Origin of the sequence: Proteiniclasticum aestuarii (assembly GCF_017368455.1) — a bacterium.
Taxonomy (GTDB): domain Bacteria; phylum Bacillota; class Clostridia; order Clostridiales; family Clostridiaceae; genus Proteiniclasticum; species Proteiniclasticum aestuarii.
Window position 1 is genome coordinate 288,357 of the sequence record NZ_JAFNJU010000002.1, and the last position, 57,671, is coordinate 346,027.

At 47.8% G+C, this 57,671-nt stretch carries 53 protein-coding genes (2 of these 53 cut by a window edge); 21 read left to right on the top strand and 32 right to left on the bottom strand.

The genetic code is table 11. From position 1 onward, the window contains the following. Nucleotides 1–16, bottom strand: the 5' portion of a protein-coding gene (locus tag J3A84_RS04090) for a TetR/AcrR family transcriptional regulator (RefSeq protein ID WP_207598739.1). 599 nt of this gene lie to the left of the window's left edge; the window shows 16 of its 615 coding nt (coding positions 1–16); the start codon lies at nucleotides 14–16; its stop codon lies beyond the left edge, outside the window. 223 nt (nucleotides 17–239) lie between these two features. Between J3A84_RS04090 and J3A84_RS04095 the strand changes: the two genes are divergently transcribed. Further along, nucleotides 240–1,487 (top strand): MFS transporter, encoded by a 1,248-nt coding sequence (locus J3A84_RS04095; RefSeq protein WP_207598740.1) that lies wholly within the window; start codon nucleotides 240–242, stop codon nucleotides 1,485–1,487. A 76-nt stretch (nucleotides 1,488–1,563) separates the two neighbouring features. Then, nucleotides 1,564–1,983: a transcriptional regulator PerR gene (gene perR, locus J3A84_RS04100; RefSeq protein ID WP_207598741.1), complete on the top strand. Its 420-nt coding sequence runs from the start codon at nucleotides 1,564–1,566 to the stop codon at nucleotides 1,981–1,983. A 209-nt stretch (nucleotides 1,984–2,192) separates the two neighbouring features. Here the strand turns inward: perR and yihA are convergent, their stop codons facing one another. From yihA to J3A84_RS04155, 11 genes are all read right to left on the bottom strand, one after another. Then, nucleotides 2,193–2,789 (bottom strand): ribosome biogenesis GTP-binding protein YihA/YsxC, encoded by a 597-nt coding sequence (yihA, locus tag J3A84_RS04105; protein WP_207598807.1) that lies wholly within the window; start codon nucleotides 2,787–2,789, stop codon nucleotides 2,193–2,195. A gap of 6 nt (nucleotides 2,790–2,795) precedes the next feature. Continuing rightward, a complete protein-coding gene (gene lon / locus J3A84_RS04110; protein ID WP_207598742.1) occupies nucleotides 2,796–5,117 on the bottom strand; it encodes an endopeptidase La in 2,322 nt (773 codons plus the stop codon). 51 nt (nucleotides 5,118–5,168) lie between these two features. Beyond that, nucleotides 5,169–6,416, bottom strand: coding sequence for an ATP-dependent Clp protease ATP-binding subunit ClpX (gene clpX, locus J3A84_RS04115; RefSeq protein WP_207598743.1), 1,248 nt, complete (start codon nucleotides 6,414–6,416; stop codon nucleotides 5,169–5,171). A 161-nt stretch (nucleotides 6,417–6,577) separates the two neighbouring features. Further along, nucleotides 6,578–7,174, bottom strand: coding sequence for an ATP-dependent Clp endopeptidase proteolytic subunit ClpP (gene clpP / locus J3A84_RS04120; RefSeq protein WP_207598744.1), 597 nt, complete (start codon nucleotides 7,172–7,174; stop codon nucleotides 6,578–6,580). 293 nt (nucleotides 7,175–7,467) lie between these two features. Beyond that, complete coding sequence (gene tig, locus J3A84_RS04125) at nucleotides 7,468–8,841, bottom strand: trigger factor (protein ID WP_207598745.1); 1,374 nt, start codon at nucleotides 8,839–8,841, stop codon at nucleotides 7,468–7,470. 81 nt (nucleotides 8,842–8,922) lie between these two features. Further along, nucleotides 8,923–9,708, bottom strand: a complete 786-nt coding sequence (locus J3A84_RS04130; RefSeq protein ID WP_207598746.1) for a sugar phosphate isomerase/epimerase family protein — start codon at nucleotides 9,706–9,708, stop codon at nucleotides 8,923–8,925. Nucleotides 9,709–9,761: 53 nt separating this feature from the next. Further along, complete coding sequence (locus tag J3A84_RS04135) at nucleotides 9,762–10,550, bottom strand: hypothetical protein (protein WP_207598747.1); 789 nt, start codon at nucleotides 10,548–10,550, stop codon at nucleotides 9,762–9,764. Between the two features lie 9 nt (nucleotides 10,551–10,559). Then, entirely contained in the window at nucleotides 10,560–10,718 is a 159-nt protein-coding gene (locus J3A84_RS04140) for a hypothetical protein (protein ID WP_207598748.1), read from the bottom strand. Continuing rightward, nucleotides 10,715–11,860: a tRNA uracil 4-sulfurtransferase ThiI gene (gene thiI / locus J3A84_RS04145; RefSeq protein WP_207598749.1), complete on the bottom strand. Its 1,146-nt coding sequence runs from the start codon at nucleotides 11,858–11,860 to the stop codon at nucleotides 10,715–10,717. The genes J3A84_RS04140 and thiI overlap by 4 nt, the downstream gene beginning before the upstream one ends. A gap of 1 nt (nucleotide 11,861) precedes the next feature. After that, nucleotides 11,862–12,992 (bottom strand): cysteine desulfurase family protein, encoded by a 1,131-nt coding sequence (locus J3A84_RS04150; protein WP_207598750.1) that lies wholly within the window; start codon nucleotides 12,990–12,992, stop codon nucleotides 11,862–11,864. Nucleotides 12,993–13,040: 48 nt separating this feature from the next. Then, complete coding sequence (locus J3A84_RS04155) at nucleotides 13,041–14,195, bottom strand: hypothetical protein (RefSeq protein ID WP_207598751.1); 1,155 nt, start codon at nucleotides 14,193–14,195, stop codon at nucleotides 13,041–13,043. Between the two features lie 257 nt (nucleotides 14,196–14,452). Here J3A84_RS04155 and J3A84_RS04160 point away from each other — a divergent pair, with 257 nt between their 5' ends. The 3 genes from J3A84_RS04160 to J3A84_RS04170 all read left to right on the top strand — a co-directional run bounded on the left by J3A84_RS04160 (nucleotide 14,453) and on the right by J3A84_RS04170 (nucleotide 17,003). Beyond that, a complete protein-coding gene (locus tag J3A84_RS04160; RefSeq protein WP_207598752.1) occupies nucleotides 14,453–14,827 on the top strand; it encodes a PspC domain-containing protein in 375 nt (124 codons plus the stop codon). 217 nt (nucleotides 14,828–15,044) lie between these two features. After that, entirely contained in the window at nucleotides 15,045–15,350 is a 306-nt protein-coding gene (locus tag J3A84_RS04165; RefSeq protein ID WP_207598753.1) for a phasin family protein, read from the top strand. Between the two features lie 33 nt (nucleotides 15,351–15,383). Further along, nucleotides 15,384–17,003 (top strand): ABC1 kinase family protein, encoded by a 1,620-nt coding sequence (locus J3A84_RS04170; RefSeq protein ID WP_207598754.1) that lies wholly within the window; start codon nucleotides 15,384–15,386, stop codon nucleotides 17,001–17,003. Nucleotides 17,004–17,131: 128 nt separating this feature from the next. Here the strand turns inward: J3A84_RS04170 and J3A84_RS04175 are convergent, their stop codons facing one another. From J3A84_RS04175 to J3A84_RS04205, 7 genes are all read right to left on the bottom strand, one after another. After that, the gene (locus J3A84_RS04175) at nucleotides 17,132–18,385 is read right to left on the bottom strand and encodes a helix-turn-helix domain-containing protein (RefSeq protein ID WP_207598755.1); all 1,254 of its coding nucleotides are present in this window, start codon (nucleotides 18,383–18,385) and stop codon (nucleotides 17,132–17,134) included. After that, nucleotides 18,385–19,680, bottom strand: a complete 1,296-nt coding sequence (locus J3A84_RS04180; protein WP_207598756.1) for a helix-turn-helix domain-containing protein — start codon at nucleotides 19,678–19,680, stop codon at nucleotides 18,385–18,387. Before J3A84_RS04180 ends, J3A84_RS04175 begins: the two co-directional genes overlap by 1 nt. A gap of 308 nt (nucleotides 19,681–19,988) precedes the next feature. Next, the gene (locus J3A84_RS04185) at nucleotides 19,989–20,639 is read right to left on the bottom strand and encodes a ribonuclease H1 domain-containing protein (RefSeq protein WP_242693963.1); all 651 of its coding nucleotides are present in this window, start codon (nucleotides 20,637–20,639) and stop codon (nucleotides 19,989–19,991) included. 118 nt (nucleotides 20,640–20,757) lie between these two features. Next, on the bottom strand, nucleotides 20,758–21,852 hold the full coding sequence (locus tag J3A84_RS04190) for a YkvA family protein (RefSeq protein WP_207598757.1): 1,095 nt from the start codon (nucleotides 21,850–21,852) through the stop codon (nucleotides 20,758–20,760). A gap of 132 nt (nucleotides 21,853–21,984) precedes the next feature. Then, nucleotides 21,985–22,947 (bottom strand): rhomboid family intramembrane serine protease, encoded by a 963-nt coding sequence (locus J3A84_RS04195; RefSeq protein WP_207598758.1) that lies wholly within the window; start codon nucleotides 22,945–22,947, stop codon nucleotides 21,985–21,987. Nucleotides 22,948–23,042: 95 nt separating this feature from the next. Next, on the bottom strand, nucleotides 23,043–24,842 hold the full coding sequence (gene pepF / locus J3A84_RS04200) for an oligoendopeptidase F (RefSeq protein WP_207598759.1): 1,800 nt from the start codon (nucleotides 24,840–24,842) through the stop codon (nucleotides 23,043–23,045). A 167-nt stretch (nucleotides 24,843–25,009) separates the two neighbouring features. Next, nucleotides 25,010–25,999, bottom strand: coding sequence for a metal ABC transporter substrate-binding protein (locus tag J3A84_RS04205; protein WP_207598760.1), 990 nt, complete (start codon nucleotides 25,997–25,999; stop codon nucleotides 25,010–25,012). A gap of 122 nt (nucleotides 26,000–26,121) precedes the next feature. Here J3A84_RS04205 and J3A84_RS04210 point away from each other — a divergent pair, with 122 nt between their 5' ends. Beyond that, entirely contained in the window at nucleotides 26,122–26,811 is a 690-nt protein-coding gene (locus J3A84_RS04210; protein WP_207598761.1) for a metal ABC transporter ATP-binding protein, read from the top strand. After that, on the top strand, nucleotides 26,811–27,602 hold the full coding sequence (locus J3A84_RS04215; protein ID WP_207598762.1) for a metal ABC transporter permease: 792 nt from the start codon (nucleotides 26,811–26,813) through the stop codon (nucleotides 27,600–27,602). The genes J3A84_RS04210 and J3A84_RS04215 overlap by 1 nt, the downstream gene beginning before the upstream one ends. A gap of 103 nt (nucleotides 27,603–27,705) precedes the next feature. Here J3A84_RS04215 and J3A84_RS04220 read toward each other — a convergent pair whose 3' ends face one another. Continuing rightward, entirely contained in the window at nucleotides 27,706–28,908 is a 1,203-nt protein-coding gene (locus J3A84_RS04220; protein WP_207598763.1) for a 6-phosphofructokinase, read from the bottom strand. Between the two features lie 187 nt (nucleotides 28,909–29,095). On the opposite strand from J3A84_RS04220, the gene J3A84_RS04225 reads away from it, so the two are divergent. The 4 genes from J3A84_RS04225 to J3A84_RS04240 all read left to right on the top strand — a co-directional run bounded on the left by J3A84_RS04225 (nucleotide 29,096) and on the right by J3A84_RS04240 (nucleotide 32,438). Further along, the gene (locus J3A84_RS04225; protein WP_207598764.1) at nucleotides 29,096–29,521 is read left to right on the top strand and encodes a Fur family transcriptional regulator; all 426 of its coding nucleotides are present in this window, start codon (nucleotides 29,096–29,098) and stop codon (nucleotides 29,519–29,521) included. Between the two features lie 213 nt (nucleotides 29,522–29,734). Further along, nucleotides 29,735–30,172 (top strand): Lrp/AsnC family transcriptional regulator, encoded by a 438-nt coding sequence (locus tag J3A84_RS04230; protein WP_207598765.1) that lies wholly within the window; start codon nucleotides 29,735–29,737, stop codon nucleotides 30,170–30,172. 171 nt (nucleotides 30,173–30,343) lie between these two features. Further along, the gene (locus J3A84_RS04235; protein ID WP_207598766.1) at nucleotides 30,344–30,787 is read left to right on the top strand and encodes a DUF305 domain-containing protein; all 444 of its coding nucleotides are present in this window, start codon (nucleotides 30,344–30,346) and stop codon (nucleotides 30,785–30,787) included. A 529-nt stretch (nucleotides 30,788–31,316) separates the two neighbouring features. Then, a complete protein-coding gene (locus J3A84_RS04240; RefSeq protein ID WP_207598767.1) occupies nucleotides 31,317–32,438 on the top strand; it encodes a C40 family peptidase in 1,122 nt (373 codons plus the stop codon). A 303-nt stretch (nucleotides 32,439–32,741) separates the two neighbouring features. Here the strand turns inward: J3A84_RS04240 and J3A84_RS04245 are convergent, their stop codons facing one another. The 3 genes from J3A84_RS04245 to J3A84_RS04255 form a co-directional block, all read right to left on the bottom strand. After that, a complete protein-coding gene (locus J3A84_RS04245) occupies nucleotides 32,742–33,860 on the bottom strand; it encodes a DUF3810 domain-containing protein (protein WP_207598768.1) in 1,119 nt (372 codons plus the stop codon). A gap of 238 nt (nucleotides 33,861–34,098) precedes the next feature. Next, a complete protein-coding gene (locus J3A84_RS04250) occupies nucleotides 34,099–35,196 on the bottom strand; it encodes an ArsR/SmtB family transcription factor (RefSeq protein ID WP_207598769.1) in 1,098 nt (365 codons plus the stop codon). Nucleotides 35,197–35,213: 17 nt separating this feature from the next. Then, entirely contained in the window at nucleotides 35,214–36,482 is a 1,269-nt protein-coding gene (locus tag J3A84_RS04255) for an MFS transporter (RefSeq protein ID WP_207598770.1), read from the bottom strand. A 252-nt stretch (nucleotides 36,483–36,734) separates the two neighbouring features. On the opposite strand from J3A84_RS04255, the gene J3A84_RS04260 reads away from it, so the two are divergent. From J3A84_RS04260 to J3A84_RS04275, 4 genes are all read left to right on the top strand, one after another. Beyond that, nucleotides 36,735–38,666 carry an ABC-F family ATP-binding cassette domain-containing protein gene (locus J3A84_RS04260; protein ID WP_207598771.1) on the top strand — a complete coding sequence of 644 codons (1,932 nt, stop codon included), beginning with the start codon at nucleotides 36,735–36,737 and terminating at the stop codon, nucleotides 38,664–38,666. Between the two features lie 182 nt (nucleotides 38,667–38,848). Next, nucleotides 38,849–39,220 (top strand): GntR family transcriptional regulator, encoded by a 372-nt coding sequence (locus J3A84_RS04265; protein ID WP_207598772.1) that lies wholly within the window; start codon nucleotides 38,849–38,851, stop codon nucleotides 39,218–39,220. Next, on the top strand, nucleotides 39,217–39,918 hold the full coding sequence (locus J3A84_RS04270; protein WP_207598773.1) for an ABC transporter ATP-binding protein: 702 nt from the start codon (nucleotides 39,217–39,219) through the stop codon (nucleotides 39,916–39,918). Before J3A84_RS04265 ends, J3A84_RS04270 begins: the two co-directional genes overlap by 4 nt. Continuing rightward, complete coding sequence (locus tag J3A84_RS04275) at nucleotides 39,912–40,709, top strand: hypothetical protein (protein WP_207598774.1); 798 nt, start codon at nucleotides 39,912–39,914, stop codon at nucleotides 40,707–40,709. Before J3A84_RS04270 ends, J3A84_RS04275 begins: the two co-directional genes overlap by 7 nt. Nucleotides 40,710–40,825: 116 nt before the next feature. Here J3A84_RS04275 and J3A84_RS04280 read toward each other — a convergent pair whose 3' ends face one another. Continuing rightward, nucleotides 40,826–41,287, bottom strand: coding sequence for a hypothetical protein (locus J3A84_RS04280; RefSeq protein WP_207598775.1), 462 nt, complete (start codon nucleotides 41,285–41,287; stop codon nucleotides 40,826–40,828). A gap of 211 nt (nucleotides 41,288–41,498) precedes the next feature. Between J3A84_RS04280 and J3A84_RS04285 the strand changes: the two genes are divergently transcribed. From J3A84_RS04285 to J3A84_RS04295, 3 genes are all read left to right on the top strand, one after another. Next, nucleotides 41,499–42,722: an FprA family A-type flavoprotein gene (locus J3A84_RS04285; RefSeq protein WP_207598776.1), complete on the top strand. Its 1,224-nt coding sequence runs from the start codon at nucleotides 41,499–41,501 to the stop codon at nucleotides 42,720–42,722. 11 nt (nucleotides 42,723–42,733) lie between these two features. Continuing rightward, nucleotides 42,734–43,402, top strand: coding sequence for an iron-sulfur cluster repair di-iron protein (gene ric, locus J3A84_RS04290; RefSeq protein ID WP_207598777.1), 669 nt, complete (start codon nucleotides 42,734–42,736; stop codon nucleotides 43,400–43,402). A gap of 146 nt (nucleotides 43,403–43,548) precedes the next feature. Further along, entirely contained in the window at nucleotides 43,549–44,199 is a 651-nt protein-coding gene (locus J3A84_RS04295) for a class I SAM-dependent methyltransferase (RefSeq protein WP_207598778.1), read from the top strand. 63 nt (nucleotides 44,200–44,262) lie between these two features. Here J3A84_RS04295 and J3A84_RS04300 read toward each other — a convergent pair whose 3' ends face one another. The 3 genes from J3A84_RS04300 to J3A84_RS04310 form a co-directional block, all read right to left on the bottom strand. Then, nucleotides 44,263–45,450: a DUF2812 domain-containing protein gene (locus J3A84_RS04300; RefSeq protein WP_207598779.1), complete on the bottom strand. Its 1,188-nt coding sequence runs from the start codon at nucleotides 45,448–45,450 to the stop codon at nucleotides 44,263–44,265. Beyond that, nucleotides 45,447–45,752, bottom strand: a complete 306-nt coding sequence (locus tag J3A84_RS04305; RefSeq protein ID WP_207598780.1) for a PadR family transcriptional regulator — start codon at nucleotides 45,750–45,752, stop codon at nucleotides 45,447–45,449. The genes J3A84_RS04300 and J3A84_RS04305 overlap by 4 nt, the downstream gene beginning before the upstream one ends. A 191-nt stretch (nucleotides 45,753–45,943) precedes the next feature. Continuing rightward, complete coding sequence (locus J3A84_RS04310) at nucleotides 45,944–47,299, bottom strand: S1C family serine protease (RefSeq protein ID WP_207598781.1); 1,356 nt, start codon at nucleotides 47,297–47,299, stop codon at nucleotides 45,944–45,946. A gap of 335 nt (nucleotides 47,300–47,634) precedes the next feature. Here J3A84_RS04310 and J3A84_RS04315 point away from each other — a divergent pair, with 335 nt between their 5' ends. Beyond that, complete coding sequence (locus J3A84_RS04315; protein ID WP_207598782.1) at nucleotides 47,635–49,407, top strand: flavocytochrome c; 1,773 nt, start codon at nucleotides 47,635–47,637, stop codon at nucleotides 49,405–49,407. 79 nt (nucleotides 49,408–49,486) lie between these two features. Here the strand turns inward: J3A84_RS04315 and J3A84_RS04320 are convergent, their stop codons facing one another. Next, nucleotides 49,487–50,488, bottom strand: coding sequence for an alpha/beta fold hydrolase (locus J3A84_RS04320; protein WP_207598783.1), 1,002 nt, complete (start codon nucleotides 50,486–50,488; stop codon nucleotides 49,487–49,489). Between the two features lie 3 nt (nucleotides 50,489–50,491). Continuing rightward, nucleotides 50,492–51,511, bottom strand: a complete 1,020-nt coding sequence (tsaD, locus tag J3A84_RS04325) for a tRNA (adenosine(37)-N6)-threonylcarbamoyltransferase complex transferase subunit TsaD (protein WP_207598784.1) — start codon at nucleotides 51,509–51,511, stop codon at nucleotides 50,492–50,494. Nucleotides 51,512–51,825: 314 nt separating this feature from the next. Here tsaD and J3A84_RS04330 point away from each other — a divergent pair, with 314 nt between their 5' ends. Further along, nucleotides 51,826–52,473, top strand: a complete 648-nt coding sequence (locus J3A84_RS04330) for a RusA family crossover junction endodeoxyribonuclease (protein ID WP_207598785.1) — start codon at nucleotides 51,826–51,828, stop codon at nucleotides 52,471–52,473. A 197-nt stretch (nucleotides 52,474–52,670) separates the two neighbouring features. Next, nucleotides 52,671–54,371: a CapA family protein gene (locus J3A84_RS04335; protein WP_207598786.1), complete on the top strand. Its 1,701-nt coding sequence runs from the start codon at nucleotides 52,671–52,673 to the stop codon at nucleotides 54,369–54,371. Between the two features lie 242 nt (nucleotides 54,372–54,613). Here the strand turns inward: J3A84_RS04335 and J3A84_RS04340 are convergent, their stop codons facing one another. The 3 genes in view from J3A84_RS04340 to ftcD are tightly spaced (at most 17 nt apart) and all read right to left on the bottom strand, a layout consistent with a single transcriptional unit that may run on beyond the window. Further along, nucleotides 54,614–55,534: an NAD(P)/FAD-dependent oxidoreductase gene (locus tag J3A84_RS04340; RefSeq protein WP_207598787.1), complete on the bottom strand. Its 921-nt coding sequence runs from the start codon at nucleotides 55,532–55,534 to the stop codon at nucleotides 54,614–54,616. A 17-nt stretch (nucleotides 55,535–55,551) separates the two neighbouring features. Beyond that, nucleotides 55,552–56,793, bottom strand: coding sequence for an imidazolonepropionase (gene hutI, locus J3A84_RS04345; RefSeq protein ID WP_207598788.1), 1,242 nt, complete (start codon nucleotides 56,791–56,793; stop codon nucleotides 55,552–55,554). Nucleotides 56,794–56,802: 9 nt separating this feature from the next. After that, nucleotides 56,803–57,671, bottom strand: partial view of a glutamate formimidoyltransferase gene (ftcD, locus tag J3A84_RS04350; protein WP_207598789.1) — the 3' portion only. 25 nt of this gene lie beyond the right edge of the window; 869 of the gene's 894 nt are visible here — the last part of the coding sequence; the start codon falls outside the window, past its right edge; the stop codon is at nucleotides 56,803–56,805.

Genomic DNA, 57,671 nt, shown 5'->3' on the forward strand with positions numbered 1-57,671 from the left:
ATGTCTGTTTTGGCATCCGCCTGTCACCCTCCTCTTTTATGACCATATGGTCATATGACACCTTGGTCACATTATAAACCCGAAGAGATTCCTTTGTCAACTCCTACAGCGATATCCGAAAAAAATCAGAAAACACAAGATTTCCTGAAAAAGACCAGGAAACTATGGACCTTCTCTCCGAAAAAGAGTAAAATACATCAGATACAAGCCATACTGCAATCAATACAGGAGTAAGAACTATGCGAAAGAAGCTCGAGCACATGCTCTTCGGAAACAGTCAGAACATCAAATACTACGCCATCAACGGAATCCTCTTCACCATGGTCACCGTCCTCTCCAAGAGCTATGCCATCAAGTTTCTGGACCGTCTTGGCGGAGAAGACATCCATTTCAGTCTTTTCAATGCCCTGCCTGGATTCGTGGCCATCTTCACAACCATTCCAGGGATTCTTCTGATCCAGAAAGGGAAATCGAAAAGAAAGACTCTGGGCACTTTCTTCTATATTTCAAGACTCATGCCCCTGTTTCTCGCCGCAGTCCCTTTTCTGCCCAAGACGATGCAGCCCATGGTCTTCGTTCTCATCTATGGACTCATGAACTTTCCGGAATCCATATCCGCCACTTCCCTGCAGGATTACACCGGAGACATCTTCAGTCCCCATGAACGAGCAGATGCCCTTTCCATCAGGAATCAGATGTCTCAGATCTCCCAGATCTCCGTATCCATTCTGGTGGGCTTCATCCTTTCTCTCTCCTCGGTGAACAGGACCGTCATCATCATGTATCAGATCTTCATCGTTCTTTCCTTTCTCATCGGCTTGAAGGAAATCCACTACATGTACAAGATGGAGCCGCTGGTTACGGAAGAAGAGCAGAAAGAGAAGTCTGTTCCGAAACTCAGGGAAAGTCTTCGGGCTGTTTTTTCCCATAAGGAGTATGTGAGTTTTCTAGCCTGCTCTCTTCTCTTCCATTTCGGATGGCAGATGGGATGGCCTCTCTTTAATGTGTACCAGATCAAAGTGCTCGGTGCGGATGAGATGTGGCTGACCATCATCAATGTGCTTTCCAGCATCTTCATGGTCTTAAGCTTCACCCAGTGGAAGAAGGTCATCAAGAAGTTCGATTATAAGCTGGCCATAGCCCTTGCCACCTTCGGAATGGGACTCACCCCGCTTCTCTATATCCTGTCAAAGAACCTGGTGACCTTGACCTTCATGCAGCCTGTCACAGGATTTTTCACGGCCGGTACCATCGTAGTGGTTCTGGGAAGCCTTCTGGCTGCAAGTCCCGATGAATACCGCACCATGAGTGTGGCGGTCCACGCCACACTCACCAGCGTCACCCTGGCGGTGGCGCCCCTCTTCGGAACCTATATCCAGGATGTTCTGAGCATAGAGGGTGCCCTCTTCGTCTCCTCTTCACTGAGACTCCTGGGCAGTTTCGTATTCCTCCTTCGTTTTCTGAAAGCCAGAAAACAGACGTCCTGAATACAGGATTTCTTTGTATTCCATGAGCCATTGTGCTATTATTTTTATAGAATAGGACCCATAAAGGAGCGTAAAATTGTACAGCATAACGAGAACATTCAAAAACAAAGGATTAAAACTGACCCCCCAGAGGATTGCTGTGTATGAATACCTTCTGGGAACAAAGCAGCACCCTTCTGCAGAAACCATTTATTCGGCACTTATAGAGAAGTTTCCGACCATGAGCCTGGCCACAGTGTACAAATCCCTGAAGACCCTCTGCAAGGTGGAGCTGGTACAGGAACTGAATCTTGGAGAAGGCAACTTCCGATACGACGCCTTCATGGAAGAACATGCGCATTTTCAGTGCAACCACTGCAGCACCGTGTTTGACATGATGAACGTGCCTACGGATCGGGTCATGGAAGCCGTCTCCGGAAACGAGAGCTTCCTCATCGAGTCCAGCAGGCTCTATTTCTACGGCACCTGCCTGGAGTGCCAGAAGAAAAACGCCTGATGGATCCGGAAACAGCAGATGAAATAACGCAGAAGCTCAGATATCACCGGTGTGATACTGAGCTTCTTTTAATGGATCCGTAAACCGGACTATGCAGATTACCTGAAACCGGAAAAAAGCACCTCTGCGTCTTCTTGCGCAAAGGTGCTCTTCCCTGTAATGAAATGGAGTTATTTATTACACTCCCATTATGCTCTCTTTCTGCTTCTCTATTCATCTTCCGGAAGAATATCGTGAAATACCAGGTCGATGACGGCCTGGAGATTCTCCCTGGATGTGGAGGAGTAAAGAATGAGCTGGTCTTTATCCGTCAGCTCCAGGGTCTCCCGGATGAGCTTCTCGCTCTTTCTGATGTCGTTTCTCTTCAGCTTATCCAGCTTCGTTCCGATGACCACCACGTCTTTCTCAAAGTACCGGAAGTACTCCATCATGGCGATGTCATCCGCTGTAGGTTTATGCCTGGAATCCACCAGAAGCACGAATCTTTTCAGATGCGGACTGCTGTTGATGTAGTCTTCAATGATCTTCCCCCAGGCGGCCTTTTCGGTCTTGGAGATTTTCGCATATCCGTATCCAGGAAGGTCCACCAGCATGGCTGCTTCATTGATGAGAAAGAAATTCACAAGTCTCGTGCGACCAGGTGTATTGGATACTTTCGCAAGCTTTCTTCTGTTGGTGATGGCATTGATGATGGTGGATTTTCCGACGTTGGAACGTCCTACGAAAGCCACTTCGGGATGCCCTGTTTCAGGGTACTGGTTTTTCCTCACTGCAGAAGTGATGAAATCCGCGTGTTTGATCTTGATCATAGATTATTCCACCTCCAAAAGTGCTTTCTCCAGTACTTCATTGACCTCTTTCACCGGAATGAACGTGAGTTTCGACAGAATCGACTGAGGCAGCTTTTCCATGTCGAACTTGTTCTTTTCCGGAATGATGATGGTGTCGATGCCCGCTCTTGCCGCTGCAAGAGATTTCTCTTTGAGGCCTCCGATGGGAAGCACTCTGCCCGTCAGGGTGATTTCTCCTGTCATGGCCACATTGTGCCTGGCTTTTCTGCCTGTGAGGGCGGACACCAGCGCCGTGGTCATGGTGACACCGGCAGAAGGTCCATCCTTCGGCACTGCGCCTTCGGGCACGTGCACATGGATATCCTGGTCCTTGTAGAATTTGCTCTTCACGCCCAGTTCATCACTGTGCGCCCGGATATAGGAGTAAGCGGCCTTGGCCGATTCCTTCATCACATCCCCCAGCTGTCCGGTAAGCTCGAGCTTGCCGCTGCCGTCCATGACGGAAACCTCAATGGGGAGGATATCTCCGCCGAACATGGTCCAGGCGAGGCCTGTGACGACGCCCACGCGGTCTTCCTTCTCCGCACGGTCATACATGAACTTCGGATGTCCCAGGAATTTCTCCACCATCTGGGTGTTGAGATTCACGGAATCCTTCTTCTTCTCCAGCATATAAGCCACGGATTTTCTGGTCAGGGAGGCGATGGTTCTTTCCAGATTACGCACTCCGGACTCCACCGTATAACCTTCGATGATGAGCTTGATGGCATTGTCCGAGAAGACCAGCTGGTCTTCCTTGAGATTATGCTCCTTCAGAACCTTTGGAATCAGATGCTTCTTTGCGATATTCAGCTTCTCTTCATAGGTGTAGCCGTTGATTTCAATGACTTCCATTCTGTCCAGAAGAGGTCTTGGTATGGTATCCAGCGTGTTTGCGGTGGTGATGAACATGACCTTGGAAAGGTCCATCTCCACTTCCAGATAATGGTCTCTGAATGTGGAGTTCTGCTCCGCATCCAGCACTTCCAGGAGGGCATCGGCCGGGTCTCCTCTGAAGTCATTGGCCATCTTGTCGATCTCATCCAGAAGAAACAGCGGATTTCTTGTCTTGGCCTGTCTCATGCCGTAGATGATTCTGCCTGGGATACTGCCCACATAGGTTCTTCTGTGTCCTCTGATTTCCGCTTCATCCCGCACGCCACCTAAGGACATGCGCACGAAGTTTCTGTTCACGGCTCTGGCCACGGACTTGGCGATGGAGGTCTTACCCACGCCTGGAGGTCCTACCAGACAGATAATGGGCCCCTTCATGGTCTTGGAGGTGTTCTTCACCGCCAGATACTCGATGATTCTGTCCTTCACATCCTTCAGACCATAATGGTCTGCTTCCAGAATCTCTCTGGCCTTGATGATGTCCAGATTGTCTTTGGTCTCCTTGTTCCATGGAAGATCGATGAGCCAGTCCAGATAGGTTCGGATGATTCCGCCTTCTGCGCTGTAGCTGCCGCTGTTTCGCAGACGGTCCAGCTCATAGAGGGCTTTCTCCTTGGCTTCCTTGGGCATCTTGGCCTTCTTGATCTTTTCCTGATAGGAGAAGATCTCCTTGGCATCTTCATCATACTCGCCCAGTTCATCCTGGATGGCCTTCAGCTGCTCGCGAAGATAGTATTCCTTCTGCACTTTGTCGATGTTGCTCTTGACCTTGGTGCCGATCTTCTTTTCGATTTTCGCGATTTCCAGTTCCTTGTTGATGATCACCAGCAGCTTTTCCAGTCTTTCCTTTACATTGAGCGTCATAAGAAGGTCCTGCTTGTCCTCCGGTTTCAGCATCAGATAGGATGCCACCGTGTCGCAGAACCTGCCCGGGTCTTCTATGTCATCCAGAGACAGAAGCGCTTCCTGGGGCATATAGCCCGTGTGACGCACATAGGCCTGAAGGGTGTCCTTGACACTTCTGACCAGGGCTTCGCATTCCACATTCACTTCTTTCTCGGCCTCTTCATCAATGATGGTGATGCTGGCCTTGTAATGAGGGTCTTCCTTGATGGATGTGACTTTCCCTCTGGAGATGCCTTCCACGAGAACTCTTACGGTGTTCCCTGGAAGCTTCAGAAGCTGCCTGATGACACAGAGCGTTCCGATTTCCAGAAGATCGTCTTTTCCAGGTTCTTCCACTCTGCTTTCTTTCTGGGGCACCAGAAAAATCTCCTGGTCCTTCAGCATTGCCTCATCCAGTGCGGCAATGGATTTCTCTCTCCCTACATCGAAATGCAGGACCATATATGGAAATATGGTGATTCCTCTTAAAGGGATCATGGGAAGAGTTCTTCTCTTTCTCGCCATAAAATTACCTCTCTCTCGAAAATGGACAAACCTTTCGGTCTGTCCATCCAGTTATGCTGTTTCTTCGTCTTTCAGTGCTTTACGGTATAGGATTTCCGGAGACTTGGTCTTTATGGTATCTCCATGAATGATGACTTTCTCGATGGTTTCATCCGAAGGCACATCAAACATGACTTCCTTCATGATGTCTTCCAGAATCGATCGAAGCCCTCTTGCTCCTGTATTTCGCTTGATGGCTTCTTCCGCAATGGATAGAAGAGATTCTTCCGTGAACTCCAGTTCCACATGATCCATTTCGAAAAGCTTCTTGTACTGCTTCACCAGGGAATTCTTCGGCGTCTTCAGGATTTCAACCAGTGCGGCCTTATCCAGACTGTTCAGGGTGACCACGATGGGTACTCTGCCCACGAATTCCGGAATGAGACCGAACTTCAGAAGGTCTCCCGGAAGAATATTCTCCAGAAGCTGTCCGATGTTCTTCTCATGCTTGGACTGGATGTCCGCGCCGAAACCGATGCTGGACTTCTGGGTTCTCTTCTCGATGATCTTATCCACACCATCGAATGCTCCCCCTACGATGAAGAGGATATTGGTGGTATTGATCTGCAGAAGCTCCTGATGAGGATGCTTTCTTCCACCTTGTGGCGGAACAGAAGCCACAGTACCTTCCAGAATCTTCAGAAGAGCCTGCTGTACACCTTCTCCGGACACATCACGGGTGATGGACGGATTTTCAGACTTTCTTGCGATCTTGTCGATCTCATCGATATAGACGATTCCTCTTTCCGCCTTCTCCACGTCGTAATCGGCGTTCTGAATGAGCTTCAGCAGAATGTTCTCCACATCTTCTCCCACATACCCTGCTTCTGTCAGTGTTGTGGCATCCGCGATGGCGAAGGGCACATCCAGAAATCTTGCAAGGGTCTGGGCAAGTAAGGTCTTACCGGAACCGGTGGGTCCCAGAAGAAGGATATTGGACTTGGAAAGCTCCACGTCGCTCTTCTTGGGATAGTTGATTCTCTTGTAGTGATTGTATACCGCCACCGACAGAGACTTCTTGGCGGATTCCTGACCAATGACATACTGGTCCAGATGGGCCTTGATTTCCTGTGGCTTCGGTAGTTTCGTGAAGTCCTGCTCACTCTTTTCGGTGAGTTCTTCTGCAACGATTTCCGAGCAGAGCTCGATGCATTCGTCACAGATATATACGCCCGGTCCTGCGATGAGCCTCTTGACCTGGTCCTGACTCTTTCCGCAGAAGGAACATTTCAGTAGATTCTTATCTTCAAATTTTGCCATTACTATTCACCTCTTTTAGTTGAACACCTGCTGCTCTTTGGCTGCAGTTTCCGACACTCGCTGCCGGAAGTTCCCATTTCCTCGTCCTCGTCCTCTACTAACTCCATGGGCGTCTTGATTCGGGTGTTCTACCCTATTTTACCACTAGAATGGTAAAAGCTCTATGCTTTATTTACTTCATGCTTTTCCAGGATGCTGTCGATTAGCCCATAGGAAATGGCCTGCTCTGCACCCATGAAATTGTCTCTTTCCACATCTCTGGCGATTACTTCGATATCCTGTCCTGTTCTTTCGGACATGATTCTGTTCATCTTTTCCTTGATCTGGAGGATTCTTCTTGCATGGATCTCGATATCCGTCGCCTGACCCTGATATCCGCCCAGAGGCTGATGGATCATGATCTCACTGTTTGGCAGCGCAAATCTCTTCCCCTTGGTTCCTGCTGTCAGAAGGAACGCACCCATGGATGCCGCCATACCTACACAGATGGTTGCCACATCAGGCTTGATGTAGTTCATGGTGTCGAAGATGGCCATGCCGGAAGTGATGCTTCCGCCTGGGCTGTTGATGTAGATGTAGATGTCCTTGTCCGGATCTTCGCTTTCCAGGAACAGAAGCTGTGCCACCACGAGATTTGCCGTGACGTCATTGATTTCTCCTGAAAGCATGATGATTCTGTCTTTTAAAAGTCTGGAGAAGATATCATAGGATCTTTCTCCTCTATTGGTCTGTTCTACTACCATTGGTACTAAACTCATTTTCTTACCTCCATAACGATTGATTTTCATAATTCATGTATCTCAGTATACCCAGTATAAATTAAATTCTACTTAAAGAACCGGTTAACTGATTTTAAACAATTTAATTGTTTCATTCTTACTCTTATTTTACACCATCGTGACAGAAAATCAAATACCCGAATGCTAAAGATAGAAATATTGCCAGAGAAATCCTGTCTCTGGCAATAAAAATTTCTCTTTATGTATGACATGCCGTGATACTTCGATCTTAAAGATAAGATTTCATACCATGATCACATCTCTTCTGGAGTCTATTCGTGGTCGTGACCTTCATGATCTTCTTCCTCATGATTATGGTCATCATGGCTGTGATCATGGCTTACAGAGATTTCCTTCTCTGTAACCTTAGCGGATTCAAGAAGCAGGTCGAACACCTTGTTTGTGGTCACTTCCATTTCCAGGTCTCTTCTATTGCTCGTCAGAAGCATTTCCTTCAGCTCATCCTGCTGCTCTCCATACATCTTCACGATTTCTTCAGCCTTGGCCATGACTTCTTCTTCTGTAGCTTCAATGCCTTCCTTGGCAACGATGGCTTCGATCAGAAGGTCGTTCTTCACAACGTTTTTCGCGTTGTCTCTGAACATTTCACGGATGGCGCTTTCTTCCTGGCCGGTCATCTGAAGATACATTTCCTTGGAAATACCCTGCTGCTGGATTCTCTGTTCAAAATCTCTGACCAGTCTGTCGATGCTTGTTTCCACCATGACTTCAGGAACATCGATTTCAGCCTTCTCAGCCAGTGCCTTGATCAGGTTGTTGTTCAGCTCGCTCTTCGCTCTGCTGTTTGCATCCTCTTCCAGTCCTTCTCTGATGCTTGCCTTCAGCTCTTCCAGCGTTTCGAATTCTGATACTTCGGAAGCGAATTCATCATCCACTTCAGGGAATTCCTTGGTCTTGATGTCAAGAATCTCCACATCAAATTCAGCGTCCTTACCCTTGAGCTCTTCTGCCTGATAGTCTTCTGGGAATGTGACCTTGACGGTCTTCTCTTCTCCAACCTTCAGACCGATGAGCTGATCTTCGAAGTCTCCGATGAACATGTTTGCTCCGATGGTCAGTTCGAAGTTCTCGCCCTTTCCACCTTCGAATTCAACTCCGTCCACTTTGCCGTTGAAGTTGATCACCGCTACGTCATCCTTTTCCACGACTGCGCCTTCTGGCTTGGATTCGATTCTACCGTTTCTTTCCACCAGATGCTCGATTTCATGGTCGATGTCGTGGTCTGTAACCTTTATTACTGGCTTCTCCACTTCAAGTCCCTTGTATTCTGGAAGATCGAATTCCGGATACACTTCCACTTCTGCTGTGTAGACGAAGTCTTTTCCTTCTTCCATCTGTGTGATGTCGATCTTTGGATAATCAATGGGCTTGATGTCCGCTTCTTCGATGGCCTTTGGATAGCTGTCGCTTAAAAGGAAATCGCTGGCATCATCAAACAGGACTTCCACACCGTAGAACTGCTTCACCAGTGCCAGTGGTGCTTTGCCTTTTCTGAATCCCTGAACATTCAGGTTCTTCACATTCTTCTTGTAGGACTTTCTGATGGCCTCATCCAGCTTTGCAGCTTCCAGAGTCACTTCCAGTTTCACCTTTTTGGAATCTAACTTTTCGTGCTTTACGTTCATTAATGATATCCTCCTATGCCCTTAGAGGGCTTCTTTTCAAACTTATAATATTATAAATGAAATGATTACGCATTTCAATGATTATGGAATTATTCTTTCCAGATACTTTCTGCTCTCGGAAAGCTCCTCCAGGGTTTCGTAGTTTTCCTTGTAGACCTCGATGATCCCCGGCCCCTTGTATCCTAGGGCTTCCACCCTGCGGAAAAGCGTCTGGAAATCAAAGGCTCCTTTACCTGGAAGAAGACAGGTGCTTTCCCTGTCATGGTCATTCAGATGCAGATTCATGAGATCCTCTCCATAGATGTCCAGATAGTCATAGGGCGATCTGCCCGCTTTCACCGCCTGCTTCACATCCAGAGTGAATTTCAGCGGCTCTTTCACCGCATCCTTCAGCCTCTTCAGATACTCCAGATCTCCCGACAGGCACCAGGAGACATTCTCCTGAGCAAGGGCCATGCCATGGACACCGGCTTCATAGACCATCCGCTCGTACATGTAGACCACATCGGTAAAGGTCATGTTCCTGTGGGGCCGTCTGATGAGTCCATGGAAGGTGTAGGCCTTTGCGCCAAGGATTTCACCAAACCGGACAAATTCCTGATAGATCCGAAAAAAATCTTCTCGTCTTCTTTCGTAGGCATCAAACAGGTACGGCTCAAAGGCAGAGCTCACGGTATGGACCGAATTGATCTTGACCTTCTCTTTCTCCGCCAGTTCTTTCAGTTCGTAGCCGTATTCTTCTCTGAACTCGAAGAAACTGTTGGCAAAGACCTCCATGACGCTGAATCCTTTCTCCGCCAGTTTCTTCACCGCATCTTCCGTCAGCAGTTCAGGATAGAATATGGCTGTAGAGATTCCAATCTCCAAGTCAATCACTTCTCTTCTTCATTCATTCCGGCTCAGTGTTTTCCACTCCGGTTCTACTCACTGATGATCTTGTAGTCCGGTGTCAGATAGTAGGTATTTCCTTCCTTGGTATAGGAAAGTCCCAGCTCGGTGATTTCTCCGAGAACCACATCGGTGCCGAAGACACTCTGATAGTTTCTGTGGGAGAGTGGCAGAAGATCCACCACATAGAGGAATCTTCTCTCATCAAACCAGGGCAGCTGCGACATGTAGACCACCGTGTCCTCATCCAGGAACTTGGGCTGCTCCGCCCAGACAAAGTTTTCGGTTCTTCCAAGAATGCTCTCCTTGGACTCCGTATATCCTCTGGAGTTCTTGTAGACCTTGTAGGTGATGTCCGTGACGTTTCCGGAAAGATCCAGGAGGAATAGGTCCTGCGTCTCTTCATCCAGAATCACCGCCTGGGTTCTGGAGGGAGAGATGTCTCCCTCCAGCCCCACCAGTTCAGGAACGGGCGCGAAAATCTTCTCACCGTTTTCCTCCACCACTTCCAGAGAAACCTCTTTCTCTATGGGCAGGGTCGCTGTGACAAACTCCTTCTCGATGACAGGCTCTTCTTCGATGGGTTCTTCCGTCTCCTCATTGGTAACAGTTTCCGGAATCTGCTCCAGAATCTGTTCCTTCTGAACCTGTTCCTGGGCGATGTCCTGTTTCACCTTTTCCACCATCTCAAGAATGGGTTTCCGGAACAGCAGTGCCAGCGCGGCGATGAAAATCAGAAAAAACGCAAGCTTTCTGAAGAATCGCTTCCTTTTTTCTCTTTTATGATACTTGCTGCTGAATATACTGGTATTTCTTCTCATCTGTACTCCTTATTTCTGAATGGGAATACCGCCCTTGCCGCATCCGCATCCGCATCCGGAAGCTTCTCCCTCTGCCTTCTTGGTGCCGCAGCAGGATTTCTTCTCCACTACATAGTTGTCCGTGTAATCCTCGTAATCCGTTCCATCCTTCAACAGGTCTTCTATCATAAGATAAACTCCTCCGTTTCTTCTATGGCCTTTGCCACCAGCGCATCACTGTCCAGAGCCTCTTCATGAAGCTTGATGTACTTCAGCTTGGGCTTGGTCACTGGATGCTTCGGTACAAAGATGGTACAGCAATCTTCATAGGGCAGTATGGATGTCTCATAGGTGCCGATCTTATGTGAGATATCCATGATGTCCCCCTTGTCCATGGCCACCAGCGGACGAAATACAGGTCTGTCTCCTGCATCATCGGAAACCACCAGGGCTTCCATGGTCTGGGAAGCCACCTGACCGATGCTTTCTCCCGTGGTGACGCTCTGAATGCCCAGCTTGTCCGCCAGAGCACAGGCGCACTTCATCATGAATCTTCTCATGATGATGGTCAGTTCGTTCTCCGGGCATTTGTCCATGATCTCCATCTGGATTTCCGTGAAGGGCACCACATGCAGATGGATCTTTCCTGTGTACTGACTCAGAATGGAAGCCAGTTCCTTGACTTTGTCCTTGGCTCTTTCGGATGTGTAAGGATGGCTGTGATAGTAGACACCATGGACTTCGATGCCTCTTTTCGCCATGAGAAAACCCGCCACCGGGGAGTCGATTCCGCCGGAGAGCATCAGCATGGTGCTGCCGTTGATACCGTAGGGCATTCCGCCGATTCCTCTTTCCTTCTCCACATAGACATAGGCATTGTCGCGGATTTCGATGTCCACCACATAGTCCGGCTTCTTGATTTCCACATGATATCCGGTTGTATTCTTCAGGATATGCGCCCCTACAAGGCCGGAAAGCTCCATGGAGTTCATGGGGAACTTCTTGTCTGCTCGCTTTGTGGCCACTTTGAAGGAGGTGCCTTCAGGCTGCTTCTTCATGACCAGAAGCGCCAGCTCCTTGATCTTCTCGATGTCTCTTTCCGTCTGCACCACCGTGCATACTTCATAGACGCCGAAGACCTTCTTCACCTTTTCCTTGATTTCGGACACGTCCTCCGCCTGGATGAACCATCGGTTCTGATCCGTATAGAAGGAATACTCCTCGTTTTTCAGGACATTCTTGATGTTCTCTTTCAGTTTCTTCTCAAATCTTCCTCTATTCAGTCCCTTGAGAAAGATTTCAGATGCATATTTTATCAGTAACAGTTCCACATTATTTCCTCCTTAGAAATTTCACTGCCTCTTTAATGGTCTGTGCAGCATACCTGATTTCTTCTTCCGTGGTCTCCTTCTGGAAACTCAGACGGATGCTGCCCTGGATCTCTCTCTTCGAAAGGCCTATGGCCTGAAGCACATGAGAATCCTTCGTATCCTTCGATGTGCAGGCAGAACCTGTGGATACGTAGACCCCCTTGTCTGACAGATAGTGCAGAAGCACCTCTCCGCGCATGCCTGGTATGGAGATGCTGAGAATATAGGGTGATGCATCTTCAAAAGAAGCATTCACCTTCAGCCCGTCGATCTCACTGAGAAGATCGATCATCAGACTTTTCAGCTCCTTCACATGGGAAAATCCACGGATGCGCTCTGCTTCGTTTCTTTTCACCGCTTCTCTGAAGCCCAGAATGGACGGCACATTCACCGTACCCGCTCGAAGGCCCCTTTCCTGTTCTCCACCCAGAAGAAGAGACTGGGGTCTCTGACCTTTTCGCATATAGACAAACCCGCATCCTTTGGGTCCATGAATCTTATGGGCCGATACCGTCATGAAGTCCACATCCATTTCCCTGACATCCACAGGATACTTCATGTATCCTTGCACCGCATCCACATGGAACTTCGCTTTGCTGCTGACAGAGCGGATCACCGGTGCAATGTCCGATGGATTGTTTACTGCGCCGGTCTCGTTGTTCACCATCATGATGGACACCAGGGATGTGTTTTTCCGAAGCTTCTTCTGAAGCTCGTCCAGGCTGATCTGCCCCTTCTCATCCACAGAGAGCATATCCACTTCCACTCCCTGGGCTGCCGCATAGTCCATCACTCTCAGCACACTGGGATGTTCGATGGCCGTGGTGATGAAATGAGCGCCTTCCTTAATAAAGGACCGTATGATATGATTATTCCCTTCCGATGCCCCTGAGGTGAACACAATTTCCTCCCCCAGCGCATGAATGGTCTCTGCAATGTCTTTTCTTGCCGCTTCCAGCGCATCTTCCGCATCTCTTCCGATTTTATGGATGGAATTGGGATTTCCGTAGAGATCTTTCAGCGCCTGGGTCATGACTTCTATGACCTCCGGGTGCACCGGAGAGGTGGCGGCATTATCCAAATAAGCTTTCATTCTATCACCTTCATAATATTTCACTGATTTACTTTATCATAAGAAGCCTTAAAGCTCAAGCTTAAGAAGACCTTCGTAGATGCTGCTGATGAAAGGCCCGATTTCAGAAGAAACCTCTATGAATCCCTGCTGCAGGGTCTTCCCTCCGCCTCCTCGGAATCGGAACGCTTCCCGGGCGGGTTTCACAAGTTCCCTGGCATCCGCCCGTTCCCCTGTGAAGACGAAGATTCTGCCATCTCCTCGATAAAAGACTGCTATCTTCCCCTTTTTCATCATCTGATTGCCCAGGGCCTTCATGAGCTCATCCTCATACTCCACTTCTATGACCACAGTATCTTCTTCAAAGTTCTCGGCCAGTGCCTCCGCAAGCTCCAGAATCAGTGCGCCCTGGGCTTTCCTGTATTCGTCTCTCTCTTCTCTGATCTGCCGTACTCGAAATGGCAGTTCATCCAGATTCACACCCAGCTCCGCCTTCAGCTTCATAATGGCATCTTCCATCTCATAGAGATACCTGAATGCACGCTCTCCCGCCACATAATAGATGCGACTGCCTCCCTTGTACTTTTCCACAGCCGTGATCTTGAAGAGTCTCAGATCCTTCAGAGACTTCACATGGGTACCTCCGCATCCGCACCAGTCTATGTCCCCGATCTGCACAATGCGGATGTTCGAATCCACCTGAACCGCTTTGCGAAGAGGAATGTCCCCCAGATTGTATTTGTCACGGTAGTAGGTGGATACCGGAAGATTCTTACCTATGAGCCCATTGACTTCATTCTCCGCCTGAAGCCTCATTTCTTCATCGATCTCCAGATCCGTATCAATGGTGGCGTAAGCCTTCCCCATGTGGAAACTCACCGTTTCCACGCCAAGCTGGTCCTTCAGAACCGCTGTGAGCACATGCTGCGCCGTGTGCTGGATGCTGTGGTCTTCCCGCACCTTCTGGTCTATGATGCACTCCACCGGCATATGGAGGGTCAGTCCGGAGAAGGAGGCCAGTCTGTGCCAGATCTCTTCTCCTTCCGTAAAGACATCCAGCACTTCTTTTCCGTTGATGGTTCCCATGTCTGAAGGCTGTCCGCCCCCTTCAGGATAAAAATAAGTGCTCTCCAGGGTGATGTATACCCCGTCCTCTTTCTCTTTCACGGATCGTACTCTTGAAGTAAACCTCAGCACATCCTGATCCACCTGATACAGTTTCACGCTATCCACTCCCATACATTTTTTCACTCTTCATTGTACCATTAATTGAAAATGAGTTGCAGTAACATGCCACTAAAAAGTCTTCACCACCGCCTGTTTTTCTGGGCTATCTCTCATAAGGTGAAACCATGGACCCTTCCATTCATGAAAACCCTTCTGTTTTAATGGAATAGAAGGGAAATCTTAATTTGCTTTTAATTTATCTCCCTTATAATGACCTCATGAAATAAAGTTTTTGATAAGAGAGGAAGTTAGTGATGGAAAAGAAATTATACAAGAATACGGACAGAAAAATGATCTCCGGTGTCCTGGCAGGTTTTTCCGACTACCTGGGCATTGATGTGACGATCCTGAGAATCGGATATGTGCTTTTGAGCCTGATCATGGAGGCGTTCCCCGGAATCATTCTCTACATCATCCTGGCCATTGTGATGCCGGATATGGATGAGCGGGACAGGGAGCGTAAGACCTACAAGGCGAAGAAGAACGACAACCCCTATACCAGCGAAGAAAACGCCTATGGACAGAAGCCCTATCAGGATGTGGACTACAAAGAGGAAAAGGACACAGCGGAAGCGGACAAGAACTTCAAGAAATCCGGTGGGGCCTATACCCCAGACGACCGGAATTAACACAGCAACCTTAAGGAACCCTCACAGGAGCAGAGACTTCTCCGTCACCATGACGGAGTGAATGATTATGCGCTCCTTAAGGGTTCTTTTCTTGCGCCCAGATGAGCGCAGCAACATCCACTTATCCAGTGTCTGATAATTCACATCTTTTTAATAATATTGATTTATAATAGACAATAAACACAGTGTCTATCTCTATCAGTGAGGAGGAAACGTCATGGAAGAATTAAAGAAACTGCTTCTTACAGCCGTCGGCGCTGCAGCCATCAGTGTCGAGAAAATCGACAGTACCGTCACCGAGCTCATCGAAAAGGGAAAGCTCAGCGTGAAGGAAGGCAAAGAACTCCGGGAAGAACTGGTCCGCAGAAAGAAGGAATCGGAAGAGGATCTGGTGAAGAAGGAAGATCTTAACGGAATCATCGATTCTCTGAACCTGGTCAGCAAAAGAGAACTGGAACTTCTGGAGGACAGAGTGGCAAAGCTTGAAGAGCAGATGAAGAGCGTAAGGGATTCCGACCTGTAGCCGGTGCATTTCTAAATATAAGGTGGTGTTCTGATGGGGGATAATCAAGCCGACTACAGCAGGAAGCGCTTCAGAGAGATTGTAAGGGTCCTAGCCTCCTACGGCTTCGGCCATATCATTCATGCTAAATTCCGGACGGAAAAAATGAAAAATGATCCAGAGAATCTGAGACTGGTCTTTGAAGAGCTGGGACCTACCTTTATTAAAATCGGTCAGATTCTCTCCACAAGACCGGATGTGCTCCCCGCAGAATACATCACCGAACTGGCTAAGCTTCAGGACAAAGCCCCTCCTTTCCCCTATGAAACCGTGAAATCCATCATCGAGGAAGAGCTGGGAAGACCGCTTACTGAGATCTTCTCCTCCCTGACGGAAACACCCATGGCCTGCGCTTCCGTGGCCCAGGTTCATAGGGCGGTCCTTCTGGACGGAACCCGCGTCATCGTCAAAGTCCAGAGACCCGACATCGAAGACAGACTTCTGGAGGACCTCCATATCCTCATACGGATCGTGAAGAAAGCGCCCAACACCCTGCGGGACATTCTCCTGGATCCTGTGGAAGCGCTGGAGGAGATCCTGGAAACCACAAAGATCGAACTGGACTTCACCAACGAGGTCCACTACATGCTGCGGTTTCAGAAGGAAAACGAGTCCATCCGGTGCATCAGCATTCCCAAGGTGCATCTGAATCTTTCCACCAAGCGCATCGTGGTGCAGGAAGAGATTGAGGGAATCAAAATCACAGATAAAGAAAAGCTTCTGGAAGAAGGCTATGATGCAGAGGACATCGGCAGAAAGCTGGTGCTTTCCTATCTCTATCAGCTCTTCAGCAACGGTTTCTTTCACGGAGACCCGCATCCCGGAAATCTCATCATCCACGAGAAAAAGATCTACTACATCGATTTCGGCATCATGGGCAGCCTGACCCAGAAAGCAAGAAGGTCCGTGAATGATCTTCTCCAGGCCATGGTGAAGAGAGACATCGGTCAGCTGGTGAATCTCGTGCTGGATCTGGCCCAGCAGAAAGGCCCTGTGGATAAGAACGTACTCTATGAAGACATCGAGTACATCATCCACTACTACCTGCAGACCAGCCTCAAGAACATTCAGGTCTCCAGGCTTTTCATGGACCTTTTCGAAGCAGCCCGAAAAAACAATCTGAAGCTGCCCAAGGAATTCACCACCCTTCTGAAGTCCCTTCTGATCCTGGAAGGCGTCATCAGCGAGATCGCTCCGGATCTCAGCATCATGGAAATCGCCAAGGATTATCTGAAGGAAGATCCCAAGCTTGATCTGTGGCCTGAATTTTCTCTGGACAGCCTGGCCCTTCACAGCTACAGCCTGGTGAAGGACACACTGAAGATCCCCATCAGCATCCAGACCATACTGGACAACTTCATCAGCGGTCGAGGGAAAGTGAAGCTGGACATCGTGAACTTTGACAACCGCTGGGTGGACTTCAACAAAATGATCAACCGCATGGTTTTCGCCCTGGTCGTATCGGCCATCATCATCGCTTCCGCCCTGATCATCCGCAGCGGAGACGGACCGAACTTCAACGGAATCAGCCTGGTTGGGATGCTGGGCTTCGCATTGGCAGGATTTCTGGGCTTATGGCTTCTCATTTCCATCCTGAAATCCGGTAACATCTGACCCATCTCATCTATTTTTTCAGGTAGTTTCAACAGGAAGAAAGACACCCCTTCTGTGCTGTCATGAAATCTGACATGCACCTTAAGGGGTGTCTTCTGTTCTTCTAAGATGAATCCTTACATTCTATACTAGATATGACCTTCCGTCTGAATACTCATGGTGAAGTATCGGATGGAATCCTCTTTCTTCCCCATCTTGTAGTAGACCTTGGCCAGATCCTTATATCGTTTGGCCAGTTCTCTTGTTTTCCCTTTTTTGATGAGCATATCCAGAGACACACTCAGATAGGTCTCCGCCATATCGTAGTTTCCGTTTTCCGCAAGGAGCCTGCCTTTGAAGTAATAGGCTTTCTCCACAGCATCGGGATGCTGGTTTTCGATGGCTGCATTGACCACCATATCCACATATTTGGATGCTTCCTTGTAATGGCCTTCCTCCACGAATCGGGTCATGGCATCCAGAAGGAGCGTCACATTATCCGACAGGGATTCCTGGGGGAAGATTTTCGCCGCTTCCGCCATCTCCCTGTAGGAGCCTTCCACATCACCGCTGTTTAAAAGCTTCACTGCCAGAAAATACTTGGCTTTGGCATGCATTTCAGGGTAATTCTTCAGATACTCACTGATCTTGTCGTAGTTCTCCTTGCCGTCTTCAGCCGTGCTGATCAGGCAGTACTGCAGATGGATCTGTCCTTTGATTCTGTCGTTCTCCGTGATCTCCAGCAGTTCATCCACAAAGGGAAGATACTTCTTCGCTTCCTCATACTTTTCCATGTATACAAGACAGGCCACTGTCATATAGGGAATCAGCAGTCTATCTTCCTTTGTGATGGAATCGGGAAGCGTATAGTAGTTGCTCATGAGGAAGTTCAGAAACACCATGGCATTCTCATATTCTGCCGTCGCATGGAGATACTTCGCCATGGTCATGCAGTAGAGATACTGCGTCTCGGCATTGACGATGTTGATATAGGTTCTGTAGAGATGGGAGATCTCCACATTCAGCTCTTCAATCTTGCCCTTTTCGATGTAGTGATTGATCAGCTGGATTCTCGCCTGAAAGGTCTGCATCACAAGACCATTCTGCTCCGTCACCTCAATCAGCCCTTTGATCTCCTTTGCATAGTTCTTGGAGAACATATTCTCTGAGAGTTTCTTCAGCTCATCATTCACTTCCTGGATGATGTCTTTCTTGAGGCTTTCCTTTTCGATGCCCAGTCTTTTGGCCACCAGGTCCAGCACCCACTCTTCCGCTGTCACCTTGTCGTTCTCGATGGTGGACATCTTCGATACGGAGATTTCCGAACCGCAGAGGGCTTTCAGTGTCATGCCTTTCTGTATACGAGCTCTTCGTATTTTTTCACCAGTACTCAGTATTTCCATTACTTGTCACCACCCTCTTGGAGCATAATATTCATGGATTTCTCAAGCAGCTTATAGGAATCCACGTTCTTTCCTTTTTCCAGATAGAATTTTGCCATGAGAAGCATGATCTTGGACTCTTCCTCTTTCAGCTTCTTCTCTCTGGCTATATTGAGCGCCAGGATGAGATTATTCACCGCACCGCGCATATTTTTAAACAGGGATTCCACTTTTGATTTCACAAGATACAGTTTGATGTTTCCAAGGAAATCTTCTTCCAGTATCATACGGTCCAGAAGGTTCAGCGTCTCATAGGCATCTTCTTCTCTCTTCAGGTGTCCATAGCACTCCGCCAGGTGGAGATTCACTTCCTTCAGCATCTCCTGATTCCTGTTGTAAAGGACTTCGGATTTTCTGAAGTGGATCACCGCTTCCTCGTACCGTTCAAAATCCTCGTAGAGCTTACCCAGGGTCATCTCGATCTCAGCCATTTCCGACTCTTCTCCACAGGTTCTGAAAATCTGCAGAGACATCTTCGCATATTTGGATGCCTCTTCGAAATTGCCTTCCATCTCATTCTTCTCCGCAAGTCTTGTGAGGAACTTCCCGTAGGATCTCTTATCCGACATGATTTCGAACTTCTCATTGGACTTTGCCGTATACTCCTTGCTCTTCTCCAGGTTTCCTACTTTCTTGTAGGCCACAGCCAGATAGAAGTAGACCTTGGCCAGCATGATTTCATCGGTGAGGATGCCTTCCACAAAGAGCGCTTCAGATTTATGGAAATAGCTGATGGCCATAGGCAGAGATTCCTGATCCATGCAGGTCTTGGCCACAAGCATGAAGTTGTCGATGTAAGATCCTTTATAGTTGTGGGTGGAGTAGATCACATTGCACTGGAATAGATAGTCGAAAGCCTTCGTAAAGTTCCTTCTGCTGATTTCAAGCATGCCTTTCAGATAAAGGTTCTTCGCTTTAGGCAGAATCAGATTATACTGATTGATGTAATGATCGCCCTTTTCTATGTACTTGGACGCTTTTTCAAATTCTCCGATCTCAATGCTGATTTCAGCCATCTCACTGAAGTATTCGCAGATGCGGTCTGCCTGGGTGTTCTCGGATTCCATGAAATACTCCACTGAAATATCCAGTGTTTCCGCCAGATAATCCAGAAGATCCATCGAAGGATTGGATTTGCTGGATTCCACAAGACTGATCTGTCCAGGAGTTACTCGATTCCCTGCCACATCTTTCAGCGTCATGTTTAATTCTTTTCGTCTTTTTTTGACCTTTTCGCCTAATGATAATACTTCCATAAACCTCTCTCCTAAAGCATAATTAACATTTTTATTATAGCATATAATGTAGCTAGAATAACTCTAGAATAGACTTTTCTGACAGATTTTTTAGAGATTTCTACAGCAAACATGAGTAACAGTTAAGAAATCACCTGAAAAACTCCAGTCTTAAAATATCAATTATTTATAAAAGAGACCCTTGAAACAGCGAAAAGAGAAGACTACTCAGTCCTTCCGAGCACCTTCTCTCTCTGTGTATGCATATATTTTTCTGTGAAATCTTTAATTTACAGGAACTTATGAATGCAAGTTCCTGAAGAAGACCCTCACTTCAGGAAAGCTTCCTTGGCCAGCTCATCGGCCCGGTCATTATACCGGTCTCCACTATGGCCTTTCACTTTACGGAACTTCACATTCAGATCCTTCTTCATGGACTGATAGAATTCATGGTATCCACGGGTCAGATCGTTGTTTCTCTTCCAGGTGCCCAGAGCCCAGCTTTCGATCCCCTGATAATCAAAGTACAGCACGAGATTTCTGTAGCCCTTTTCTCTGGCGTAGGTCATGGCTTTCATGGCCCCAAGGACTTCTCCCGCCACATTTCTCATGGAGCTGTACTCTCCTTTCAGCGCTTCACATTCCGAATAGACCTCTTCTCCCTTATGGACCACCACCAGTCCATAAGCATATCTTTTTGTGGACAGTTCATAGCTTCCATCCACATAGATGATCACCTGGTCCTCCTGATGCGCTTCCTTGTGCTCTGCACGCACGTCTTCTTCCTTTTTCACTTCTTTCTTCTCCCCAGGAAGATCTTCTCCATGCAGCTGTATGAAGGAAAGGGCTTCTTCTCTTGTGGGAAAGCTCTTGTATCGGACGCCTTTTGCGCCTGTCACTTCCTTCCTGCACTGATCCCAGGTCTCAAGAATCATCGGTTTTTTTGAGTGCCCGTCCAGCACCGCATAAAATTTACCCAAACTAAACTCCTTACAAAAAGGAGCTTTTACGCTCCTTTTCTCTTTTCTTTTCTTCTTATTTCATATCATGGTTCTGCCGGTCTTTCTCCGGCCGAACTTCCCCTGTCATCTGGCCCTGCTATTTCAGAGCCGGCTCGAAGATGGGGTCCAGGTCCACTGGTTTCACTTCCTCATCGGGGATCAGGTAGGCTTCATCGGACAGATAGGATTTTCTTCTCTTCTCCAGATTCTCATCAATGAGGCCATAGACCTGATTCAGTGTCTTGGCCGGCGTGAAGTTTACGATCTTCTGGATGTTGTCCTGTACCAGCTTCAATGTGGCCAGCTCTCCCTGCCAGTGCTGCACGAGAATGGGCACCGGAATCTTATTGAGAATATAGCTGGAACCGAAGAACAGAATGGCCAGATCGTCCATCTTTCCGAGAACAGGAACCTTGCTTGGTATGATATCGGCAGGAACCAGAGGATAGCCGAAGGTGAAGGCGATCAGAACCTTGTCTCTTTTCGCCACCCGCTTATCCTTCATGAGCCGTAGGGCCAGAGCATACATATCCGGCAGGATGAAGGCATATTTCGCCAGATTCTTCTTATCGTAGGGCACCTTCTCCAGAATCTTGTATCGGAAATCCGTATAGGAATCTTCCGTACGGTCCAGGAGGCCCAGCTTTCTGTTGAACTCGGCGAGCTTTCTTTCCTCTTCTTCTCTCTTCAGTCTTTCTTCTTCTTCCTGATCCTTGCCGGCTTCCTCCTGCATGGCATCAATGTCGGCTTCAATGCCTTTTAGCCTCAGGGATAAAATACCGTTCTCCATGAGGAAATGCTCCACTTCCAGGTGCACATGGGGCACCTGCTGAAGCGCTTCGTCGATATTCACGGACAAGGCCTTGTTTTCATAGGTGAGGCCCATTTCGGAAGCTTTCTTGGCTGCCGTCTTGGAGGCGATGTTCAGAATGAATTTGGGTATCCCCACCTTCAGCACTTTGATGCGCTCGATCTTCAAGGTCAGAATGTTATTGAACACACTGAGGATTCTCACCTTGGCCAGGAAGGGAATATTGATGATCTTCTTGAAGCTGCCCTCGATCTGGATGAAATTATCTTCCAGTTTCACGTCTTTGAATGTAAGTTCCGGCACTTTGGTTTCCACCAGAGTTTTCAGATCATACATGATGTCTTCCGCACTTAACGTTGTGGTAACAGATGTCACTCTCATAAATTTATCTCCTTTCAATGATTCTTGAAAGCTATTACGCATAATATATAACATTATTATAGCAAGTTCTTTCTTCCTTATGAGGAACTCTTTGAAATATTTCAATTAACTTAACATTTCACAGCCCCGTCTTCATCCTTTTTCCCTGAACCCTGAAGTGAAGAGAAGAATCCCAAGCGTCACGGCAATGCCTCCCAGAAGACCCCCGATGTGACCGAAGTTGTCGATGTTGCTGGAGGTGAATCCCGAGAAGAGATTGATGGCCAGAACGATGAGGATTCTGGAAAACATGGATTTCATGGATTTCTTCCTGCCGAAGAGGGTGATGACCAGGATGGCGCCCAGAAGACCGAATATGGCGCCGGATGCCCCCACCGCCACATTGGGCGTATAGAGATAGCTGAGAAGCCCCCCTGTCACGGCGGAAAAAGAGTAGATCCCAAGCATCTTCCATTTTCCCATGAACTCCTCCACGATCCTGCCCAGGGCGAACAGGGCATACATGTTGAAGAGCACATGCATGAAATCCGCATGAAGGAAAGCGGACGTGAAGAGTCTGTAGTACTGTCCGGCCTGAATGAGCTCATTGACCTTGGCGCCGTATCGGATCAGCACAAAGATATCGATGTCCAGCCCTCCTGATTTTATGGCCGTGAAGGTATAGATCAGAATATTCAGGACCATGAGGGTGAAGGTCACCGCCATGGACCGGAGTGTCATCTTCTGGTTCACCACCGCTTTTCGAGACAGCACCGATCTTGTGACATCGTCATGCCCGAAGAACTTTCCTTCCTCATCCACATAGACCTCGGAATAGTTCGGAAGCTTCTCCTTCAGGGGTGCGGGATGTCCCCCCGTGAAGACGATATTCACCACATAAGCCGGGATGCTGTTCATCCTTGCATGATTCATGAACGCCAGAAGATTTTCATCTTCCTTCCCAAGGGTGGAAAAGATCACGGCTAAAAACCCATTCTTGATGGGTGTATACAGGTAGAAGTTCAGGTCCTCTTCAATGGAATGAAACTCTTCCAGAAAAAAACCTTTCTCATCGATGAGAAGATCCATGGTCTCCCGAATCACTTTGTTTATCATAGCCGCCTCCCGCACTGGTAACTTACTCTGATTTTACCCTAAAAATTGGAACTAGGAAAGAAGAAGACCCTCTAAAAGGGCCTTCTCCGTATCTTCTATCTGCTTTGAATATATTCTTCCAGCATATCCAGAAGTTCATTGAACCTTCTGATGGTGGCTTCCAGTGGAGCTTTACTTGTCATATCCACGCCTGCAGTCTGCAGCGTCTCCACGGGGTAATCACTTCCTCCGGTGGAAAGGAATCCGATAAAGCGCTTCACTGCTTCCTCACCTTCTTTGAGGATGCTTTCCGCAAAGGCACTGGCCGCAGCATAGCCGGTGGCATACTGATACACATAGAAATCACGGTAGAAATGAGGAATTCTCGCCCATTCCACTTCGATTTCCTTATCGATGACGATGTCTTCTCCGAAATACTTTCTGTTGAGATCCAGCCACAGGGCACTGAAGTCTTCCCCAGTCATCGGGGTACCCTTCTGTATGGTTTCATGGGTGATCTTCTCGAACTCCGCAAACATCAGCTGTCTGAAAACAGTGGTCCGGATCTGCTCCAGTTCCTGATTCACCAGATAAAGCTTCTTCACCGGATCCGTCTCGTTTTCGATCTGATGATGGATCAGGAGCTTTTCATTGGTGGTGGATGCCACTTCTGCCACAAACAGCGTGTAGTCCCCATAGATGAACGGCTGATGCTTTCTGGAGTAGTAGGAATGAATGGAGTGACCCATTTCATGAACCAGTGTGGATACATCTCTCAGTTTGTCATGATAGTTCAGAAGGATATAGGGCTCTGTATCATAGGCACCTGAAGAGTACGCTCCGCTTCTCTTTCCTTTGTTTTCATAGATGTCGATCCATCCGTTTTCCACGCCGCTTCTGAAGATGGAAAGATACTCTTCGCCCATGGGCTTTAAGCCTTCCAGTGCAAGCTTCACCCCTTCGTCAAAGGAAATCTTCTCTTCCGGTACATCGATGATGGGCACATAGAGGTCATACATATGGATCTCATCCAGATTCAGAAGTCTCTTCTTGATATCCACGTAGCGGTGCAGTGCGCCCACGCCTTCACTGATGGTTTCCAGGGAATTGTCATAGACTTCCACTGGAATGTTGTTGGGGCTTAAGGAAGCTTCGATGGGCCCTTCATAGTTTCTCAGCTTCGCCTTCAGATTGAAGGTCTTCATGTTGGAGGAAAGCATGGTTCCAATGGAATTCTTGTACTTTCCGTAGGTACCGAAGAGCTCCTTGAAGGCATTTTCTCTCAGGGTTCTATCCTTGCTGATGATGTAGTTGGAGTAGCTTCCTTCGGTCATGGGATGCATGTTGCCTTCCCCGTCTTCCACATCGCTGAAAGTCATGTCCGCATTGGTGAAGATGGAGAAGATGTCATCGGGTGCATTGAGTGAATCCGAAAGAGTCGCCAGAAGCTCTTCTTTCTCCTTGCTCAGCACATGGGGCTTCTCCTTCACGATGGACTCGATGTAGAATCTGTATCCCGAAAGATCCTCATCTTCCAGATAGTTCTTGATGGTCTCATCGCTCAGGGAAAGAAGCTCCGGTACAAAGTAGCTGGCCATGGCGCTGTATTCCGCCACATACTGGGCGATTTTGGACATGATGACCTGCTGCTTCGTATTGCCCGTATCCTCATCGTTTTTCATATGCGCATAGACATACAGCTTTTCCACAATTCTCGTATACTTCTCATAATCCTTGAGATAGGCAAGAAGGCTTTCCTTCTCATGAAGTCTGTCCTTGTAGTTTACTAGAACCGTCGCTTCCTTTTTGACTCTTTCCAGTTCCTTTTCAAACTCTTCATTGGATGCATAGATATCATGAATTCTCCACTGATGCTTCGCATCGATCTCGCTTCTCAGTTTCACTTTTTCGCTCATAGGTACCTCCATAAAATTTTATTGGTTCCTTCCATTATACGGCACAGAATCTCACTTTCAAAGGAAAAGCGCTCTTCTTCTATGCTTTGCCAGAAGATTCTGTACTACCTGAAAAAAGAAGAATCCTTCCTCTGCTGATTTCAAGCAGGGAAAGGATTCCCGTTTTCTTACTTTTTGAAGCTCTCCAGAACCTTTTCATAGGTTTCTTCCAGCGTTTCCAGAAGATCCCCTGATGCTTCCAGAGGATTGATGGCCACCGTTTCACTGCCCGCTTCTCTGGCCAGGGTCTCAGAAACCTTAGGAGAAGCATTTTCCTCCAGGAAGATGGTCCCGATTTCCTCTGCCTTCACGAAATTAATCAGCTCCTCCAGGGTCTTGGGTGTAGGTTCTCCCTCCTGGAAAGGTCCCTCCACAGACTTCTGCACCAGTCCCAGTTCCCTTGTCATGTAGCCGAAGGCCGCATGTCCTGTGACAAAGGCTTGCCCTTCATAGTCCTTGAATTTCTCCACATACTCTTCTTGCAGCACCTTCACATCCGCAGCAAATCCGTTGTAGTTGTTCTCGAAGATCTGTGCGCCTTCAGGAAGAGCAGCAGTAAGTTCAGCCTTCACATGTTCCGCCATGATGGTCAGCGCGTCCAGAGACATCCAGATATGGGGGTCGAATGTTCCATGTTCATGCCCTTCTTCCTCTTCATGGTTGTGGTCATCGTCCACTTCATCCAGATGAATGAGATCCACCCCCTGGGAAAGATCGATGAGTTTCAGGCTGCTGTTTCCTGAATTCTCCACAGCCTTCTCCACCCAGGGCTCCATTTCCAGTCCGTTGATGAAGAGAAACTCCACTTCCGTGAGTTTGCCCATGTCCTTGATGGTGGGTTCGAAATGATGGGCATCTGAGCCCTCCGGTACGATTCTATAGGTTTTTACCAGGCTTCCGCCGACGATCTTCACGATCTGGTCCACAGGATTGATGGTGGTGGCCACTTCTATGGCTTCCAGCTTCTCCTGCTCTGGCTCATTCTCTTCCACCTGTTCTCCTGTCTCTGTTTCAGGGGCTGTATCTACAGGCGCTTCTTCCGCAGGTTTCGCGCTGCATCCTCCGATGACAGCTGCCACCGCTATGATTCCAATCAGGATTTTCAATCTTTTTTTCATTACTTTTCCTCCAGTTGTTGCAAATGATTCGCATTAATGAGTATAATAGTATAAGAAATATTCATTGTCAACTACTTTTTCATGCTATAGTAGGGACTGAATTTTAAATTGGAGTGAAACAGATGATTGAAATCAAAAACCTGTCCTTCTCTTATACAGGAGAAGAACCCTATCTCATCAAAGACCTCACCATGTCGATTCCAAGAGGACAGCTGATCTCCGTCATTGGTGAAAACGGCTCAGCCAAGTCGACGCTGGTGAAGCTTCTTGTGGGACTTCTGAAGCCTTTGAAAGGAAGCATCACCATGAACGTGAAAAACGTGGCCTATGTCCCCCAGCGTATGGAGTCCTTCAACAAGCAGTTTCCCATCACCGTGGAGGAAGTCTATAAAATCCATCTCAAGGGCCTGGGCATCAAAGATGATACCCTCATTGACCGATCCCTTGGAGAAGTATCCATGACGCCCTACAAGAAAAGCCTCATCGGAGACCTTTCCGGAGGCCAGACCCAGAGAATCTTCATCGGCAGAGCGCTTCTTGGCAATCCGGACCTCATCATCCTGGATGAGCCCTCCACAGGCATGGATCTTCGAAGTCAGAAGGAAGTCCGTCAGATTCTCAAAGCCCTCAGAGAGAAGAACGTATCCATCCTCACCGTGGAGCACAACATCTCCGCCGCCATCCACAACTCCGACTACATCATACGAATGGGAGACCATCAGGGCGTGCTCTACGACATCAAGACCTTCAAGACCAATATTCAGCACGAAGATGTGGACAATATGCTCGTCTTCAGGAAGGAGGACTTCTAATGCTTTCCTATCCATTTATGCAGAATGCCCTCATGGCAGGGGCCATGATTGCTGTGCTTTGTCCGATCATCGGAATCTTCCTCGTGCTTCGAAGATATTCCATGATGGGGGATACCCTGGCCCATTCCTCCCTGGCAGGAATCGCCATCGGGATCGTCATCGGCATCAGCCCGACCATCTCCTCCGTGATTTTCACAACCCTTGCAGCGCTTCTGGTGGAATTTCTCAGAGACCGCTTCAAACGATACGCGGAGATTCTCATGTCCGTGGTGATGACGCTTTCTGTAGGTATCGCCATCATTCTGGTCTCCAGCGGACAGGCCAACACCAACATCAATCAGTACCTCTTCGGAAGCATCCTCACCGTCACCAGGCAGGACCTTCTGCTGGTACTCGGCGTCACCATCGTCACGGCCATTGCCGTCCTCTACTATTATAATGAACTGATCTATACCACCTTCGACGAAGACGGTGCACACATCATAAGCATCAAAGTGAAGCGAATCAACTACATCTTCGCACTCCTCATGGGACTTGCCATATCCGTTTCCATCCGAATCACCGGTGTTCTTGTGATCTCCTCGCTCATTGTCCTGCCTGTGGCATCGGCCATGCAGTTCAAAAAGGGCTTCACCAAGACCCTCTTTCTCAGCATCTTCATCGGCCTTCTGGACATCATGCTGGGCCTTGTATTCTCCTACATCCTGGACAGCGCGCCTGGAGGTACCATCGCCATCATGAGCGTCATCACCATGCTGAGTTCCCTTCTTTTAAACCCTTCCAGTAAATAGCTGCAGGGAAGAAAAGAAAAAGTCCCCCCAGCAGAACTCTTTCTGCAGGGTGGGACTTTCATGGAAAGCCTCTTCAGCCTTTCCGCATCTTTTACAGTTTCAGCTATTTTTCATGGAAATGGTGAATCACCCGGTACTCCGGAAGCTTTCCGGTAAGAGGCCTGAAATACTTCAGCGCTTCTTCGGTGATGTTCATGCCGTCTTCCGTGACCATGTCAAGGGGCATGTACTTCACATGATTGGCGATACTTGATGCATCCGTTGAGGTGTATTCCACTTCATAGGGCTCATCGGATTTTCTCACCAGAATGGAAACTTTACCCGTTTCCCCGTCCTTCGCCATGAGCAGTGCTCGTTCACCCAGACGGAAGGCTTCTAGAAGGTCCACCTCTGATGCCAGATGGAAGGCGGATCTCTGAAGGGTGGATAGTTCAAGGACTTTCACTCTGCTGGTGACCCCGGCGGAAACGATGATGTTTTTCAGCGCATTTCCTGCTCCACCGAGCTGGGCATGTCCAAAGGAGTCATGGGCATGGGCTTTGGTGGCTGCAAGGAAGGACCCGTCCTTCAGGCGCACACCTTCCGATGCCACGATGTAGACATGATTCTTCTCCTTGTAGATTTCCTCCACACGCTGAAGGAATTTCTCCTCATCAAAGGGCACTTCAGGCAGCAGAATGATGTCAGCGCATCTTCTTCCATTGTAGGTTGCCAGGGCGCCGGAGGCTGCCAGCCACCCTGCATCTCTGCCCATGGTTTCCGTGATGAAGACCCCGTTGTTGGTGTAGACCATGGAGTCCAGATAGCTTTCCAGAACACTGGTCGCTATGTAGCGCGCCGCGGAGCCGAACCCCGGTGCATGGTCGATGACCTGAAGATCATTGTCCACGGTCTTGGGAATCCCGATGAAGTTCATGTCGATTTCATGCTCCTTTGCATAGGCAGCAAGCTTTCTGACTGTATCCTGGGAATCATTTCCCCCTGCATAGAAGAAGGCCTTGATATCATGCTTTCTGAAGATCTCAAAGAGCTTTCTGTATTCTTCTTTGCTGTCTTCATAGTTCTTCAGCTTGTATCTGCAGGAACCAAGGGCTGCAGAAGGGGTATACCGGATGGTTTCGATTTCTTCGTCGCTGAGCTGGCCGAGATCAAAGAAATCTTCATTTAAGATTCCCTCAATGCCGTTGATGCCTGCATAGACGATGTCGAAATAGCTGATTTCATTGTTCTTCTTCAATAAACCCATGACCGAAGCATTGATGACGGATGTCGGTCCACCGGATTGAGCAATCACACAATTTTTCATTTGGATACCTCTCTCATAACTTATTTCAAATTCATTCTAGCATAGAAATCCAGTGAAATGAACTTGAAACGAAAACCTTACCCGAGAATCCAGATAAACAGACTGCCACCACCGCGCTGATTGATAATTCTTCTCAGCCATACTATAATGAGTACATGCGAAAATGCGCATACAAGGAGCGATATTCATGAATACTACCCAGACCCTCAAAAAGCATAGCATCAAGATCACGAAGCCACGTGTGGCGATTTATGAGATTCTGGATCATGAGCTTCAGGGGATTGAAGCGGACTACATCTACAACAGATGCCTGGAAGAGAATATTTCTCTCAACCTCAGCACGGTCTACCGTACCCTGGATCTTTTTGAAGAGAAGAACCTCATCGAAAAGTATGATCTGGGCGAGAAGAAATACAACTACAGCCTGATCCGTCATGGACACCACCACATCGTGGAATGTGACCGCTGTCACAAGGTCATCAACCTGGACTGTCCCATGAAGCAGATCGAAGACCTCATCACAAAAGAGACCGGTTTTCATCTCACGGAGCATCATCTGGAGATGAAAGGCATCTGCAGAGAATGCATGGAAAAGCAGAAGACGAAAAAATAGCAGCACATACGCATCATTTCATCAGGAAATGATGCTTTTTTCATTCCAGGACGGCGTGTGAGAAACAGAGCTCCTCTGAATGAACTTCATTTTCTTAAGTTTACCTGCGATATTTCTTGACCTGATTTCCTGTTACCCCTTAAAATATGAATAGCAAGAGAAAAATAAGAAAAGGCAGGTGAGATCCGGTGTAACAGCTGTTATGCCCAGACTATGGATAAAATCGATATCAGACTCATTGAACTTCTTCAGAAAAACGGACGCTGTTCTCTCAAGTATCTGGCGGAAGAGGTCTATCTTTCCACCCCGGCTGTATCCTCCCGTATCGCAAGACTGGAAGAGGAAGGCATCATCACCGGGTACTCCGCTTCTGTCAATCCGCATAAACTCGGCTACAACATCAAAGCCTACATCAATCTGGAAATGACCCCTATGCAGAAACCTGAATTCTATCCTTTCATCGAAGCCTGTCCCAACGTTCTGGAATGTGACTGTGTCACCGGGAAGTACTCCATGATCATCAAAGTCGCTTTTCATACCACCATGGAACTGGATGCCTTCATCGGTGCCCTTCAGAAATTCGGAAATACAGATACCCAGATCGTCTTCTCCACACCCGTGGAGCATAGAGGAATCCAGAAACTGGAATAGAATAACAGATATCTCACAGGCTTCCGAAAGGAGGCCTTTTCTTTTCCATTTTTTACGGCCTGTTCAAATGGAGTCAACAGCTACGAAACTTCTTTCTGATAGTATGAAGGCAGACAATGGATGAAAGACAAGTACCCCATCCATACGCAGACAATGAAAGGAAGGAATAGTATGAATAAATATCTCAAGTTTCTGGTTATGATTCTCACATCGACCTTCGTCATGTACTGGCTCATGTATCTGAATCTGTATGAGGCCTCTCATGTGGAGTTCAGCCAGACAAGGCTATTCATGGCACTCATCATGGGTTCCGTCATGGCCGTGGTGATGCTCCTCTTCATGTGGAAGATGTATGAGGACAAGAAGAAGAATGCCCTCATTCTCGGCATCAGCGCCATCATATTCTCCCTGTCGCTCTTTCTTGTAAGAAGCCAGGCTACCGTGGATCAGGTCAGCTGGATGAAAGCCATGATTCCACACCACTCCATCGCGATCTTAACCAGCGAACGAGCGGACATAGAGGATGAACGGGTGAAGGAACTGGCACAGGAAATCATCGAGGCCCAGGAAAGAGAAATCAAGGAAATGCAGAAACTCATTGAAGAACTTGATTGACACTCACCCTACCTGAAGCGAGGGGTTTTACGATGCGTTTCGATAACAGCTTCTCTCATAGAGCGATGACAACATCGCTCTATTTTTCTGTTCTGCATGCAGATCTTCCATGGTTATTTACATTCCATCGAAAACTTCACAATTTACCGCAAATTAAAATTTATGCTCTCCCTACGCTCCTCATCCTCCGAAATCACAAGGAAAGCTGCATTGCCGCTTCTCTTCGTTACACACGGGGAAAGAGAAGCTTTTCCTGATTCCCTAGATGCTCAATGGGTTTCCTGTTAACACGGTTCAGAATCCATATGAAATGTATTTGCTTCCCCATGGAAGAGATTCAAATAGATACTCATCAGATTCCGGAATAATCCCCCTTACTCTTTGAAACATATCAGACTTTGTCGAAAGATGCGTTTGTGAAATCTTTTGATATGCAAGGAAAATCAGCACATTAAATTGTGAAGTCCGTTATAATCAGAACTGGTTACAAAATAGTGACAAAATTATACAGATACTACAGGGGGAAAAAATGAATAGTTTCAGACTCAAGAAAATCATAGCCACAGCCATTTTAGCATCCGTTATCACCGCCTCAGGTGGAACCTTCTCAGGAAGAGATCTCACCTCTGTCCATGCTGCCGAAATCGCAGGAAGTGTCACCGTGACAGCAGGAAGTCTATGGACCTACGGAAGAGCCGACTGGAATGCGAAGACCCAGGTCGTGAACCGTGGAGACAGCTTCACACTGTCGGAAAAAATCGTCGTGGACGGAAGAGAGATGTATGGGCTGACCAACGGTCTGTATATCACAGCAAATCCTGCCTACATAAAGGCAGATGAAGTAGCTGTAACCTCTTCCTACAAGACCACCACAGAGAACCTCAACATGCGATCCGGGAACTCCACCCTATACGGAATCATCCTGACCATTCCCAAAGGCAGTCAGGTGGAAGTTCTTTCCTCTCTGAACGGATGGGACCAGGTCAGCTACAATGGAAAGACCGGCTGGTCCTCTGCAAAATACCTGACCGCATCATCCGCACCAGCACCAACGCCAGCACCAGAGGAAACACCCGCACCTGTGTCATCGGTGACATTCAAAAACACCACGTACAATCTGAACATGAGAACAGGAAGCTCCACTGACCACTCTGTCCTGCTCACCATTCCTCAGGGTGGACGCGTTGAAGTCCTGGCCACTCAGAACGGATGGGATCAGGTCCTCTACAATGGCCAGATCGGCTGGTCCTCCGCAAAATATCTGACCGCCGCAAGCAGCCAGGTTACAGGAGAAGACATTGTAAGCTATGCGAAGCAGTTCCTGGGCGTCAAATACACCTGGGGTGGAAACAGCCCTGAAGAAGGTTTTGACTGCTCCGGAATCATCAAATATGTCTATGCCCATTACGGCATCACAACACCTAGAGTTTCCAGATACCAGGCAACATTCGGTGAAGCAGTGTCCATGAATGCGCTCCGCCCTGGAGACCTCATCTACTTCGGACGTGACACCGTCACTCACATCGGCATCTATGTGGGCGGGAACGATATGCTTCATGCGCCAGAACCAGGCAAATTTGTGGAAATCAAAGATCTGACCTGGCATGTGAACAACTACAGAATCGTAGGTGCGCGCAGATATATTAAGTAACTGAGAAGAGTAGATGAATTCTGTTCATTTACTCTCTTTCAGTTCATCCTAAGTTATTACATTATTAATAAGGCCTTGACAGTTCCTCCCTCCTGAAATGGTATAATATTGTTATAAATTAACAAGCCGATATGGAAAACGGCATAAGGAGGTACATTCATGCGAGGATTAGGAATAATTGGTACAATCATAGTAATCCTGATTGTCCTTTGGCTACTGAACATCATCTAGAATAAGATAATCATAATGAAACTGAAAGGAGCAGGCCTTGCTGTAAGGTCTGCTCCTCTTTGTACGATTTGATTATTCCACCCCAAGAACGAGTTCCCCTTTCTGCATGAACTGCTCCAGCAGAAGATTCACCATTTCCCCATAGCTCCTGACCCCTGAAGATTGTCCGTTGCTCTTCAGGTATGTGTCGTTGACTTTGGTGGCTCTTTCATTGACTTCGCCTTCATAGGCATCATAAAACACAGAGTAGGCACGAAGGTCTCTCTTTACCCCTTCTGAGTAGGTCTCGTAAAGTGCTCGGTAGGTTTCTTTATCTTCTCTATAGAGTGCGTTCATGGAATTGAGTAGCGCCAGCATGGTGCCGGAATACTGTATGGGCTCATAGCTGTGATAGCTGCTTACCAGAAAAGCCATGTAGTTGGCTTCATCTTCATAGGCAATCCCTCTCTGGTGAGCCATCTCATGAAGCACAGTGGCCGGAAAAAGAAGATCCGGTCCTTTGATGTTCACATTGGCTTCGCCTGTGAAGGGCATGAATACACCCGTGATGCCTGTATAGTTTAAAGCCTCTGATGCCAGGATGCCCTTGGCGAGTCCGTAGGATCCGCCAAACTGCGGGAAAGCGCTGCTGAAGGCATCGTAGCCTTCTTCCGCCATAGTGAAGATCTCGCTTTTTTTCTCCGTCAGGGTGAAGACGCCTTCTTCGTTTTCCGACACCTTTTCTCTCAACCCGTTGGCTCTCTCGATGAGAGACTCATTCAGAAGAATCAGCTCTTCTGCGGTGTAATTCACTCTCTCAAGGGACAGATCCGCCCGAATGGAGGCTCTGTTGTAGTTCAGTCCGAAGACCAGCATGAACACGAAATAGAGAAGCGCCGCATAGGTTGCGATTCCATAAAGAAGAGTAAAGAATCCTCCTGTGAAGAGTCTTCTTACAAGAAGAAGCAGAAGAACGATGCCCGCCGCCACATTGGCATAGAGAAAAAACTCTCCAAGGGAGATCGGCACAGCCCCTGTGATTCTGGAGAGGATCCGGATCAGCGCTCTGTTCCAGGACGCCGGATAGATCTTCTCCAGCAGTGCACTGTTATCTCTCGTAAGCAATCCCAGCACGTAAAGAAGTCCTGCCATGAGGATCCATAAATAGCCTTCACTGAGTATTCCTTTCTTTCTTCTGCGAAAAACGCCCATCTTCCATCCCTTCCCTATCTTTTCAGTCCACGCTGAATCTAACGTACATCTCTTCTCATTGAAGCACATCTTCTTTATAAGTAGCTTAATTTTGTCTTTTCTTCTTCTGAATAGGAAGCCTCGGATCGGTTCATCTCACTTCCCGCTGGGAATTTCTTCGAAACGGAAAGCACCCTGATAAAAGAATCCTCATCAGGATGCCTTGGCGGTTCGTTCATGACCTCTGCAGCCAATGGCCTTATTCTCTGCCCAGGTCCTCTTTCAGATCACCGATGCATTTTTCTATGAACGCATGATTCACCTTATAGGTGTACTTTCCTTCCTGCTGCGACAGGTAGATCAGCTTCGCTGTGACCAGGTTGTTCAGATGGTAGGAAATGGTGGCAGAGGAAACATTCAGATTCTTCGCGATGATTTTAGTGGAAGTGATGCCTCTGGCGATGTTCATAAGCACATCATATCTGGTTCTGTCCCCGAGATTCTTGAAAAGGGTCACTCTCTCCTGAATCTGATTCGCTTCCTTTTCCCGGATGGCCATGAAGATCCTCTCGATGTCCGCGCCCCATGCGAGGAAAGGATTCCTGCTGGCCGTGTTCAGCATGATGCTGAAGGAATTGACCATGGTGATGAGCACATCCATGGGGTCCCTTGTCAGCACCTTCTCTGTGATGATGCCGTTACTGATCTCACTAAGCGTGTCTCCTTCCGGTTTCATCAGACGATCCACAAAGTCTCGTCCATAGGCTGTGATTTTTTCCTGGTACTTCCCATAGAACTGCTCGAAGATAGGCAGGATTTCCTCCATAAGGGATACATAGGATGAAAGGGTACTGCTCGGGTTCTGCGTGAAGGAATAGAGCTGCCATTTGGCATCGCTTCCGATGGAAAGCCCGCTCAGCCAGGGCATGATCCCTTCCTTGTTTTCTGCCAGCTCATGGGCTTTTTCCATGGAAGCTTCCCGGTCCTGCAGACTGGAGTCCTGGTCAAAATAATCCAGGGCATAGAGCGTATCATAGAGGAGCTCTTTTTCGCTCTTGTCAAGGAGGCTTCTCAGATATTCCATAGGGCTTTCCTTGCCCATGAAGGGACTGCGCACCATGAGCAGCTCAATGAAATCATGATCCTCCATGCCTTCAAAATAGAAGGTCTTCACCCGATCCGCATAGGGCAGAATCAGATCATGCATCTCTTTCATGACAAGCTGACTGGATTCAGGCATGAATTCGATGAAATTGTCGTCCGCCTCCAGAATGTCCTTTTCCTTATAGTAGAGCATGCCTGGAAACAAAAGTGCATCAAATATATAACTTTCCTTCTCATGAAAAATGTAGTTCAAGACGATGACCTCCTCTCTTATGCTGCTTCATCACTCTTTGCGACTTTCCCGATGAAGGCTTTCCTATAGTATACCACTGCCACCAGCATAACCGCACCAAGAATCATAAGTGGAATCATAGGGTCCATGGCATCGATTCCTGCACCCAGCGCCACCTGGCCCAACGGGGAAGCGATGGTCATGGCCAGTCCCATGACCGATGAGGTTCTGCCCATGATCTCCTTGGGGACCAGCGTATCAAACAGTGTGCCCAGGGAGATGTTCGCCAGTGTCACGAAGATGCCGATGATGAAGGATAGGAGCAGAATCAGCGCAAATGGAATCAGAGCATCCTGGAACTGACTGCGGAAACCTTCCCCAGACAGGACGCCGATGGCCATGATGAGAAAGGAGACGAAGAGAAAACTGTAGATGAGGAGTTTCCCGATGTCCACTTTTCGTGCAAATCCCGACAGAGCTATGGGCGTCACCAGCATGGAGAAGGATAGCACCGTGGAGAAGATGCCTACCATGAGATCGCTGCCACCTAACGTCTCCTTGATGATGAACATGAGGCCCACACTGAACAGAGAGGCCAGGCAGAAATTCAGCACCATGCCAAGACCAATGATGTTCTTGATGATTCTCGAGTCTCGGATGAGGCGGATGCCTTCCAGAAAATCTGTCCTGAACTGCGCAAGGCTGATTTTCTCCGGCTTCTTGTGGAACTTCGGTATGTCGATGAACATTTCACTGATGGAGGAAAGAATAAAGCTCACGGAGTTGATCACAAGAATGCCGAAGATCCCGAAAAGTCCATACAGACCCGCTGCCAGCAGCGGAGCGATCATGGTGAAGAGACTGGTGATCATGGACTTGAGGCTGTTTGCATCGAAAAGGTCCTTCTTCTCCACGATGCTGGGCACCACCGCTGCCATGGCGGAGCCGAAGAAGATTTCCGTCATCTCCAGCAGAATCACAAGAAGATAGATGCTTGTGATGCTGAGGCTTCCGTTCATCGCATAATACACCGCATAGGAGCCGATGAGAAGACCATTGACCAGGTCCATGGTGACGATGCTTCTCTTCCTGTCGAACCAGTCTCCGAACACCCCTGCGATGGGAGACAGTATAAGCCTGGGCAGAATGGAGATGGCCAGCATGGAGCCGAAGATGGTGGCGGAGCCGGTCACAGACAGAACATATAAGGATAAGGCGAACTGCTGCATATCGCTTCCAAGAAGGGATACGGCTTTCCCTGCCATGAGCAGTGCGAAATTTCTGTTTTTCAGAAGACCAAGTTTCATGATGTTCTCTTCCTTTCTTGTTTTATTGATTTCATTATAATCTTCTAAATTATTGAAGTCAATAAAATAATTAGATAATTATCTAATTGTTTTATGAATACATATCAGCTCATCTGCAATGTCCTTCATCTTTGCACGGTTTCTCTGCTTTCTACGGTGAACAAGGCCCATAGACCTCTTGTCTCAAACATTCCTTTACATCAATTCTTCCTATCCCGTATAATAGGATTGTTGACAAGAGGTGAATGAAGAATGATTGCATTATCAACCAACAACGTGAAATTAAGCTATGGCATTGATGTGATTCTAAAATCCATCAGTCTGAGTATAAACGAGGGAGACAAGGTGGCACTCATCGGCGCCAACGGAGCCGGCAAGTCCAGCCTGTTCAAGATCCTCACAAAAGAGATCCGGGAATATGAGGGAGAAGTCTTCATCGACAAATCCAAGACCCTGGGCTATCTTTCTCAGAACATCAATCTGGAATTAGACAAGACCATCCACGAAGAAGCCCTTTCCGTTTTCTCTCCTCTGATGGATATGGAAGAGAAGATGCTGCTTCTGGAAGAGGAAATGAAGAAGCCTTATGATGAAAACCATCATGCAGAGCATGAAGCCGCCATCACTGACTATGTGAGACTCCAGGAGAGATATGATCTTCATGGCGGTCATACCTATCGCGGTGAAGTCCATAAGGTGCTGAGAGGTCTCGGCTTTGAGGAAGAAGAATTCCAAAAGAAAGTGGAGATTCTTTCCGGCGGCCAGAAAACGAGAGTGGCCCTGGCCAAGCTTCTTTTGTCGAGCCCGGATATCATCCTTCTGGATGAACCCACAAACCATCTGGACCTTGCGGCCATCGAATGGCTGGAGGAATATCTGAAAGCCTATAAGGGAACCCTGCTCATCATTTCCCATGACCGTTACTTCCTGGATTCCATCACCGACCATACTTTTGAAATGATCAACGGTGAAATCTACACCTACAATGCCCCCTACTCCAGATTTCTGGAGCTGAAGGAGAAGGATTATGAAATCAAGCTGAAGGCCTACAGGCATCAGCAGGAGGAAATCAAACGTCAGGAGAAGATCATCGAGAAGTATCGTTCCTTCAACAGAGAGAAAAGCATCAAAGCGGCGGAATCCCGCCAGAAGATGCTGGATAAGATCGAAAGACTGGATGCGCCGCCAAAAGCGCACAGTCCCTATAAGATCGCCTTCGACAACGAAGTGGAAAGCGGGACCGATGTCCTCATTGTGGAAAACCTGGAGAAATCCTTTGATGAGACGAAACTCTTCTCGGGTCTCTCCTTCCATATCCGTAAAGGAGAGCGGATCGCCCTCATCGGAGAAAACGGTCGCGGAAAGACCACCCTCTTCAAGATGATTCTAAACCGCATCAGACCGGACAAAGGAGACATCACCCTGGGCAGGAACGTGACCCTGGGCTATTATGACCAGGAGCAGAGCGACCTCCATATGGAGAAGAACGTCTTTTCCGAGATTCACGATGACTTCCCCTATCTCACGGAAACGGAAACCAGAACCTATCTGGGGAGCTTTCTTTTCCGGGGAGACGATGTGTTCAAGTCCATCGAGAACCTCTCTGGAGGAGAACGCTGCCGGGTGAATCTACTGAAGCTCATGCTGAAGAAATCCAATTTCCTTATTCTCGACGAACCCACAAACCATCTGGATATTCCGTCCAGAGAGGCTCTGGAGGATGCGCTCCTGGACTATGACGGTACCATCTTCGTCATCTCCCATGACCGTTACTTCCTCAATAAAGTGGTGAAGAACATCTTTGAGCTGAAGGAAGACGGCATCGAAAAGTATCTGGGGAACTACACCTACTACATCGAAAAGAAAAACAATCCCAACCGCTTCCAGGGCCTGGAAGAAGCGCCTGAAAGAAACAAGACCCGGGCGCAGGAGGAGAAGAAAAAGAAAAAAGGCAGAGAAAAAGACGAGCGTGCCAGAAAGAAATACTTCAAGGACCTGGAGGAACGCATCGGAAGACTGGAAGAGGAAAAAACGGATCTCACCACCTCCCTCACCACGGAAGAGGTCTTTTCCGACATCAGAAAGTCCATGGAGATTTCCGAGAGAATCGCAGCACACGAGAAGACGCTGGAAGCCCTCTATGAGGAATGGGAGATGCTGCTCCTTGAAAGTGAAGAGTCCTGACCGCAAAGAGTATCACAGAAACATATAACCTGTTCTATCCTATAGACGCCACCGCAAGGAGGCGTCTTTTCTTTTCAGTTTTCCTCACAGAAAAAATTTCGTTTTTCCTTGACATCTTCTTCTCAGGTATGTATTATTGTATTAATCACTTAGTACAATAATACAAAAAAGGAGGACTTTCTGTGCCATGGAATTTTGACAACAGCATCCCCATCTATCTTCAGATCATCCAGGAGATGAAAAGAAGAATCATCCGAAAAGAACTCATCCCAGGCGAAAGGCTGGCCTCGGTCAGAGACCTGGCCAAGGAAGCAGGCGTCAATCCCAACACCATGCAGAAGGCGCTGTCTGAGCTGGAGGCGGAAGGGCTTCTGGAAACGGAGCGCACCACCGGCAGGTTCATAACCAGCGACCAGAATCTCATCGCATCCCTTCGGGAAGCCTATCTCAAAGAAAGACTGCAGCCATTTCTTGCGGAGCTTCAGTCTTTAGGACTTTCCGAAGAGGAACTCACGACGCTCATCCGATCACAGTACAAGGAGGCAACAAAATGACCCAGTCCATCATAGAATTTCAGAATCTAAGTAAGACCTTCGGTAAAACGAAGGCCGTGGACAATCTGTCCCTGTCCATCGCACCCGGAAAGATCATCGGACTTCTCGGCCCCAACGGCAGTGGAAAGTCCACACTGTTCAAGCTGATCAACGGTCTTCTTGAACCCACCAAGGGACAGGTCCTCATCGAAGGGAAAGCGCCCTCCATCGAGTCCAAGAAGATCATATCCTATCTGCCGGAAAGAACCTATCTCAACGACTGGATGAAGATCCGAGACATCCTTAATTTCTTCCATGATTTCTACGAGGACTTCGATCTTGCCAAAGCAAAAGACATGCTGAAGGTCCTTGGTCTTGATGAGCATCATGCGCTGAAGACCTTATCCAAGGGAAACAAGGAGAAGGTGCAGCTGATTCTGGTCATGTCCAGAAAAGCCAAAGTCTATCTTCTGGATGAACCCATCGGCGGTGTGGACCCGGCAGCCAGAGACTTCATTCTGGAGACCATCTTAAGCAACTATCAGGAAGATGCCACCATGATCATCTCCACGCATCTGATCAGTGACATCGAAAAGGTCTTTGATGAAGTGATTCTGCTGCAAAGCGGCAGTGTATACGATTATGACAGCGTGGATTCCATCCGGGAGAAAACCGGAAAATCCGTAGATGAACTGTTCAGGGAGGTGTTCAAATGCTAAGCAAACTGATGAAATACGAGCTGCGCGCCACAGCACGCTATTTTCTTCCCATATACGGCGCAATCATAGTATTTTCCATGCTCATCGGTATCCGAGGAGTGAATGACACCTACAGGAATATCCTCAGTGTCATTCTCCCAATGGCCCTTGGACTCAGTTTCATGGGACTGGGCGTCATGACGCTGATCATGGTGGTCAAGAGATTCGACAGCAACCTGCTTGGAGACGAAGGATACCTTATGTTCACCCTTCCGGTGAAATCCCAAAGCATCATCCTCTCCAAGCTCCTCACTTCGATGATCTGGATTCTTTCAAGCGCTCTGGTCTTCTTCCTTTCCATGGGAATCATCACCTGGAAAGAGTTTAACCTCAGAGAAATCCTTGAAGAGCTTTCGAATCTTCAGCTGGATCCCTACTTCTTGGTGGTTTTCGTCCTTGTGATTCTCATGAGTATCATCCAGTTCCTGCTTCAGGTCTATGCCTCCCTAGGTATCGCTCAGGCCTACAGCATCAGCAAAAGCCGCATTCTGGGTGGAACACTCATCTTCATCCTGTTCTCCATCGTGATCAATATGGTGGAAACCCTGGCCGCCGCAGGATTCACTTTCCTCTTTGGAGACAGTCAGTGGTTTCATGACCTGGTCCAAAGGGCTGAGTCTAATGACTTTATCACAGTATTCTCCACCATCCAGCTGTTCTTCACCATTTTGCTGGGATATCTCATCCTGAAGAATATTCTTTTCTACTTCCTGACGAAGTATCATCTGCAGAAGAAACTGAACCTGGAATAAGACAAGAAAAAACCCTGCACTCCCCCGTGGAGCTGCAGGATTTTTTTCTTGTCATCCATATTTCGTTTTCCGATCTGCCTGTCTTTCCCAGTGAGCATTCTGCATCATCTGTCTTTTTATTTTGCATGCTTTCGCATCAGAGCATCATCCGCGAGAATGGTCTCCCATTCCGCTGCAGGATCTGATACGGATCTCACCAGCAGAATGCCCGTCAGGATGCCCAGAATACTGCGGATGCCTTCCAGGTTCAGAAGGGAGAAGAAGGAAGTGCTTTCCGCAACGGATAGACTCAGACGCACAGGCAGGAGAAGAAGAATCAGAAGCACAATGGCGAAAGCCAGAAGAATCGGCTGAAACGCCACTCCTTTTCTGAGAACAGCCATCACCTTCCTGAATTCAATGAGCATTCCGAATAGAATCAGCAGAAAGAGCTCTGCGGTCCTCAGCAGATAGAATCTCTGAACTTCACTGTAGAGAATGCTCTCCTTCATCGGTGCGCTTAGAAGCGACAGCAGATAGAGAATAACTAGTCCTGTCAGAAGTACCGGCAGTATCATCCGAATCGCATTTTTCCTCATAACGTCTCCTTTTCAGCAGAAGTGATATACATCAATATATTCTAAAACAGTATATTTATAATTATTTTACTATATGCTTCGTCCATCTGCAAATGGAGAATTCCGGAAAAGATCGGACAAATTTGACCTGGGTCAAATCTTTCTCTCCTCCAGAGGAGTATTCTTAGGTCATAGCATACAACACTTTTGATCACACAGGAGGAAAACATAAATGAGAGAAATTGCAGATAAAGTATACTGGGCCGGTAAAGTGGATGACAGAAAGGTTCCCTTCCACAGACTGATTCTGGAAAAAGGAACCAGCTACAACGCCTACCTCATCAAAGATGAGAAGACAGCCCTCATCGACACCGTGGACATGCTCTACGGAAAAGAGTTTGTGGACAGCTTAGGCAGCGAGATGGATCTTCTGGCTCTGGACTACATCATCGTGAACCATACAGAACCAGACCACTCCGGTGCACTGGGTGCACTGGCAAGAAAGGCGAAGAACGCTAGGATCGTCTGCACCGCCTACGCTGTCTATGAGCTCATGGAGATGTACAAGATCGACAAGGAACGATTCCTGGTGGTACGAACAGGAGATGAAATCAGCCTCGGTGAAAAGACCCTGGTCTTCCATGAAACACCCTTCCTGCATACGGAGGAAACCATGGTGACCTATCTCAAGGAAGAGAAGATCCTCTTCCCCTGCGACATCTTCTCCACCCACGTGGCGGATAATGATGCCCTCAGCGTATCCGAGCTGGAAGACGCCGATTCCATCCTGGAGGATTTCAAAGTCTACTACAAGCTCATCATGGATCCACACAGAAGATATGTGCTGCCCATGATCGATGTGGTGAAGAAGCTGGACATCGAAATGATCGCCCCTTCCCATGGCTACATCCTGGATCAGAATGTGGAGAAGTACATCGGCATCTATGAAGAGAACGCACTGGAGTCCAAGGAGAACGTGAAGGCACTGATTCTCTTCAACACCATGAGCGGAAACACCAAGAAGATGGCCAGAATGCTGGAAAACGAGCTTCTGGAACATGGCTTCGAGGTGGAAAGCACCAACACGGAGAAGGCGGAACTGGAAGAGGTTCTGACGAAGATCCAATATGCCGATGGCGTGCTCTTCGGTACATCCACCAAATATGCCGATATCCCAGGCAATTTGGAAGCGATCTTAAAGGAACTCAAGGAACTGGAAGTGGAAGGAAAACCCGCAGCTGCCTTCGGCTCCTACGGCTGGTCCGGAGAAGCGGTGGAAGTGGTTCAGGATTACCTCACCGGTGCAGGCATGAAGGCACTGAGATCCTCCGACGTCATCAAATCCACTGGAATGTCCAATGTCGAATTCCCGCTGAGAGTAAGGTTCAATCCTGAAAACAGCACAAAGGAAATCAAACTTGCAGCCTCTGTATTTGCAGACGCCATCAGATTTTAGGAGGAATACCCATGAACCTGCTTGAACATAGCATCAATACCCTGGTGAAGGAAGACATCCGCATGGCAAGCTTCTTTCAGAATGAAAAGATCGATTTCTGCTGCAACGGCCACAGAAATCTGGGAGAAGTACTCAAGGAAAAAGGAGTCGATGAGAAACGATTTATGAATGATTTGAAGGAATACAAGGAGTCTCTGGACGGAAACGGTGAGAAGGTGAACTTCTATAATCAGATGGACAATGAAGAGCTCATAGGATATATCCGCTCCACCCATCACACCTACACAAGAAGTGTGCTGAAGGAGCTGGACCAGTATGTGGCTGCCATCGTAAAGGCTCACTACAGACACGACAAACCGCTCCTTCTGGCCATCAATAGCCTTTATGGAAAGCTGCGCGTGGAGCTCCATGAGCACCTCATCAAAGAAGAAGTGGACCTCTTCCCGCTGATCATGGACGGACGTTTTGATGAAGCGAAGAAAGAGATTGAAGTCACGGAAGATGAGCATGATGCTGCGGGGAATCTGCTGGCTGAACTCAGGAAGGTCACCAATGACTATACCCTTCCATCCTGGGCATGCACCACATTCAGTGCCACCTATCATAATCTCCAGGAACTGGAGAGTGACCTCTTCAGGCACATCTTCCTGGAAAATTCCATACTGTTCGAAAGATTCTAGTCGTCTCTACTAAGGCAGCTGCAAATATAAAATAGAACACCCCTTTGAAAAGGCAAAGCACTCACCCCTGTGCTTTGCCTTTTCCATTTAGTAAGGAGATTATGGTATAATCAGAAGTCCAAACAGCAGCATTTCTGGAGGTCATTATGAAAAGAACATGCAGCATCTGCAATAATGAGACCTGGAGCTTCCATCATGATATTTTTCATGTGGACTACTTTGTATGTGATCATTGCGCGTTCATCTTCAAGGATCCCGAAGCACTCCTGTCGGAGGAAGATGAACTGAAAATCTATGAAAGTCATGAAAATTCCATTGAAGACCCCACCTATTTGGCCTATTTCAAAAGGTTTCTCGAGGAGGCTGTCTTCCCTTTCTCCCACTCAGGAAAAAAAGGGCTGGACTTCGGCAGTGGTCCTTCGCCAGTTCTGTCCATGATCCTTGAAAGAGACTACGGCTACGACATGGATATCTATGATCTCTTCTACGCACCTGAAAAAATCTATGAGGGAAAGTCCTATGATCTGATCACCTGTACGGAAGTCATCGAACATCTGGAAGATCCTCTGGTACAATTTCAGATTATGAAAGAAGCCTTGAACGAGAACGGCCTTCTGGCCATCATGACGCAGTTCCACCAGAATGATGTAAAGCACTTCCGGTCCTGGCACTACATGCGTGACCGCTCCCATATTGCCTTCTACAGAAGAAAGACCTTGGAGAAGATTGCTGAGATCATCGGACTTGAAATGATCTACTGCAATGACAGTAATTATGCGACATTCAGAAGGAAATAAATAACCCCATGATTAAACCGAGAAGAAGTTCAGATGCCACTGAATCTCTCCTCGGTTTTATCCTTATTTTTCCAGAGATACCCTTCTACTGTTTAAGATTTCTGACAGCGTTGAAAGAATCTCTTCCCGAGTAATATCCTCATCCAGATGATACAGCATACGAATCACAAAATCATCTTTTACAACCACCATCTCACGCTCATTGACAACGTAAACCTCATCCATTCCAGATACTGTGATCTTCTCCGGATCGTCCATATTCAGACTGAAATAACCGTTTTCGCTGAAGGCTTCCGCAAGATTTTTTCGAAGCTTCGCATTTCTCACCTCATATACATCCTGATAGAAGGAAGTGCTGCTGTAGGCAGCATTACTGTACTCCACGACCTTTACGACTTCCCCCCAGATGGTCTTTCTGCGCTTGTAGGAATCCACCATGTAGTATGGTTTTTCACTGCCATCCGCCTTCTCAATGCCGAAGTCCTCTAAAGTCATATAGGGTCCGTCCATGGCACTGGGGTCCTTCTCTTTCTGTATGCTTGCAACCTCGAGGAGTCCCATAAGAAGAACCGCTGATACAGAAAAGGCCATAATACGCTTAAACCAAAGCTTCAGTTTCTTTCCGAAAGGTCTGATTTCTCGAAGAGGAGTCCCCTTTCTGAGCTTTGAAATATAATACTGGCTGCTGTAGATTCCTAAAATGAGTTCACCTATTCCAATGAACAGTATAAGGTAAAGAACGAGAAAAAGGACTGGAGTATCTGTAAGCATAATATAAAAATTATTGCGTATCATCCGTATAAACTCTGACACGCTCTTTGCATGGGAACTCGCAAAATTCATGAAAAATATAAACAGCCAAAAAATCAGTGATGTGAAAATAGCCTTTATATCGCTTTTTCTCAGAATCTTTATAGTTTCAATCTGCTCTAGTGGTTCATAATAGAGCTCCGGTACATCCGCTTCCTTATCCGCAGAAAAAACATGGATGTACTTCTTCCCGCAGACATAGTTCCATCCAGCATCCTCATAGACCGCCACCTGAAACTCGGAGATTTTTCTATTCTCTTCTTTCTTGTAATCCACTACTTCTACACGATAAAGAAGCTCCTTTGGCTCATCCACAAAGAATCTGCTGAGATAATCACCTCTCTTTTCCAGAAACAGCCCATTCCGTGCTTTTTCCTCATAGAATTCTTCAATTTCAGATAGGGAAAATGAACTGGGATGAAAATAGTATTTCTTCTTCATGTGACATCCTCCAATATTTTTCCGTCGATCACCTGATTCTTCAGACGCTGATATTCTTCTTTCAGCGCTTCAATCCCCATTGCCGTGATATGATAGGTTTTTTTCCTGCCTTCTTCATCCACCAGTTCGATGAGCCCTTCTTTGTGCATTCGTGTAAGGACGCCGTAGAGCGTTCCCGGACCAATGAGCAGTCTCCCCCGGGAAAGCTCCTTGATACTTTGCATCATGCCATAGCCATGACTGGGATCAATAAGGGACAACAGTATATAAAAAGTAGCTTCGGTCATTGGTGTAGTACTCATAGAAAACCTCTTTTCACACATATCTATTATGCATGTCGATATATCGTCTAACATAATAGTAAAATGCAGAGTAGTTTCTGTCAATCATAAAAGGAAAAGAACTGCTTCTCTATAAGAAAAGAACCGGATTTTCTCCGGTTCTCTTCTTTGCCATAGGGTATCAATTATTTAAAGGGGAAACTGTTTTGCGGCTATGGTCTCTCCACCAGAGTCAGTTTCAGATCCAGATATTCTCCTTCACGGTAGACCTTCACGGTGACCACATCACCTTTGCTCTTGGTATTCTTGATAGCATTGATGTCCTGCACAGAGGTCACTTTCTGGCCGTCGAATTCTGTGATGACATCGCCCACCATCATGGAAGCGAGATAGGCTGGAGTGTTATCCTGCACTTCCACAACCAGAACACCCACTGGCAGATCGTTCTGCTCCGCTGTGGCTTCATTGATTTCTCTGCCTGCGATGCCCACAAGAAGCTGGGCTCTGGAGAGGGCATCCAGATCATTGGTCAGGGTGTTGATCGGAATGGCGAAGCCTATGCCTTCCACTTCCTGACTGTTGATTTTTGCTGAATTGATGCCGATGACTTCTCCTTTCGCATTGATCAGCGGTCCACCGGAGTTTCCTCCATTGATGGCAGCGTCAGTCTGGAAATAATTGTATTCCCTGTTTCCGATGGCGATTGTTCTTTGCGTCGCCGAAATGATGCCTGATGTGACGGACCCTGCAAATTCCTTGGACAGGGGATTTCCTATGGCGATGACGGATTCACCCACCACTACGCTGTCGGAATCGCCAAGGGTGACGATGCCTGGCACTTTCACATCCTCATCCATCTGAATCACGGCCAGATCGTTGCTGGCATCGTAATTGACGACCTTTGCGGATACCTCTTCACCGGTGTAGAGAATCACGACGATCTCTTCTGCTCCATCCACCACATGGTAGTTCGTGGCGATGAGGCCGTCTTCACTGAGAATGAATCCGGTTCCGATGCTTTCACTGTATCCTCCCTGAGGATTGAACCAGGTCGCTCCTCCCGGCACCTTCACGGATACGGTCACCACAGCCGGCTGGACCATGCTGACGATTTCCGGCACGCTGAGTCCATCCTCTCTCAGCTGGGGTGTTGAAATCTGAACCGGATTTTCACCATCTGCACTTTCCTGAATGATTTCACCCAGCTTCGAGTTTTCAAAGAAGCTGGTTCCCGGCAACACATTGTATGCACTGTAGATACCCAGTGAAGTGCCCAGCAGAGTGAAAATCAGTGCCACTGCAATCATGGACAGACCTGAAAATCTTTTCTTCCTCTTCCCTGAACCGGCTCCATTTTGTCCGCCTTCATAGTGAGAGGCTCCCCTATAGACATAGGCATCCTCATTTCTGGGATCGCGCATATCTTTGGTCGGTTCACTCACCTCTCTGGCATACTCCGGTACATTTCTGTAGTCCTGTGTATCTTCCTTCTCATAATTCATGTTCTCATTCTGGTCTTTATTTTCTTCTCTATCCGGATCTTGTCCGTATGGATCTTTATAACTCATGATGATTTCCTCCTTTGTCTTTCTTGATGGTATTATCATACAATTTCAATGTTACAGAAAAGTGTCATGAAGAATAATTTTATACAAATTATTTCTCCCATTCGACTTTCTTCTGCCTTAAACTATCCGGTGTCATTTTTTTCATTCTATCAAGGAAAGAATAAAAACAGCTGAAAAAAATCATAAAGTATTCTCCTGCTCTTCCTCAGATTGCCTTTCCGTAAAATGTAAAGGATGCCTTTTTTCATACAATGAAAATACACTTTTTGTTATTGAATTAACAATGTGAGGGTGATATACTTTCATGGTCAAAACAAAAGGGAGGAAACATACAAATGAAGAAAATGCAGAAATTATTCGCACTGGCCCTCATTTCCGTCATGGCGCTGGGCGCTTTCGGATGCGGAGCCAAAGAAGAAACCCCGGAGAACCCTTCAGCAGAAGGAATCTTCACACCAGGAACCTACACAGCGGAAGAGACCGGTCATAACGGTCCCGTAAAAGTAACGGTCACCGTAACAGAAAATGAGATTGAAAAGATAGAAGTGGACGCAGCGGAAGAAACCCCTGCCATTGCAGAGCCTGCCATCGATGGAATCATTGATGACATTCTGGCCAGTCAGGGACTGGGTGTGGATGCCGTCACCGGTGCCACCGTATCCTCCAACGCCGTCATTGCTGCAGTAACCGCAGCCCTGAAAGAAGCCGGCGCTGATATCGAAGCTTTGAAGCAGATCAAGGTGGAGAAAGAGAAAACAGAAGTATCCGATAAAGAAGCGGACATCGTCATCATCGGTGCCGGTGGAGCAGGTATGAGCGCAGCCGTGGAAGCTGCCAGCGCCGGCAAATCCGTCATCATCGTAGAGAAGATGCCCATCGTTGGTGGAAACACCAACAGAGCCACTGGTGGAATCAATGCCTCAGAAACCAGTATCCAGGAAACCGAAGGCATTGAAGATAGCACAGACACCTATTATGACGATACCTTCAAAGGCGGTAAAGAAGAGAACGATCCTGAACTGCTTCGCGTCATGGTGGAAAACTCCGCCAGTGCTGTAGACTGGCTCAATGAACTGGGTGCGGGACTGACAAGAGTGTCCCTGTCCGGTGGCGCTACGAACCCCAGAATCCATACTCCAGCAGACGGTTCCGCTGTAGGGCCTGTCGTAGTCGAAGTGCTTCAGAACAGACTGAAGGAACTGGGTGTGGAGATTCTCATGGAAACCACAGTAACAAAGATCCTGGAAGAAGAAGGTCAGGCTACAGGCGTTGAAGCTGCAACCATCGACGGAAGCACCTTTCTCATCAAGGCTGATGCTGTCATCATCGCTGCAGGTGGATTCGGAGCCAACAGCGATATGGTGGAAAGCTTCAGACCTGACCTGGTCGGTTTCTCCACCACCAACCATGCAGGCGCAACAGGAGACGGTATCGAGCTTGGTCAGGCTGTAAACGCCGCACTGGATGACATCGAACATATTCAGATTCATCCCACCACAGACCCTGAATCCGGCTATATGTTTACAGAAGGCCTTCGTGGAGATGGCGCAATTCTCCTCAATACAGAAGGAAAGAGATTCACCGATGAGCTCCTCACAAGAGATGTGGTTTCAGCGAATATTCTGAAGCAGACCGGTGGCATCGCCTATCTTGTCACCAATGAAGTGATGAAAGAAGAGAATGCCGCGCTGGCCGGATACATCAAGAAGGGCTATGCAGTGGAATGTGAGACCCTGAAGGATGTGGCGGAAGCCATCGGCGCTGAAGAAGCTGCGGTCACTGAAACCATGTCCAAGTATCTGGATGCCGTGACATCCGGAACCGATGAAGAATTCGGAAGAACTCATCTTACGCAGTCACTGGAAGAAGGACCTTACTACATCCTGAAAGTCACACCAGGCATCCACCACACCATGGGTGGACTGAAGATCGACACAGAAACCCATGTGATCAATGTGGATGGAGAAATCATCAAGGGTCTCTATGCCGCAGGTGAAGTCACAGGAGGCGTTCACGGTGCCAACCGTATCGGTGGAAACGCCATGACAGACATCATTGTCTTCGGAAGAATCGCAGGACAAACTGCGGTGAATGAACTCAATAGATAATAAACGTCCCATAAAGAAACAAGACACGCTGAAAAAATTTCAGCGTGTCTTGTTTCTTTATGCAGGAAGATTTCTCCTCCTAATTCTTTCTGTAGCTCAGTCTGGTGATCTTATCGATGAGTCCGTTGAGACTGGATACGATATCCTGTGGCCTCTCCAGCATCACATCGTAAACAGAATCCTGTACGATGAGCGTTTCCACGTCACTGCTGTAGTCCAGATAGACCTCCTGATTGAACCGATTCATATTACGATTGCTCGTGATGAGATGGAGCGGATTTTCTCCCAGAAGGTTCTTCTCCACCGGAAGCTCTTCTGCTGATTCCATGTAGCCAAGCTCCGCTTTCATGATGCTCATCATGCTCTTTGTGAGCCTGAGGTTCGCATGGAACTTCTTCTCCTCTTTACTGCCTGTACTGATTTCGTCAAAGAAATCCAGAACACCTGTATTCTGCATGAGTCTTGGCAGTCCCACTAAGCCCAGGATTTCCTTGGAGAAGAAAGAAGCGGTTCTGATGTCCTTGTACCTCGTGATTTCCTCACTGCCGGCCATCTCACCCACAGGATTGATGAAAAGGGCCCCCAGGACTTCATCCGGATAGAGATTGAGATATTCCTGCATGACCAGAGAACCATACTCCTCTCCTACCAGAATGAACTCCATTTTCCATCCGAATCTCCGAAACATGAAATGGAGATCTTCGGCAATCTCTCTTGGGGTCTTATATTCCCCTTCCGTTCCACCATAGCCAGGCCTGTCATAGAAAAAGAGTCTGGCATTGCCGTCGAATTTCTCCATGAGCTTGTTCTTATGGAGAAGGGATTCTCCGGAAGGACCATCCACGATGACGATGTAATCGCCACTGCCGTGAATCTCATAGTTGTAGTTCACCTGATTCACCATGATCTGGTTCCCGCTGACCTGATCCAGGTACAGCTTCGCCTGGTACTCCTCGTAGAGATAGCCTGTGAGAAGCAGCGCCGCTAGAAGGAGCACCACAGCTCTTATGATGTTCTTTTTGTTGATCATTTTTCTGAATTTATGCCGTTCAAGGCTGTTGGATTCTACTATAAAGCTCATGACTTATCTACCACCTAATGAAAGACCGGGTTTTGCATTGAGATCATTGCCTGACACATGACCCTTAATGAACTGGAAGTACGCAGCGCTTCCGATCATGGCCGCATTATCGGTGCAGAGAATGGCGTCTGGAAAGAGGATACGTACATTCTCCTCTTCTCCTTTCTGAAGAAGCGCCTTTCGCAGGCTGGAATTGGAGGCCACACCCCCTGCCACCGCAATCTTATCAAGATTTCTGCTTTTTATGGTCTTCATGGCGTTCTCCACCAGCACGGAAACCACTGCATGCTGAAAAGATGCAGATACATCGGGCACATTGATTTCATTGCCTCGCTGCTTTTCGGAGTTGAGATAGTTCAGCACAGCGGATTTCAGCCCCGAAAAAGAGAAGTCCAAGGTATCTTCATGAAAATTCGCTTTGGGGAATTTTATGGCAAGAGGATTTCCCTCCTTGGCGATCTGATCGATCTTGGGTCCTCCGGGATAGCCCAGCCCCATGGCTCTGGCCACCTTATCAAAGGCTTCTCCCGCCGCATCATCTCTGGTTTCCCCCATGACTTCGAAATCATCGTAGTCCTTCACATGGACCACGAAGGTATGTCCGCCGGAAACCACCAGTGAAACAAAGGGGGGCTCCAGCTCTTTGTACTGGATGTAGTTGGCCGCGATATGTCCTTCGATATGGTTCACACCGATGAGGGGAACCCCCAGGGAGAAGGCGAACCCTTTGGCAAACTGAAGTCCCACCAGCAGTGCACCCACAAGGCCTGGTCCATAGGTCACCGCCACGGCATCAATGTCTTCTCTTTCTATATTCGCTTCCTTCATGGTCAGTTCCACTACCCCTGTGATATTCTCCACATGTTTTCTGGATGCCACCTCCGGTACCACTCCTCCGAATTTCTGATGAATCTCGATCTGGGAAGATATGATATTGGAAAGCACCTCTCTGCCGTTTTTTACAATGCTGCAGGCCGTTTCATCGCAGCTTGATTCGATTGCCAGAATATATACATCTTTCATTACGTATCACCGGAATCCATAAAAACAAGATTCCTTGTCTCCTTTTCTTCATTGATCTGTCGGGGAAGAAAGAATTCTACCGGGTTTACTTCAAGCTCCTTTTACAGTAGCAAACGATGTCAAAAACCCCATGAATTTCAATTCATTTCCATAACTAATATATTATACCCTTAACTGAATTTATACGCAAAAAATCTTAAAATAACATAAACATTTCCATGAACGGATTTTCCGTTCCATGCTATAATGAAATCAGAATGAATGTTCACGAAAGACAGCAGGCTGGACGCAGAGAGAAAGGAGAACCTTTAACTATGGCAGATTATGCAAAAGTGGTGGTGCCTGGTACCCCCATCAGTAAATCGAACTTTAAAATGGTCAGCAAGGATGGGCGCTTTTTCATGCCCCATGATACAGGGAGCTACAGCGACAGGTATTCCATCTATGAAACCTCCATTGCCCTTCTGGCAAGATCGCAGAATCCGGGCATCGTCTTCACGGAATCCCTCATCGCTGTGCTGAAGGTTTTCTATAAAAGCGAAAAAAGACATCCCGACACCAACAACATCACCAAAAGCATCTTTGACGGAATCGAGAAATCCGGTCTCATCATCAATGATGCACAGGTCACACGGCTCGTCATCGAAGAGTATTATGACAAGGAAAACCCCAGATTCGAACTGGAGCTTTTCAAGGAAAGCATCTTCAATATGGAATTCACCGTGATCCGAAGAGAAGAGCCCATCCCTTCGAAGAGCTATGAGCCGCCCTCCAACACCAAAGGAAAGATGAAATCCAGGAAATCCGATTCTGTTTCCCAGGAAGCAGATGTTCCAGAGAAGAAAGCAAGAGCATCCAGAAAGTGTTCTGTCTGCGACAAGACCCTGACCAAAGGAAACTACATCAGCGGGAATGGCGGAAGCACTCTCATCTGCAGGAACTGCTTCGCAAAGCTTCTCTGATTCCCCTTCCTATAAGCCTCCTCTGGAGGTTTTTTTATTGTGCTCTGCACATCTGAAAGATCTGGGGATGTTCCGCCTTCATGGTAGACCTTAAAAACTTCTGAAACGCATCCCAGTTCACAATCCTGTCCCATGAACTGTGATATAATAATTAAGATTTTGTAAACAAGAAAACGTTGTAGAGAGAGTTGATTCCTTTGAGAAAACGTCGCAGTTTTGCATGGCTGACCCTGCTTGTCTTTCCGCTTCTGATGCTTATTGCAGGGAACTTCCTCTCCGAAGCGGAGAAGGAAGTCGCGGAAGCCCATGTGGATGCCACCCCCATAGATCATGAAGCACCTGAAGATGATCCCTATGAGGCTTACAGCCGTTTCATCATCGATGCGAAAGAGAGCTTCTATACGCCTGCCATGAAAGAAAAGACCCTCAGCAGAGGCGTCCACGCCCCCTATGAAGGAGAAGCTCTTCTCCTTCAGCTTCAGCAGAAGGAAAGTGCCATTCTCGTTCAGCGGAAATGGGATATTGCTTACGCAAGCCTTGAGCTCATGACATCTCTGCTGGATTTTGAATTCACCTGGATTGTGCCTCAGAAGGAGGTGCTTCTGGTGAAGACCACGGAAAAAGGTCGAATCCACACATCCATTTCAGTGCATTCCAGAAAGGCTCTTCTGGAATATGAGGATGAGAGACTCTATCGGTCTGAAATCCAGCTTCTTGGAGAAACCTACCTCAATGAGCATCAGCAGCTCATGATGCCCATGGAGGACCTTTTGGGTATTACCGGATATGACATCGCATTTTCCGGAGGAGATCTTCTGGAAATCTCCAGCCCGAAAAACGGAGACCCGAAGATGCATATCCTCAGCTATCTGGATATGAACAATAAGAACGCGGAAGAAGGCTACTATAAAGAACTGGAAAAGAATCAGACCGATCAGGAAGTGCGTCTCATCCTACTGGGTGACATGGGACTTGGCACCAGTTACGGCAGAAAGAATCCCTTTGACGAGAAGTGGGTGGAATATGGCGGTGGTCATTTTCTCTCCCATCTGAAGAAAGACTTCGATGCGGCGGACCTGGTCATAACGAACCTGGAAAATGTGTTTACTGAACGAAAAGCAACCCAGCCGGATAAGATCTATACCTACAAGGCCCATCGCATCGACTATCTGGATGTGCTCAAAGAAGGCGGCATCACCCACGTCAATGTGGTGAACAACCACATGGTGGATTACCTGCAGGAAGGCTTTGATGACACCCTGTCCTATCTCGATGAATATGGAATCGAGTATTTCGGCACCAACCTCACCAAAACGGACAACATCGAACTGGGCAACATCGAAGTGGAATCCTATTCCGTCTTCGAAAAAGACGGGTTCAAGGTGGGCATGCTGGGGTACCTGGGTTTCAACACCAGTTTTGTCTCCGATGAAAAAATACTGGAAGATCTCAGGATGATGAAGGAAGTGGAAAAGGTGGACTATATCATTGCCGCCATGCACTGGGGCGGGCAGAATACCCATGAAGTGGGCTGGAGGCAGAAACAGATGGGCAGGATGCTCATCGACAACGGTGTAGACCTGGTCTATGGCAACCATCCCCATGTTCTCCAGGAAATGGAAATCTATAAAGGAAAGCCCATCTACTACAGTCTGGGCAATTTTCTCTTCATCGACTACAAATCCGCCAGGGATCCCGATGGAGCCATGGTTACGGTAGAGCTGAAGAAAGACGGGTTCGGAGAAATCAGCACCTCTCTCAGCCACACACCGATTCTCTGGTCCGGAGATCCTGTGAAAAACACCTACATGCCTCTACGCACAGAGGATCCTTTCCTCATCCGAAGAACACTGGATAAGCTGAATGTAGAGACCACGGCACCCATTCATCTGAAATAGCAGATATCATTATGAAATGACGAGCCTTTCTCACGTCATTTCATCCCAAACCAGCAGTAGTGTTGAAGTGAAGTCATTATCTTTGGCTCAGTCAGAAAGTCTGAAAATCAGTGTGCAAGAATAAGAAAGCCCTGCGGAAAATCTGAAAGGATTTCCCGCAGGGCTTTCTTATTCTATACCATTTTTCATTTCATGCTTCATCCGCTGAACGGGCAGTGCTTCACGAAGCTCTGCAGTATCTCCTACTTCCCATCCTGAAGCCGCAGCTTTCTGAGATAGGCCGCAGAAGCTTTTCCTGCATTTTCTCCTTTTTCAATGACCACATTTAGATCATAAGAGACTTCATCGGCATTTCCTGCCACGAACATGCCCATTTCATCCATACCTCTTCTGAATCGCTTGAAGAGTCTTTTTGAAGGGTCCAGCCCCACGGAGAGAAGCAGACTGTCACAGGGCAGAAACTCTTCTTCCTGGTCACTGCTTTTGATCCGGACACCCTCGATTCTTCCGTTTTCCTTGATCTGGATGATCTTTGTACTGTAGAGCATTCTGATCTGTGGAAATTCCATCAGGTCTTCCCGATATCCGTAGTCATCCTTCTGGCCTCTGCTGGGCTCTATGATGGTGACTTCTTCTGCGCCTTCTATGACCAGCATCTTCGCCAGATACAGACTGTTGATGTCCTGACTGTAGATGATGACTTTCTTTCCAGGCAGATATCCGGCACTGACGATGAGTTTTCTTGCAGAACCCACAGACATGATCCCTGCAGATTTATTGGAAGAGATGTTCAGTTCTCCTCGTGGCCTTTCTCGGGCACCTGTAGCGAAAATGATGGACCGGGCGCTCACTTCCATGACCCCTTCTGCTCCGGAGACATACTTCACCGTCTTGTCTCTTTTCACTTCCAAGACCAGTGAATTCACCTTGAACCCGATGCCCCGCTCCTTCACCTCTTTCTTGAAGTCTTCCGCCACTTCCACACCGGTGACTCCGTTTTCCATGAATCCATGACCCGCTTCGATGAGTTCGTTGAGAATTCCGCCCAGACTCTCTTCCCGATCCAGGATCAGAATATTCTCCACCCCTTCTTCCTTCGCTTTCAGTGCAGCGGAAATTCCGCTGGCACCGCCGCCGATTACTATTAAATCATATTCAGTCATGACCTTCACCTCAAATTTCATCTCTTGTTATATATAATCTTACCCTGTTTTATGGTGGTTGTCACCAGATTCATTCCGAAATGATAGGTGAGGAATCTGTAGGACGGTGCATCGATGAGCACAAGATCCGCATCCTTCCCCTCTTCAATGGTTCCGATCCGATCTGCCCGGTCCAGCGCTGCCGCACTGTTCAGGGTCACCGCCGTGAGCGCCTCCTCCGGACTCATGCCCATATAGAGCGCACCAAGGGCAATCATCAGAGGCACCGAGAAGGAATAGCAGCTCCCTGGGTTGTAGTCTGTCCCCATGGCAACTGGAAGTCCCATGTCAATCATTTCTCTTGCTCTGGCGAAATCCTCTTTCAGCGAAAATGCTGTAAGGGGAAGAAGCACTGGGATTACTCCGCTTTCCTTCATCTTTCTCAGTCCTTCGTCATTGGCCTTCAATAGATGGTCCGCACTGGTGAGCGAAAGCTCTGCTGCAAGGGAAGCGCCCCCCAGATCATTGATTTCATCGGCATGGATCTTCAGCTTCAGGCCCGCTTCTCTCATTTTCAGAAGATAGGCTCTGGAGTCCTCCACAGTGAAGACGTTCTTCTCCGTGAAAATGTCTCCGAACTCCGCCAGATTCTCCTCTTTTACCACAGGAAGCACTTCTTCCACGAGATAATCGAGAAATGCCCGGTCTCTTCCTTTGTATTCCAGTGGGATGTCATGGGCACCCATGAAGGTGGATACCACTTCAAGGGGACCCGCTTCCTGCAGCGCCTTCGCCACTCTCAGCTGTTTCAGCTCCGTTTCCTTATCCAGACCATATCCGCTCTTTGCTTCCACCGTGGTGATGCCCATTTCCGCCATGGACTGCAGGGTCTTCTTTCCGCTGGCAAGCAGCTCCTCGAAGCTCTTTTCACGGGTCTTCTGCACGGTATACTTGATTCCTCCACCCTTTTCCATGATGGCCATGTAGCTTTCGCCACGCAGTCTCATGCTGAATTCCTCTTCTCGGGTTCCCCCGAAGACCAGATGGGTATGGGGATCCACAAATCCCGGAAGAAGGGTCTTCCCTTCCCCGTCGAGGATCTGTGCATCCAGCGCTTCCTTTTCCAGCTCTTCTCCGCCGATTCTATGAATTTTCCCGTCTCTGACAAGAACCCATGGATGTATGATTTCATGGATCTCCCCCATGGACTGCCCGCCCCGAGGGCCTTTTCCCCGATTGGTGGCCAGACTTGCCAGGTTCTTGATTAGTAAATCTTTCATATATACTCCTTACTCAGCCAGCTTATTCTCGAGAATCTGATCCGATGAGAAGTTCTCGATGCCCATATAGTACTCGGCTGAATCGATCAGCGCCTGCTGGGGAACCAGACCGATGACTTCTGTCCCGACAACAGATACGCCGTAGCGCTTCGCTTCGAAGCGGACCATCTCAAGGGCTCTGTAGATGGACGTCTTCGTATAGTCTGTAAGATTCATGGAGACCTGAGCGATGTTACGGTCTTTCAGGAAGACCCCCATTCCCTTGACATAACGAAGGCCGCCACCGATGTGTCTCACCTTCTTCGCAATGGCGTCTGCAATGGACACATCCGACGTGTTCAGGTTCACATTGAAGGCCACCAGGGGCATTCTGGCCCCCACAGCCACCACGCCGAAGGACTCATGAGGCATCTTTGGTCCGAAGTCGCTCTGCCACATCTCCTCCTGCATCTTTTCCTTCATGCCTTCAAACTGTCCTTTTCGGATCTTGGCCAGATTTTCCCTGTGGGCTGCAGATGCGCTTCGTTCATAGAGAAAAACAGGAATATCCAGTTTTCCGATTTCATCCGCCACTTCCTTTGAAAGGGTCACCGCTTCCTCAATGGTGAAGTTTTTGATGGGAATGAATGGAATCACGTCACAGGCGCCCATTCTAGGATGTTCTCCTTCGTGCTTTCTGAGGTCGATGTGTTCTTTGGCCACTTTCACCGATGCGATGACCGCCTCCTTCACAGGCTCCGGTTCCCCCACCAGGGTGACCACGGTCCTGTTGTGGTCCTTGTCACTGGAATAGTCCAGAAGCTTCACGCCGTCTTTTCCTCTGAAGGAGTCCACGATCTTCTCAATGACTTCCTTGTTTCTTCCTTCGCTGAAATTCG

Coding starts and splice junctions, on each gene's coding strand:
- J3A84_RS04095 (WP_207598740.1), top strand. CDS start 240: ATGCGAAAGAAGCTCGAGCACATGCTCTTCGGAAACAGTCAGAACATC.
- lon (WP_207598742.1), bottom strand. CDS start 5,117: ATGGCGAGAAAGAGAAGAACTCTTCCCATGATCCCTTTAAGAGGAATC.
- J3A84_RS04305 (WP_207598780.1), bottom strand. CDS start 45,752: ATGAGTACTACACCAATGACCGAAGCTACTTTTTATATACTGTTGTCC.
- J3A84_RS04195 (WP_207598758.1), bottom strand. CDS start 22,947: ATGATAAACAAAGTGATTCGGGAGACCATGGATCTTCTCATCGATGAG.
- J3A84_RS04140 (WP_207598748.1), bottom strand. CDS start 10,718: ATGATAGAAGACCTGTTGAAGGATGGAACGGATTACGAGGATTACACG.
- J3A84_RS04150 (WP_207598750.1), bottom strand. CDS start 12,992: ATGAAAGCTTATTTGGATAATGCCGCCACCTCTCCGGTGCACCCGGAG.
- pepF (WP_207598759.1), bottom strand. CDS start 24,842: ATGAGCGAAAAAGTGAAACTGAGAAGCGAGATCGATGCGAAGCATCAG.
- J3A84_RS04240 (WP_207598767.1), top strand. CDS start 31,317: ATGAATAGTTTCAGACTCAAGAAAATCATAGCCACAGCCATTTTAGCA.
- J3A84_RS04280 (WP_207598775.1), bottom strand. CDS start 41,287: ATGAGGAAAAATGCGATTCGGATGATACTGCCGGTACTTCTGACAGGA.
- J3A84_RS04285 (WP_207598776.1), top strand. CDS start 41,499: ATGAGAGAAATTGCAGATAAAGTATACTGGGCCGGTAAAGTGGATGAC.
- J3A84_RS04190 (WP_207598757.1), bottom strand. CDS start 21,852: ATGAGAGTGACATCTGTTACCACAACGTTAAGTGCGGAAGACATCATG.
- J3A84_RS04245 (WP_207598768.1), bottom strand. CDS start 33,860: ATGGGCGTTTTTCGCAGAAGAAAGAAAGGAATACTCAGTGAAGGCTAT.
- clpX (WP_207598743.1), bottom strand. CDS start 6,416: ATGGCAAAATTTGAAGATAAGAATCTACTGAAATGTTCCTTCTGCGGA.
- J3A84_RS04315 (WP_207598782.1), top strand. CDS start 47,635: ATGAAGAAAATGCAGAAATTATTCGCACTGGCCCTCATTTCCGTCATG.
- J3A84_RS04295 (WP_207598778.1), top strand. CDS start 43,549: ATGAAAAGAACATGCAGCATCTGCAATAATGAGACCTGGAGCTTCCAT.
- J3A84_RS04330 (WP_207598785.1), top strand. CDS start 51,826: ATGGCAGATTATGCAAAAGTGGTGGTGCCTGGTACCCCCATCAGTAAA.
- ric (WP_207598777.1), top strand. CDS start 42,734: ATGAACCTGCTTGAACATAGCATCAATACCCTGGTGAAGGAAGACATC.
- J3A84_RS04160 (WP_207598752.1), top strand. CDS start 14,453: ATGGAAAAGAAATTATACAAGAATACGGACAGAAAAATGATCTCCGGT.
- J3A84_RS04135 (WP_207598747.1), bottom strand. CDS start 10,550: ATGAGAAGAAATACCAGTATATTCAGCAGCAAGTATCATAAAAGAGAA.
- J3A84_RS04260 (WP_207598771.1), top strand. CDS start 36,735: ATGATTGCATTATCAACCAACAACGTGAAATTAAGCTATGGCATTGAT.
- tig (WP_207598745.1), bottom strand. CDS start 8,841: ATGAACGTAAAGCACGAAAAGTTAGATTCCAAAAAGGTGAAACTGGAA.
- J3A84_RS04340 (WP_207598787.1), bottom strand. CDS start 55,534: ATGACTGAATATGATTTAATAGTAATCGGCGGCGGTGCCAGCGGAATT.
- J3A84_RS04310 (WP_207598781.1), bottom strand. CDS start 47,299: ATGAGTTATAAAGATCCATACGGACAAGATCCGGATAGAGAAGAAAAT.
- J3A84_RS04320 (WP_207598783.1), bottom strand. CDS start 50,488: ATGAGCTTTATAGTAGAATCCAACAGCCTTGAACGGCATAAATTCAGA.
- hutI (WP_207598788.1), bottom strand. CDS start 56,793: ATGAAAGATTTACTAATCAAGAACCTGGCAAGTCTGGCCACCAATCGG.
- J3A84_RS04225 (WP_207598764.1), top strand. CDS start 29,096: ATGAATACTACCCAGACCCTCAAAAAGCATAGCATCAAGATCACGAAG.
- J3A84_RS04175 (WP_207598755.1), bottom strand. CDS start 18,385: ATGGAAATACTGAGTACTGGTGAAAAAATACGAAGAGCTCGTATACAG.
- J3A84_RS04230 (WP_207598765.1), top strand. CDS start 29,735: ATGGATAAAATCGATATCAGACTCATTGAACTTCTTCAGAAAAACGGA.
- clpP (WP_207598744.1), bottom strand. CDS start 7,174: ATGAGTTTAGTACCAATGGTAGTAGAACAGACCAATAGAGGAGAAAGA.
- J3A84_RS04205 (WP_207598760.1), bottom strand. CDS start 25,999: ATGAAAAAAAGATTGAAAATCCTGATTGGAATCATAGCGGTGGCAGCT.
- tsaD (WP_207598784.1), bottom strand. CDS start 51,511: ATGAAAGATGTATATATTCTGGCAATCGAATCAAGCTGCGATGAAACG.
- J3A84_RS04270 (WP_207598773.1), top strand. CDS start 39,217: ATGACCCAGTCCATCATAGAATTTCAGAATCTAAGTAAGACCTTCGGT.
- J3A84_RS04210 (WP_207598761.1), top strand. CDS start 26,122: ATGATTGAAATCAAAAACCTGTCCTTCTCTTATACAGGAGAAGAACCC.
- J3A84_RS04235 (WP_207598766.1), top strand. CDS start 30,344: ATGAATAAATATCTCAAGTTTCTGGTTATGATTCTCACATCGACCTTC.
- J3A84_RS04300 (WP_207598779.1), bottom strand. CDS start 45,450: ATGAAGAAGAAATACTATTTTCATCCCAGTTCATTTTCCCTATCTGAA.
- J3A84_RS04215 (WP_207598762.1), top strand. CDS start 26,811: ATGCTTTCCTATCCATTTATGCAGAATGCCCTCATGGCAGGGGCCATG.
- J3A84_RS04220 (WP_207598763.1), bottom strand. CDS start 28,908: ATGAAAAATTGTGTGATTGCTCAATCCGGTGGACCGACATCCGTCATC.
- J3A84_RS04180 (WP_207598756.1), bottom strand. CDS start 19,680: ATGGAAGTATTATCATTAGGCGAAAAGGTCAAAAAAAGACGAAAAGAA.
- J3A84_RS04165 (WP_207598753.1), top strand. CDS start 15,045: ATGGAAGAATTAAAGAAACTGCTTCTTACAGCCGTCGGCGCTGCAGCC.
- J3A84_RS04275 (WP_207598774.1), top strand. CDS start 39,912: ATGCTAAGCAAACTGATGAAATACGAGCTGCGCGCCACAGCACGCTAT.
- J3A84_RS04255 (WP_207598770.1), bottom strand. CDS start 36,482: ATGAAACTTGGTCTTCTGAAAAACAGAAATTTCGCACTGCTCATGGCA.
- J3A84_RS04170 (WP_207598754.1), top strand. CDS start 15,384: ATGGGGGATAATCAAGCCGACTACAGCAGGAAGCGCTTCAGAGAGATT.